Below are 56226 nucleotides of genomic sequence, written 5' to 3'. Positions count from 1 at the left end.
AGCCGGGCGGGTGAACACGCCCGCACCTTCCTGGGTGACTGGCAGGGCAAGCTGGTCTGTGACGACTACGCCGGCTACAAGGCCGGGTTCGGTAATGGCATCACTGAAATCGGCTGTATGGCCCACGCCCGGCGCAAGTTCTACGACCTGCACGAAGCCAACAAAAGCGAACTGGCAGCCAAAGCATTGGACTACATCGGCGGACTCTACGAGATCGAGCGGGATACCAAAGACCTGCCGCCGGATAAGCGCCGGAAAATCCGACAAACCAGAGCCAAACCACTTGCTGACGCCCTGCATCAATGGATGCTGGCGCATCGCCAGAAAGTACCGGATGGCTCCGGCACCGCCAAAGCGTTGGATTACAGCCTCAAACGTTGGGCAGCGCTGACGCGCTATCTGGACGATGGTTCTGTGCCCATCGACAATAACTGGGTGGAAAACCAGATCCGACCCTGGGCGCTGGGGCGCAGCAACTGGCTGTTCGCGGGATCACTGCGCAGTGGTCAGCGTGCGGCTGCGGTGATGACGCTGATCCAGTCGGCCAAGCTGAACGCGCATGATCCGTATGCCTATCTGAAGGATGTGCTGACCCGACTGCCGACGCAGAAGAACAACGCCATCAACGAGCTATTGCCCCACAACTGGACCCCGGCTATACCTGACAAGGTGTGATGGCCGGACGCTTACTGAGATCAACTCTTTTTCCAAGCTGGCTGAAGTGTTCAGTTTGAATTCAGACTTCTGTGATTACCTAGACTTATCACTTGGGTTTAGGAGCTGGTAAGTAAAAATTGCTTGTCACAGCTTCAGGAGAATTCGTTATGGAATTTAGCCGTCGATATTGGATTACGCTTTCTTTCTTCGGTGTGATTGCTCTGGTTCTCCTTTGGGGCGAGCACAAGGTTCATATTCTCGGCGCACTGCCGTGGTTGATTCTCCTGCTGTGCCCGCTAATGCATATATTTATGCACGGAGGCCATTCCGGACATCAACATGGTCCGAAAAAGGAAGATCACCATGAGCAATGAAGCAACTGACTACGGGCTCTGGAGTCTCGTCGTCCTGAACTCTGCTGTTTTTATCTTTTTTGCGTTCAGCTTTTTCAAGCCTAAAACTAAGCGCGACTGGCGCTCGTTTGGTGCCTTTAGTGCGTTTCTGGTCGCGTTGTTTACTGAAATGTACGGTTTCCCGTTAACTATTTACTTCCTTGCGGGCTGGTTACAAAGCAGCTACCCAGATGTTGACTGGTTTTCCCATGACAGCGGGCATTTACTGGAAATGTTGTTTGGGTGGCAGGGTTCTCCCCACTTCGGGCCATTCCATTTGCTGAGTACCGCTTTCATTGCGGGTGGATTTTATCTGATCGCGGCCGGTTGGCGCACACTGTACACCGCTCAGAAAGAGAGCAAACTCGCCACCAGTGGGCTTTATGCCTGGGTTCGTCATCCGCAATATGTCGGGTTTGCACTGATCATGTTTGGCTTTCTCCTGCAATGGCCGACGCTGCTTACCCTGGCAATGTTTCCGGTACTCCTATGGATGTACTCACGTTTGTCCATTCATGAGGAGAAAGATATCGAGAAAGAGTTTGGGGAGGCGTGGCGCGACTATGCGGCTAAAACACCACGGTTTATCCCAAGTTTCCGGGATTTTCGACAACGGATTTAGCTTCATGGCCAGGGCGCTGAATTGGCATCGCAACGACGTGCGTTCAACTTAAGGAGAGTAAGCCATCATGGATATCAAAAGCTTTGGTGAGTTGATCGAGTGGACCCGAGACCTGCACACGCATCTGGCCCAGTGTCTCGGGCACTGCGCCACGCGGCATGAGGAGGAAAGGGCAGGAGCGTTACTGGAGTATCTTGCATCTCACGAATCGGAACTTGCACGGATCGTCGAAGAGTTTGAGGGTCAGAGTGCCAGTAACACACTGGAAACACGGGTCTATGACTACCTCAGACACAATCCGATAGAAACACACCGCACCTGCGACGAGCCATACGCCAAACTGGATTTCCAGGGAATCTACCGCGAGGTTATGGATTTCCATGAGCAAGTCATGAATCTGTACAAGAATCTTTTGGGCAAAGCGGAAATCCCGGAAGCTCGAGAGTTGCTGGAAGGACTACTGGAGATGGAAACGAACGAGTCTATGCGCCTGGCCCGGCAAATAGGACGGATGGACGATCTGTGATTCATTACAGGCTTTCCTGCTTTCTTCTAATTGTTTTGTTTTCTGCCCCTCTTCTGGCGAGCACGACTTCGGCGGTTTCTTTAATTGAACGCATGGAGCAGTTGCTTTGGTCAGACAGTAGTCACGGCCGCTCCACCATGCGTATCGAGAGTGACTACTGGACTCGGGAGCTGCAGTTGGAAGCCTGGATGAATCGGCCCGATCACACCTTGATCCGGATTCACTCACCGAAAAAAGAGGCTGGCGTTGGCTCGCTGAGAATCGGCGATGCCATGTGGAATTACCTTCCCAAAGTTGATCGCACCATCAAGATCCCGCCGTCAATGATGCTGCAGCCATGGATGGGGTCCAACTTCAGCAATGATGATCTGGTCAAGGATAGCTCCTTTGTCGACGACTACACCCATGAGGTTGCCGGGGTCGATGATTCAGGCGAGGTGCCGGTGTACCGGGTCGTCTCAACACCACGGCCCGACGCGCCGGTGGTCTGGAGCCAGCTTGAATTCGAGATCCGCGCGGACGCTATTCCCGTGTCCCGAACGATCATCCACATTGAATCCATTGAATTCGATATTCCTGTAGACGAGGCGCTTTTCTCATTGCGTCGCCTGCGCAACCCGGAATGAGGCTCCGCTATTAGCATCGTCAATGTCCAGCATGTGTCGCGGATTTATCAGCAGGATTCCATCGCCGTCAAGGCGCTGAACGATGTATCCGTGGCGATCGAGCCCGGTGAGTTCACAACGCTGGTGGGGCCGTCGGGTTCGGGCAAGACTACCCTACTGAACCAGATCGGGGCCCTGGACGAACCGGATACGGGGCGCATTCAGGTGGCGGGTGAGGAAATCACCGGGCTCAGCCGCAAGAAGCGCACCATTCTGCGGTTGTGGAAAATCGGTTTTGTGTTTCAGGAATACAACCTTATCGGCGTCTTGTCGGCTCAGGAGAATGTGGAGTATGTGCTGATGCTTCGCGGCATTCCGTTTCGGGAACGACGGGCCGAGGCCCGGCGCATTCTCGCGGAGGTCGGGCTGCAGGGGATGGAACAGCGTCTGCCCCATGAACTCTCCGGCGGCCAGCAACAACGTGTCGCGGTGGCCAGGGCCATCGTCAGTAAGCCTGCGATTGTCCTGGCCGATGAGCCAACCGCCAATCTCGACTCCGCGACCGGTGCGGCCCTGCTGGACCTGATGCGGGGTCTGAACTCGGAGCACGGTATTACCTTTGTGTTTTCCACCCACGATCCGATGGTGATGGAGCGAGCGCGCCGGGTGATTCATCTGCGGGATGGCGGTGTCGAGCGTGAGGAGCTGCGACCGTGATCGCGTGGCTGCGACTGGCGTTCGGCAATCTTCGGGTCAATCGTCGGCGTACCGGCATCACGCTGCTGTCGGTGGCCGTGGGCGTCGGAGGTCTGGTGTTTCTCTGGGCTTTTATCGATGGCATCAATGCCCAGATGATCAACAACATGACCGGTTATGTAACCGGCGACCTGAAAGTGCACCAGCGCGGATTTCACGACGACCGGGAAATGAACATTGCCGTTGCCGAGCATTGGAACCTTGCTGAGGAAATGTCCTCCGTAACCGGTGTCGCAGCGACCACGCCCAGGGTGACGGGCAATGCGCTGGCCAGCCATGCCGACCAGTCACGGGCCTTGCAGGTGATGGGGGTCGACAGCACAACAGAGCCGCAGGTAACCCGGCTTGATCGGTCGATCATCCACGGGCGCTATCTGGAGGGGGACAATGAGATCGTTATGGGCGTGGACGCCGCCAGTGCCCTGAGTACCTCCCCGGGAGATGAGCTGGTGCTGGTGGTTCAGGCAGCGGACGGCTCCATTGGCGCAGACCGGTTCGAGGTGGTGGGTGTTTTCGAAACCGGCATCAAACGTATTGATGGATTTGTAGCCCAGATGCCCCTGGCATCCGCCCAGACACTGTATGCTTTTGAAGGGCGGTTTACCGAGATTGCTGCCCGCGTAGAGGACTCTGACCAGCTCGAAGCGGTGGTTGGAAGCCTGCGCAACCAGCTACAGGAACGCAATGTGGAAGTCCTGGGCTGGCCGGCGCTGATGCCTTCGCTGGTGCAAATGGTCGCGTTTCACGACGCCGTCGCCTACATCGTCATCTTCGTGGTGTTTGTGGTGGTGGCGGCCGGCATCGTCAATACCATTCTGATGTCGGTGCTGGAACGTGGTCGGGAATTCGGGGTAATGATGGCTCTGGGTACCCCCAGCAGCCGGATTATCTGGCTGGTGCTTCTGGAAACGACGATTCTGGCCGGCCTGGGCTACCTGTTGGGGCTGGTGCTGGGGCTGTCACTGACCGGTTACTTTGGTTCCCAGGGGCTGGACTTCAGTGCCTATATCAAGGCCATGGATACCATGCCGGGGCTGAGCAGCATCGTCTATCCCACCATCGAATTCTCCCGCCTGGTGGTGATTGGCATCGTGGTTGTGTCGGTGGCCCTGCTGGCGGCACTGCTCCCGGCCTGGAAAGCCAGCCGCAACAGCCCGCTGGAGGCGATGGGTGCGCGGCGCAATGTAGTCAATCGAATCCGCCGTATCCGCTGGGAAGTGACGTCTGACCACCGGCTGCTGATTTTTGCGCAAATGGCACTACGCTCGGTATTCCGAAATCCCAGACGGTCGGTGATTACCGCCTCTGCGACGGCATTTGGGCTGGCGGCCTATCTGTTCCTGTACGCCTTCGCGGATGGTTTCTTCGAGCAGATGATCCACAACTCAACACAGCAGCTCAGCGGACATGTGCAGGTAATGGAGGCGGGGCACGACATTGATCTGTCGCCGGCACTGCGCATTGCCGGCAGCCAGGCATTGCGTCAGCAGTTGCAGGAGCGGCCAGAAGTCGAGGCCGCCGCTCCCCGGGTGGTGCTACGTGCCATGGTGGCAAATCCCGGGCAAAGCCTGCCGGTGGAACTGGTGGGTATTGCACCGGAACAGGAGAGGGCCGTTACGGAGCTTTCCGGGTATATGGCGCAGGGCACTTACGTTCAGCCCGGGGAGAAGGGGATTGTGGTCGGGCAGAAACTGGCCGAGGAACTGAATGCCCGGTTGGGGGATAAGCTGGTCATCACGGTTCAGCAGGCTGGCGGCGATCTTGCCTCCAGCGCCCAGGCCATTCGCGGTATCTACCGCACCGGCAGTGACCTGTTCGACACAGAGTATGCATTCATCGATATCAATGCAGCCCGAACACTGGGCGGCCTGCAGGAGGACGAAGTTTCACGGATCGTGCTGAGGCTGTCAGATCGCTCAGACAGTGTGGCCCTGGCACAGACCCTGAACCAGTCGTCGCCTCTGACCAACCACGGGCTGGTGGCCCAGGACTGGGAAACCTTGCTGCCTGTGGTTGTGCAGATGGTTGAGATGAGCAAGGTGGATTTCTATCTCATTCTGTCGGTGGTCTTTGTGGTGGTCGCGATTGGCGTCATGAACACCATGGTGATGTCGGTGATGGAGCGTACCCCGGAACTGGGCGTCATGCTGGCATTGGGTACGAGAGGCGGACAATTACAGCTGACGATTCTGTTTGAGGCATTCTTTCTTGCGGTGTTGGGTATGGTGGCAGGAACGGTGGTTGGCGGCCTGCTTGTGTTCTGGCTTGGCCAGACCGGTATTGATCTGTCCTCGGTCAGTCGCTCTCTGGAAGCCATCCCCGGTATCACCGACCGCATCTATCCGGTGTTGATTTTCGATCATGTCTGGCTTCCCAGCCTGCTGTTGTTCCTGTGCTCCGTGCTGGTAGCGCTGTACCCGGCGTGGCGGGCCTCACGACTGGACCCGGTTGAGGCCATTCGGCATGGTTGATCGCACTCCACTGGTGGCGGTGGGCCTGGCCTGGCTGATGCTGGCTTCGAACGCTGCGGCTGATTTCAGCCATTCCGGATCGCTCAAGAATCTCAGTGCCGGGTCGCGCTCGCTGGTTGATGAGGATCGTTACTTCTCGAACCTTACCCGCCTGCGTCTGGAACCCCGCTATCGATATGAAGACTGGGTTCTGGATGCAGCCTACGACCTGGAGCTGGTGACCGGCAGTTTTCTGGACAGCCCGGAATTCGCCCTGCTCAGAGAGGTTCCCGATCCACGCTACTGGGATCTTCAGGGCGACGTGTATGAGTCAGGGGATGTGTTGGCGCGTCACCAACTCTACCGAGGCACCATACAGTGGCGCTCGCCAGCCGGGGATTTCCGATTTGGGCGCCAACAGGTGAACTGGTCCACCGCCCTGATCTGGAACCCCATGGACATTCTCAATCCTGTCAGCCCCCTCAATCTGGAACCTGATGAACGAATTGGCGTGGACGCCGTGTTATGGGACAGCCCCTGGGGGGCAACTGGCCGAATCAGCGCTGTTCATGCCCCGCAACACGGTGATAAAGAGGCCAGCACGGCGGCGAGGGCCAAGCGTTTTGTTGCCGGGGTCGATGCCAGTGTGATGATCGGCGATTTTGCAGGCACGACCAAAGCGGGTGTCAGCGGCAGTAGCTCAGTGGCCGGCACCGGTTGGCGTACTGAACTCGTCTGGAGCGAAGCAGATACTGGCGATGGTTACTGGCAGGGCGTGGCAGATCTGAACTGGGCGTATCGCAACGGCTTTAACCTGGCATTGGAGTATTTCTACAACGGTCAGCCCGCACGGCCCGGAAACCTGGACCTTTTGAGGCTGGTTTCCACCCGCCCACTGTATACCGGGCGCCATTATATCGGGCTGCTGGCATGGCAGGATATCAATCCGTTCTGGCAGTATCGCGTGGTGGTCATCCGCAATGCCGATGATGCCAGTTGGGTACTTTACCCCCGGTCCACATGGACGCTGCCATTCAAACGGGAAATTTATCTCACGGCAGGAGCCCAATGGTTCGGAGGCGACAACGACAGCGAATATGGGAGATTAGAGCCGGTCGGGCTAATGGAGTTACAATGGTTTTTCTGAACATATAGTTAGGAATTATATGATAAATAGCCGATGATCTTTTCGTAAGATGACCGGCTATGTTTTAACATGATGTTCGCTGCACCGATTTAGTGATGATTATGGTTAATAGGCGCTCTCTCTGATTGTTCTTTTCCGTAATTAACTTCGCGTGATTCATCCTGGTTTGCCTGAGATTTTTTTACCATCCCATGGTTTTGTTTCTCATGCATACGGTGCATGTGCATGCTTTTAGTATGCTCTGTTTTGTTAGGGTAACTGGTTTTGTTAGGGTAACTGCGTTCTTCATTGATGCGATCGGCCAAGCCGCCGGCCGTGGCCATGGTTGAAAATGCAGCCATGATTGCAGTAACGATAATTAGTTTTTTCATAATGTTGATCTCTCTTTCTATAAGCTGACTCGGTAATTCAAGTCAGGTTCAGGTTGGTATGGTTTACTTGCTGGCGTTAGAACGCCGGCTGCTCAGCATTCGAGTCAGGCGGTGCCTGCGTCTCCGCGAGCTGACTTTGCCGCATGGTTTACCCTGCGGTATTTTTTTGCTTTTTCTCCAATGCCTTATGATAGGCGCGACCCTCTTTCGTCATCATTTGCAGGCGAGCCTCCATACCTACCTCGGAAATGGCATGGCGCGTCATGTCCCTGTGCAAACGCCGCATATCGTCATTCTGAAGAATCTTTTCAACGGACTCGGTGTTCATCATTTGGCTGTGCATGGCCTTCATGTTCTTATTGTCTGACATGTTGCCTGCAAGTACGGATGTTGAAATCGTGACGGCTGCTGCAAATACAAATAACGTTTTCATTATTACACCTCCGGGTTGTTTGATGGCTCTATTGAAACATCGGTTTCTGAAATGACCCTGAATTTTAATAAAAAACAAAGAATCTCGATATTCCTAACCTATTGAACTATTCTTTGGTCATGAAAATACGTCGACGTTCCGGCCAAAGTCGGACTCAAGCAATAAACATGCGAATCATTGGAGAAAACCATGTCATACACAATCAATCGAATTATCAAAGATGCTGATTTTGAAGAGGTCGATAAAAGGACGCGGCAGGCACTTACTGACCACAGCTTCGGGGTGTTGACGGAAATCGACGTCAAAGCCACCATGAAGAAAAAACTGGACAAGGATATGCTTTCTGAGGTTGTTCAGGCGATCTGAAACGTTAAAAACCTCCCGGATGCTGTTGCCGGGAGGTTTTCCACTTTTTCAGGCTACTCCTCTACAGCTCAGGGCCTGCTCAAAGCATCTTTTTCAGCTCACCATAATCACCACCGGTGCGCAGCACCACGGTCACATCATTATTGTTGCGGTTGCGAAAAAACCAGCCATGGTTGCCAGTTAATGCCGGTGGTCACATGGACAGGCACCGATGTACTGCCTCTCGCCCAATGGGTTTTCTTGCCGTTGTTAACAGTATTGGTTGTCAAATGGATGTTTCTTGGATGGTTGATCTTGAGAGACAAATGAAAGAGTGATAATGGTGAGATGGGGAAGCAAATTTTTATATATTTAATGCGCAATAAATAGTCGGCCACCTTTTATAATAAGTGGTCGACTATTTGTTTGACTTGCTAATTCTGAAATTTCATTAAAGAATGGTTATGATCCATGTCTTTGTTGCCTGATTCACTTTCTTCGTATTTCAAAGCTGATTCACTAATATTCCGGTGATTGGTTTTGTTTTGTGTGCAGATCATTTCAGGTTTTTCTGCACTGATTGTTTTGTTCGGGTAACTGCGTGCTTCATTGATACGATCCGCCAAGCCCGAGTTGGCAGTAGCCATGGTTGAAAATAAGGCAGTGACTGCAGCAGCGATAATTGCTTTCTTAATGATATTTTCCTTTCTTGCCATAAACAGGCTCAGTAATTCAGCTCGGTTTCAGGTTTGTGTGTTTTACTTGTCCGCGATCAGGGCATCGACTGCTCAACATTTGAGTTAGCCGGTGCTTGTGTCTCCGCGAGTTGACTTTCCCGCAGGGGTTACCCTGCGGTGTTTTTCTCCCTTTGTTCTAGTGCCTTATGATAGGCTCGGCCCTCTTTCGTCATCATTTTCACGCGAGCCTCCATACCCAACTCAGAAATTGCATAAAGCGTCATGTCCCTGTGTAAACGCTGCATATCCTCATTCTGAAGAATGTTTTCAACGGGTTTTGTGTCCATCACTTGGTTGTGCGTGGCCTTCATATTCTTATTTTCTGATATGTTGCCTGCAAGTACGGATGTTGAAAAAGTAACTGCTGCTGCAAACACAAATAATTTTTTCATAATTACACCTCCTGTTTGGTTGGTGAATGCAGTTAATCATTAGTTTCTGAAATGAATCTGAAATATAAAAAATATATTTTTGATATTTGTCAACGGCCGAAAATTGATTGGGTTGTGCGAGGGGTGTGCGGATATAATTATTTTATTGTTAAATAGGCTGTGTCGCCGAACAATACGAAGTAAGGGGCTTGAACTGACCTATCGGAAGTACATAGGGACTTTGTGTTCGCTTATTTCTGTTCTCTGTCCTCGTGATCATAAAGGCGATGCGTTTACGATGACGCTGCACAGTCACATCGTTATGGATTCCTTTGAACAGGTTCCGTCCGGAGGCTGCACCGGGGCGTCCGCTGTCGTTGTCAGCAGCGAGCTTGGGTTAGCCCGCCATCAGCATCCAGACGGCCCCAAGGCTGGCCAATGTGCTCACCAGGGGGATAACCCCCATTTTGAACTGGAACGCACAGAGAAACGCCACGGCTGAGAGTGTCAGCATCGGCACATCTACGCTGGCAAGATGGGGCAGTTGCATGTTGACACCATACTCCGAGAAGAGGAATTGCTCGGCGAACAGTGCGCTGATCGCAAACCAAAGTGCCAGGTTGGCAATCACTCCAACGACGACGGCAGTGACGGCCCCAAGGGCGGAAGAAATGTCTTGGTTTGCGCGTAGTTTCTCCACGTAGGGCGCACCGGCAAAGATCCACAGAAAGCAGGGCAGAAACGTCACCCATGTGGTCAGCAGGGCGCCAATAGAGGCGAAGAGGAGCGCAGACTCGCCGGCAGCATCGCGGTAGGCTGCGAGAAATCCAACGAACTGTGTGACCAGAATAAGGGGCCCTGGCGTTGTCTCCGCCAGGCCGAGGCCCTCCAGCATTTCACCGGGCTGGAGCCACTGATAGTTCTCAACTCCTTGCTGGGCCACGTAGGAGAGCACCGCATAGGCGCCGCCAAAAGTGACCGTCGCCATCTTTGAGAAAAACACGGCAATCTGTGAATACACTTGGTCGTAGCCCAGGGCGGCCAGCAACCCGAACACGGTTAGTGCCCAAAGTATCAGACAGGTCAGGGCGGCACGCCGGGTGCCCGGGCGCACAATGGTTTCGGTGCTGACTAACGACTGATTAGCCTCCGTATTGTCCGGCCCAAGTCTACGTGCTATCAGGTAGCCCGTAATGCCCGCCGTCAGAACCACGATCGGAAACGGTACGCTGAAAACAAACAAGGCCAGAAAACCGGCAACGGCGAGGAACGGCCTCAAGGTGCCTTTGAGTGCTCGTTGCCCGATTCGTATCAAGGCCTGAACAACAATTGCGAGCACCGCCGCTTTCAGGCCGAAAAAAACACCTTCAACAAGAGTCAGGTCACCGACGGTGACATACGCCCAGGACAAAAGGAAAATCGCCAGGGCACCGGGAATGATGAACAGCAGGCCTGCAATAACCCCGCCCCTCACACCATGCATTAGCCAACCGATGTAGGTGGCAAGTTGCTGAGCCTCAGGCCCGGGTAACAGCATGCAATAGTTCAGGGCGTGTAGAAATCGAGACTCATCCAGCCACTTCCTCTCGTCTACAATAATCCGGTGCATTAGCGCGATCTGCCCTGCCGGGCCGCCGAAGCTGAGAAGACCGATCCTAATCCAGACTATCAGCGCTTCCCTGAAAGAAACTTCACTCATTAGCCCTTTTCCTTGATTACATTATTCAATATCGTTTATTTGTGCCTCGTCCCTGAGGCTGTCGCAGTGGTGCGTACTTTACCAGTTACAGCATTTTCTTCAGTTCACCGTAATCACCGCCGGTGCGCAGTACCATGGTCACATTGTTGTTGTTGCGGTTCCGAAAGAACCAGCCGTGGTTGCCGGTAAAGGCGGCCTCAAGCTCGCCTTCATCCTCCGGGACGCCCCGGCCCTTTTCGTAAGAGATGGACCGGCCGGCACCATCGCCATGGGTGTCAAAGTTAACGGGGCCACCTTCGGATTCCCAGGAAAACCGGGCGATGGCGCCCTCATTCATGGTGAGCTTGAACTCCGTACCCTGGCCCGGCGTCAGCACAAAACGAACCTCATCTTTCCATTCGGTTTCGTCGGCGGTTGCTGGAGCAGGCTCTTCCGGCGCAGGCTCGGCTTCCGGAGCTGCTTCGGCAGTGGCGGCGGGCTCAACCGATGCTGGCGCCGGCGCTTCTGTCTGGGGTTGCACCGCCACCATTTGCGCGGCGGCATCGGCGGCCGCTTCTTCGGCCAGCTGTTCCTTGATTTCACCCATCTCGGTCAGGCCCAGAACCCGGCCGGCACCGGTCGGGTCCAGCGCATACTCGGCGGGCATGACCACCGTCACCAGCAGCACCAGTGCAACTATAGCGGCGATGATGGTGGATCGAATCAGTTTGGCGGTGGAGGGTAGTTCCTCCCGGTTTGGTCTATTGGTGTTGTACATAACGAATCTCCAGAATTAAGCGACAAAATAACCGGTGAGCTGATAGCCGAAGAGCAGGAAGCCTGCGCTCATCATGGCCACATTGGCGGTGTAGGCATGGCGGAAAAAGCCGTCGGTTTTACGCCAGAAGCTGATGGCGATCAGGATCATGGCCAGGGCGATGAGCTGGCCAATTTCCACCCCGACGTTAAACGCCAGCAGGTTTGGCACCAGGCCGTCCGGTGAGATGTCGTATTCGATGATTTTTGAAGACAGGCCAAAGCCGTGGAAGAACCCGAAGATTAGCGTGGCGGCCTTGGTGTTCGGCTGAAAACCAAACCACCGTTGATAGGCACCGATGTTGTCCAGCGCCTTGTACACGATGGATAGCCCGATAATGGCATCAATGATGTAGCTGTTGATGCCAATGTTGAAATACACCCCCAGCAGCATGGTGGTGGAGTGCCCTACCGCAAACAGGCTCACGTAGATCGCGATGTGTTTCATCTGGTAGAGGAAGAAGATGACACCTAGCAGGAATAGCAGGTGGTCATAGCCGGTGACCATGTGCTTGGCCCCCAGATACATGAAGGCGATCAGGTTAACCCCGGTGATCTCCTGGATATAACCTTTATCGCCTTCGGCGACGGCATGGGCGAGTACATCGGCGCTCATGCTGAATAGCCCGAGGGTCAGAACAATCCATAACAGACGGTATCCGCCGGTGGCATGACGCCTACGCCGAAAGCCGCCAAGCAAAGTTGACAACATAAAGACTCCAATTGTGTTCGTTCAGTCAGCTGCAGAGCAGCGAGAATCAGGCAATCAGAGCGGGTTTTGGAGGACGTTCCAGGCGATAACGAAAATTCTGGGGCGAGGCTCCGGCGAAAGACAGGGGTTGCCGGTGTGAGATGACTTGTGCAGGTGTGAGCGTAATGGTCAGCCGATCTGCCGTTTCATGGGTGTGGTTGCCGGAGTCGTGGTGCTGGTGAGAACCGTGTGAACTCTCGCCGTGATCCTCCAGGCTATGACTGTGGGAATGATCACCATGATCAGTCACGTCCAACCCTGTGAACTCTGCAATGCCATGGGAAGATGCTTCACCAATGGTGGAGAGCGTCATGCCAGCCAGTGCGATGAGCATAACCATCAGTGGCAACAGTGTTCTGTGTCGAATGGTGGCGATCATGGGCGTCAGTGCACTGGCTCGGTCATGGGCATCGTCGGGATAACCCAGCTTCGGTAGTTGTATTGCTTGAGCGAATGAGGATACCTTTCTCGCCAAACGGATAACAATTAAATGTTAAAAATGTTCCGAAGGGTTCACGCCTGCCGGGGCTTTTGTGGAGAGCAATACAATGACCTGGCTCATAACCAAATACGCCATCACCGCCGCCCTGGTGGTACTGATTTCGGAAGTCGCCAAGCGCAGCGATAAACTCGGCGCACTGATTGCCGCGCTGCCCATGGTGACTGTGCTGGCTATGGTCTGGATGTATGTGGAACATCAGCCGGCAGACAAGATTGCCAACCATGCCTGGTACACTTTCTGGTATGTGCTGCCCACCTTGCCGATGTTCTTGTTGTTTCCGTTCCTGTTACCCCGTTTGGGATTCTGGTTGTCGCTGGCGGTCAGTGCCGTGCTGACCATGATCTGTTTTGTTTCCCTGGCACTCGTAATGAAACGATTCGGCGTTGGTTTGATGTAAATTCAATAGCCAGATCAGAGCACGTGTCTGATTGTTTTGAGCGAGATCAAAAAATCCATTATTTAGGATAAATCTTTCAGTCACAGTTCAGGTTGCCCCTCTAGCATTCTCCGCATAACAGCCTTTTGCGGAGAATTCACTTTGCGTTATCTCAGACACCTTCCAAAACTGGGCATGGCCACGATGCTGGCCATCTCAGCCTTGCCCGCAGCGGCCCAGCAGGAGCTGGGCCTGACGTCGGCCATTGAAATCGCCATACGGAATGACCCCTGGCTGCAAGGCAGTGTTTATCAGGAACAGGCCCTCAGGGAAGAAGCGGTGGCGCAGGGCTCGCTGCCTGATCCCCGCTTGACGCTCGGGCTGGCAAACCTGCCAACAGACACTTTCGATCTCGGGCAAGAGGCAATGACCCAGACCATCGTTGGCATTACCCAACGCTTTCCCCGGGGGGACAGCCGCCGGATTGCCAAAGCCAGGGTGCTGCAGATGGCGTCAATACAACCCCGCCAGCGAGACAATCGTGAACTCAAGGTGACCGAAACAGTCTCCCACCTGTGGCTGGAGGTCTGGCGCGCTCAGCAAAGTGTACAGCTGATCGAGAGCAGCCGTAGCCTGTTCGAGCAGTTGGAAGACGTTGCCCAGGCTGGCTACCGCTCGGCCACAATGAGCGCCCGGCAGCAGGACGTGATTCGCGCATCCGTCGAGCTGACCCGGCTGGATGACCGGCTAACGGCACTGTCAGCAGAGCTCAGTTCCAGCCGTGAGGCGCTGGCGGAGTGGGTGGGTGCATGGATTGACGAACATGCTGGAATCCGTGCCGACCTCCTGTCTGTTGACGACACCATACCGCCGTATTTGACAGCACTGTCTGCGAACGGCAGTCCGAAGGTCGATAGCGTGCTGGCGATCGACCACCCGATGATTCGTGCCACGGATGAACTGATTGAGGTGCGGACTCTGGAGGTTGACCTGGCGAAACAGGCCTACAAACCGGAGTGGTCGCTTTCTGCACAGTACGGATACCGCGATAGAGCCCCCAATGGTCAGGACCGGGCCGACCTTTTCTCCGTCGGTATCAGTGTTGATCTCCCACTATTCACCAGTAACCGCCAAGACCGGAACCTCAAAGCCTCCTTGGCCCGGGCAGAGACCGTTAAAACCGAACGTATGCTGCAGCTGCGCCAGTTGCAGGCGTCAGCCCGCAGTGCAGTGGCGCGCATCGAGCGCCTGGATGAGCGCATTACACGTTACCGGGAAACCCTGCTGCCTCAGATGGAGCAGCAGGCCGAAGCCGCCCTGAGTGCTTACAACTCTGACGATGGTGATTTTGCCGAAGCCGTGCGTGCGCGTATTGCCGAGCTGAATGCCCGCATCGAGCTGGTTCAGATGGTGGCCGAGCGCGCCAGGTCGCAAGCCAGTTTCGATTACGTCACCGCCGGCGCGGACAACGCCTCACCCTCTTCATCGACTCGATATCAGGACTGACAACTATGGCCAATTTCATTCGCCCTCTGGGCTTTCTCGTGCTGGGTGGTTTTGCCGGTGCCGGCATTAGCTGGTGGCTGGCGGCTGGCGCAAGCATGGATCACACCGCTGATCCTGCACATTCACAGGCCCAGGAGCCGCTTTACTGGGTGGCCCCCATGGACCCTGATTTCAGAAGGGACAAACCGGGCAAGTCGCCCATGGGGATGGACCTTGTGCCGGTTTATGCGGACGGCGGAGCCGCGGATGACCCAGCGGGCACCGTCCGGATATCGCCCGCCGTGACCAACAACCTGGGTGTGAGGACCGGCACGGTTATCCAGGGGCGCCTGCCACTAAACATCACCACCGTCGGGCACGTCCAGTATAACGAGGACGCCATGGCCCATGTGCATCCCCGTGTTGAGGGCTGGATTGAGGCGCTGTATGTGAAGGCGGAGGGGGAGCCGGTTGAACAGGGCAAGGCCTTGTACTCGTTGTATTCGCCCACCCTGGTTAACGCTCAGGAGGAACTGGTTCTGGCGTTGAACCGGGGCAACGAGAATCTGGTCCGTGCTGCAGAGCAGCGTCTATTGGCGCTGAATGTTCCAACCAGCCTGGTACGGAGCCTGAAGGATACCCGCGAAGTGCGCCGTACACTGACGGTCTACGCACCGGCGACCGGGGTTATCGAGAGTCTCAATGTGCGCGAAGGGATGTTCATCAAACCCGGCGACCAGGTGGTGACCATTGCCTCGCTGGACGAGGTCTGGGTTCTGGGCGAGATGTTCGAGAGCCAGATTGCCGCAGTTAAGCCCGGTGATCGGGCGGTGATGACATTGGATTATATGCCGGACCGGCAGTGGCGGGGGCAGGTGGATTACGTCTATCCGGAGATCAACACAACAACCCGCACGGCCCGGGTCAGACTGCGCTTTGATAACACCGACGGTGCCTTGCGCCCGGGTATGTTCGCCCGGCTGAACATACAGGGAGAGCGTGGTGACCGGCGAATGTTAGTGCCCCGGGAATCCGTGATCCGTACCGGCCAGAGTGACCGTTTGGTGCTGGCTCTGGAAAAAGGAGCGTTCAAATCGGTTAACGTCGATGTTGGGCGCGTAGGTGAGGAGTATGTGGAAATTCTGCAGGGGGTAAGCCCCGGCGACATGGTGGTCACCTCGGCGCAGTTTCTGATCGATTCAGAATCCAGCAAAACCTCTGACTTTCTGCGTATGTCGCCCCGACCGACGGAGATGGATCACAGCGCCCATGGCATGCAGCATGAAGGGGGCCACTGATGATCGCGTCGCTGATTTACTGGTCGGTTCGTAACCGTTTTCTGGTTGTCATGGCAGCACTGCTGCTGACCGGTCTGGGACTGTACTCCCTGAAGAACACGCCAGTGGATGCACTGCCGGACCTGTCGGATGTCCAGGTCATCATTAAAACCAGCTACCCGGGGCAGGCGCCTCAGGTGGTGGAGGATCAGGTTACCTATCCGCTGACCACCGCCATGCTGTCGGTGCCGGGGGCGCAAACCGTTCGAGGCTATTCGTTCTTCGGTGACTCCTACGTTTATGTGATCTTTGACGAAAACACCGATATGTACTGGGCCCGCTCACGGGTGCTCGAATACCTGTCGCAGGTGGCGCCGAACCTGCCGGAGCAGGCCCGGCCGCAACTGGGGCCTGACGCCACCGGCGTGGGCTGGGTGTATCTGTACGCCTTGGTAGACCGCACCGGGCAGCACGACCTGAGCCAGCTCCGAAGCCTTCAGGACTGGTTCCTGAAGTATGAGTTACAGACGGTACCCGGTGTTTCGGAAGTGGCCACGGTGGGTGGCATGGTCAAGCAGTACCAGGTGCAGGTGAGCCCGGAAAAGCTGCGTACCCTGGGGATTCCCTTGTCCCACATTGAAACCGCCATAAAACGCGGCAATCAGGAAGTGGGGGCTTCTGTCATTGAAATGGCCGAGGCCGAGTACATGGTGCGGGCCTCGGGCTATATCCAGTCCCGGGAAGACCTGCTCTCAATTCCGCTGGGTCTCGACGACAACGGCACCCCCGTTTTGTTAAAGGATGTGGCCAGCGTAGAAGTTGGGCCGCAGATGCGCAGGGGCATTGCCGAGTTGAATGGCGAGGGCGAAACGGTCGGCGGCGTTATTGTGATGCGTTTTGGTGAAAACGCCCAGGAGACCATACGGGGGGTGAAAGCCAAACTGGAGTCTTTGCAGAGCAGCCTGCCGGACGGCGTCGAGGTGGTCACGGTGTATGACCGCTCCGGGTTGATCGATCGCGCTGTGACCAACCTCTGGAACAAATTACTGGAAGAACTTCTCGTTGTGGGGCTGGTGTGCGTGATCTTCCTGTTCCACGTGCGTTCGTCACTGGTGGTGATGGTCAGCCTGCCAGTCGGCATCCTGACAGCCTTCATCGTAATGTACTGGCAGGGCATCAATGCCAACATCATGTCGTTGGGTGGTATCGCCATTGCCATAGGCACCATGATTGACGGTGCCATCGTGATGATCGAGAACATGCACAAACACATGGAGCGTACACCGCTGACCCGTGAAAACCGCTGGCAGGTGGTGGCAAAGGCATCGGCCGAAGTGGGGCCGGCGCTGTTTTTCTCATTACTGATCATTACCGTCAGCTTTGTCCCGGTGTTCGTGCTGGAAGCCCAGGAAGGCCGAATGTTCTCGCCGCTGGCCTACACCAAAACCTATGCCATGGCGGCCAGTGCCGCTCTGGCGGTCACGCTGGTGCCAGTGCTCATGGGTTACTTCATCCGTGGCAAGGTGCTGTCGGAGCATCGAAATCCTGTAAACCGATTGTTGGTGTCGGGCTATCTGCCAATGCTGAAGGGTGTCCTGAAGTATCCGGTGACAACCCTGGTAGTGGTGGTTCTGATTCTGGCGTTGGGGCTGTGGCCTGCCTCCAGGATAGGCAGCGAATTCATCCCGCCTCTGGATGAGGGTGACCTGATGTATATGCCAACCACCTACCCAGGGATTTCCATCGGCAAGGCCCGGGAATTGCTGCAACAGACCGACCGGTTGATTGCCTCGCTGCCGGAAGTGGAAACGGTTTTTGGCAAGGTTGGCCGGGCAGAGACCGCGACAGACCCCGCCCCGCTGACGATGATTGAAACGTTTATTCAACTCAAGCCACGCGACCAGTGGCGTGAGGGCATGACCACCGAAAAACTGAAGCAGGAATTGAATGCCCTTATCCAATTTCCCGGCGTTACCAATGCCTGGGTGATGCCGATCATTACCCGGATTGACATGCTGGCGACCGGGATAAAAACGCCGGTTGGCATCAAGGTTGCCGGGCCTGAGCTGGCAACCATCGAGGCAGTGGGCAAGCAACTGGAAGCCATTCTTTCGAAGGTTCCCGGTACGGCATCTGTGTATTCCGAGCGCGTTGCCGGTGGCCGATACGTTCAAGCTGATATCGACCGATTACGGGCGGCGAGGTATGGCCTCAACATTGCCGATGTTCAGCAGGTGATCGCTTCGGCGGTGGGCGGGATTAACGTGTCTCAAACCATCGAGGGGCTGGAAAGATACCCTATCAATGTTCGTTACCCTCAGGATTACCGCGATTCCCCCGAGAAGCTCCGGCAGCTGCCGATCGTGACACCATCCGGCCAACGCATTGCCTTGGCGGATGTGGCCGACATTCGGATTGAGGACGGCCCTCCAGCAATAAAAAGTGAGAATGCCCGGCTTAATGGCTGGACCTTTGTGGACATCGAGGGTGTTGATGTTGGCAGCTACGTAGGACAGGCCATGGCGGCTGTAAATGATGAACTGCAGCTGCCGGCAGGCTACTCCGTGGCCTGGTCCGGCCAATATGAATACATGCTCCGGGCCAAGGAAAGGCTGACCTATGTGGTCCCGCTGACCCTGGCGATCATTGTCATACTGTTGTTTATGAGCTTCCGCCGCATTGCTGAGGTGGCGATGATCCTGGGCACACTGCCGTTTGCTCTGGTGGGCGCAGTCTGGTTTATGTATCTATTGGGTTACAACTTTTCGGTTGCCGTTGGAGTGGGATTCATTGCCCTGGCGGGGGTTGCCGTAGAGATCGGGGTCATCATGCTGGTGTACCTTAACCAGTCTTACCAGGCGATGCTTGAGAGTTGCGAGCAAAAAGGTCTTGAGCCCAGGCGTGAAACTCTCCGGCATGCCGTTCTGCATGGTGCCGGGTTGCGGGTTCGGCCGATCATGATGACCGGAAGTTCCATCATCATTGGGCTGTTACCCATCATGTTCGGCACCGGGACGGGCTCGGAAGTAATGGGGCGCATCGCAGCCCCGATGGTGGGTGGTATGGTCAGTGCTATGCTGCTGGCATTGTTGGTCATTCCCGTATTGTTCTACCTCTGGAAACGAAGGGGCCTTGCGCACCGATGACCTGCGTCAATTCTTGCCAAGAGAGGTTGTAGGTTTGGCCGCTATTTCAGGTTCGATTCAGTTTTATGGTCTTAACTGTAGTAGACACTCATCAACTGTGATGAAACGGAGAATGTCATGAACAGGTTTACAAGGTTAATCGCATGTTCCGTTCTCGTTTCCGCACCCCTTCTGGTGTTTGCCCAGGGCAACTCCGGGCAAATGCCGCGGGGTGGCATGATGAACCAGGAACAGATGCAGCAGATGCAACAGAACATGTCGCAGATGCAGGAAATGATGCAGGAAATGCGCAACGCCAAGTCGGATGCGGAGCGCCAGCGTATTCGTGAGAAGCACATGGAGTCCATGCAGCAGCACATGCAGATGATGCGTGGTGGCATGATGGGGCAGGGCATGGGCCAGGGCCAAGGGCAGGGCATGATGGGGCAGCACCAGGGCCAGATGGGCGGTGGCCAGGGCATGGGTAACCAGCCGAAAGGTCAGTCCGGCGGCAAAGGGCCTCGTTCGGGTGGCGCGGGTATGGAGCCGGAACAGCGAATGGAAATGATGGAACAGCGCCTGGAGCATATGCAGATGATGATGGAGCAAATGCTGGAGCACCAGGCGCAGGGCCAGAGAGGACGTTAAATAGCTCACTGACATGGAGCGTTTATGACCCTTAGAAAACACCCTGGCGATCTGTTGTTGCTGGGGCTCTTTTTACTGCCTGTCGTTGTTGTTGCTCCGGCGTTGCCCTGGGGCAGTCAGGGCTGGCTGTATTCGCTGGCGGAGCTAGCCGGGGTGTTTGCCCTGTCAGCGTTTCTGCTGGCAGGTATGTTGTCGGCCCGTATTCCCGGTATGGATCCCTGGTTTGGTGGCCTGGTGCGGCTATGGACCATTCACCGCTGGCTGGGGTTCTCGGCCTTTATGCTGGTGATGGCTCATGTGTTGTTGTTGGCACTGGCCACCTTGCCGATGTCTCTTGGCACCAGTGTTGCCACGCTGTTCCCGCCCCTGAGTCATTGGGAGGTCTGGGTTGGCTGGGCCGCCTTCCTCAACATGTTGGTTTTCATCGCGCCCACGCTGGGGTTCATTGGCACTCTGCACTATCAAAACTGGAAACGCCTGCATCTGCTGTCTGCGCCGGCACTGGTGTTGGCGTTGGTGCATACCTTGATGCTTTCAGCTACAGCCTGGGTCTGGTGGTTGCTCTCGGCCCTGGCTTTGGCGGCCATCGCCTGGCGTAAGTTATTGTCACCCCGTCTGGCCAGGAAACCCTATGTGGTAGACGGCATCGACAAACTTGCCCGGGATGTGGTGGAGCTTCGCCTGCGCCCGAAGGGCAAGGGGATTCGCTGGCGGGCTGGTCAGTTTGTGTATCTGACACCGATGGACCGCTCGCTGTTGGCCGGTTATGGGGAAGAACACCCTTACACCATCGCCTCGGGCTCCGGGGATGATGAACTAAAAATCGGCATTAAAGCGGTCGGCGATGCCACTCGGGCGTTGCTGGACATCAAGCCGGGGGCAGAGGTGCGAATCGAAGGCCCTTACGGGACCTTTTTTGAGAATGCGGCTTTGGCGCAGAAGGGTACTGGCCTGCCAGGTGAGCCGCGCAAGCAACTGTGGTTGGCCGGCGGTATCGGCATTACGCCGTTTGTTGCTGGCGCCCGGGACAGGGTCGGGAACACTGTGGCTCAGGGGCCAGATGCCTGTTTGTTCTACCTGGCCAACCGGCCGGAACGAGCCTATTACCTGGACGAGCTGGTCCGCATTGCCGAGGCCTGTGATGGCTTTGAGGTTCACACGCACTACATGAACGAACACGGCGTGATCACCCGGGATTATCTGGCCGAGCGCTGCTCGGATTTCGCCGAACGGGACATCTACCTGTGCGGGCCGCCGGGCATGATCAATCACCTGCAAACCCTGCTCAGGCACGAAGGCGTGCCTGCCCATCGCATTCACACGGAGGCGTTTGATTTCCTATGACCAGCAACCGAATTGCCTATACAGGATTTGTTGCCTTTGTCAGCGTAGTTCTGACATTGGTGGTGGTTAACCTGGTTCAGGGCAACCCCGAACCCACAGCAGGTGGTACCGCTGAGAATGCCGATGGTGAGTCGGTTTTCCGGCTCGATGATGTGGCGGAACACAATCATGCCGGCAGCTGTTGGAAGGTGATTAACGGTGTGGTGTACGACCTCACCGAGTACCTGCCGAATCACCCCACCGAGGAAGAGGTCTTCACCCGCTGGTGCGGTAAAGAGGCAACGTCGGCCTGGCTCGATAAGGGCAACGGCCGGCCCCACAGCCCTCGGGCCGCAGCCCGGCTGGAGGATTATCGGATAGGTGTGCTTGAAGGCGGCGCCCCGGCACCAGCACCGGTTGAAACCGCAGATTCGGCTACACAGCCCGCCACTGGCGATGACCGCCTTGGGCGAATGCTGTTGGGTTTGGCACCGGGTAATTATCTTGATGGCACCTACCGTGGCAACTTTATCGACCGTGGGCTGATTCAGGTAAGCCTGCAGTTCCGGCTTGAAGGCGGGCGAATCAAGGGAATGTCCTACCGGCACCTGTTCTATCGGGATGAAGACTATTTGAAGATGGACAGTTCCGCCGAGCTTTACCCGGTTTTGCGTCAGTATCAGCAGATCACGGAGCGCCTGGAGGGCGAGCCGATGGAGGCAATTTTCCGGTTGTATGAGCCAGAGAACGTGGTGGATGATATTGACGGCTACACCGGCGCAACGCTTCGTGGAGCCAAGGTGATCAGTGCTTTTCGCGATGGTCTGAACCGGGGCGTCTACAGCTGGTAAGCCGGTAGTAGTGGGCAGGTGACTGGGCTGCCTGCGGGGCTTGTTTTCCGGCCGGCGGGCAGACTGTGTTAGGCTTTTGGGAACTTTAACAGGGAGTTAGCGAACCAAGACCCTGTTGAACCCCGGGACAGGAGACCCTATGCAGTCAGCGCCATCGTTACCCGCCCTCAGTTTGTTGCTTCGTGGCGCTGCGTTATTGGTGGTTTGGTGGGCGCTAACGCTCGGTGAAACGTCTGCCCTGGGTTTTGGCCTGGGGGTGACCGCCCTCGTGGCCTGGCTGTCGGTACGCCTGTTTCCCCCATCCGGCTATCGCCTCCAGCCCCTTGGGCTGCTGTCGTTTCTCGGTTACTTTCTCACCCGCTCGGTGGTGGCCGGGCTGGATGTCGCGCGGCGCTTGCTGTCACCCGCCTTGCCGGTTCACCCGGGTGAAATCACCCTGACCCTTTACTTGCCCGAGGGCAGCCCTCGCTGGCTGCTGGCCAACACCCTGTCCCTTATGCCCGGTACCCTGAGCGCTTTGCTTGAGGGCGATCAATTGACCCTGCACTGCCTGGATACCCGAGAGCCAGTAGAGCAGGACGTGCGGGAGACTGAGCGGCAGGTGGCGCGGGTTTTCGGACTCTCCCTGAACGACATCGGGAGGACGGTACGGTGACCCTGATACTCAATGCCGTTGCGGCCTTCCTGTTGCTGACCCTGTTGATTGCCCTGATCCGCATCTGGAGGGGGCCGGCCCCGGCGGACCGGATGTTGGCGTCGCAACTGTTCGGCACAACCGGTGTGGCCCTGTTACTGGTGCTGTCCTACGCCCAATCCATGCCCGCACTGATGGATGTGGCGCTGACACTGGCGGTGTTGTCGGTACTCGCGATCGTGGCGTTTGTGACCCGGGTGGTGCGCATCGAACAGCCCTTGGGTGATGACGGAGGCCGCCATGATTGATTCAGCCATGTTTGCGGTTCAGGTGGTGTTGTTGGTTCTCGGTTGTCTGTTTTTTGCTGTGGGCACCCTCGGCCTGTTCCGATTCTCCGACACCCTGACCCGTATCCATGCCCTGACCAAGGTGGACAACCTCGGGTTGGGCTTTATTATACTGGCGCTTTTGCCACTGGCGCCGTCGCTGGCGGGTGGCGTAAAAATGGTATTGATCTGGGCCGCAGCTCTGGCTGCCAGCGCAACGTCTGCGCACCTGATCGCCCGCGCCGTTCATGTGCGCCCGAAGCATTCCGCGGTTCAGGAGGCAGCTGATGATTGACTGGCTGGTGGACTCCATCTTGGTGCTGGCGCTGTTGTCGACCGCGATCGGGGTGTTGTGGTCTGCAAACCTGTTTCGGGCGGTGGTGATGTTTATCGCCTTTGGCCTGCTGATGGCGCTGGCCTGGGTTCGCCTTCAGGCGCCGGACATTGCCCTGGCAGAAGCCGCCATCGGTGCCGGCCTGACCGGCGTGTTGCTGCTGGATGCGGCCAGGCATTTGGGCTATAACCGGCGTTGCGGTGGTGAAGGCAATGACCAGGGTGGGGCGTCGGGATGATGCGTTTTTTTGGCGTTACCGTCCTCGCCGCCGTGTGTCTGGCCTTTGCCGGTGCCTTGATGATCACGGTCTGGCACATTTCTGGTACCCAGGCGCCGGTCGACCTGCCCGGACTGCTGGTGGAGAACCTGGAGGCCAGTGGGGTAGAGCATCCGATCACCGCTGTGCTGTTGAACTTTCGCAGTTACGACACGCTGCTTGAGATCGGCGTGTTGGTCATCGCCGGGATTGCGGGTATCTCCATGGCGAAAACGACGTCCCTGGAAGATCCTCTCCTGCGCACTTCAGATCCCTTGTTGTATGCCCTGCAGCGCTGGTTTGTGCCGCTGATGCTGGTACTTGCCGGCTACCTGTTGTGGGCGGGTTCCGACCGCCCCGGGGGAGCGTTCCAGGCCGGAGCCGTGTTGGCGGCATCGGGCGTGATGATGCGCCTTGGCGGGATCCCCATGGAGTTTCTGCGCCCCGGCGTGTTGTTGCGTTTGGGGCTGGCCCTGGGCTTTTCCGTATTCCTTCTGGTGGCGGTGGCCAGTGCCCTGGCCGGCGATGCGTTCCTGGCGTACCCGGAAGCCTTTAACAAACCTCTGATCCTGGTCATCGAAACCGTGCTTACGTTCTCCATTGCGATGGTATTGCTGGCTCTGTTTGTGTCGGCACCGGTTAACGGCGCTGAAGAGCCGGAAGAAGGTGAGCGCGGATGACCTCGGCCCTGTTGTATGCATTCGCTGGCGTTGCCTTATGTGGTATTGGCCTGTTCGGGTTTTTGCGCCTGCAGCACCTGCTGCGCAAGTTGATGGCGTTCAACCTGATCGGTTCCGGCGTATTCCTGATCATGGTGGGCCTGGCCCAGCGCAATGGTCAGCCAGATCCTGTGCCCCAGGCCCTGGTGCTCACGGGCATTGTGGTGGCTATTGCAGCGACGGCACTGGCTGTGGTGTTAATCCGCCGGTACTACCATTTGTCAGGCCAGACTACGCTGGCTGAGCCGGCCCGGGAAAATGCCAGGCCCAAGGCTCGGGCTGTGAACCGGGAGGGTGCTCCCGAATGACCTTGTGGTTAATGGCGGGATTGTTGTTCACACCCCTGGCCTGGGCGGTGCTGACCCTGTTGCTGGATTTCAGCAAAGGCCGGGTGGTGACCTGGCTTGGAATCCTGGTGCAGGTGTTGGTGTCTCTGGGCTTGTGGGCCGCCGTGGCCAGCGACGGCGGGTTTCTTTACCTGCTTGGCGGTTGGCAGGCGCCCCTGGGCATTGAGCTGCGGGTGGATGGCCTGGCGGTAACCTTTGTGTTGCTGACGGCCCTGGTCGCGGCCGCTTGCGGCTGGCACGCGAGCATCTACCTGGACCCTGGCAAGCCGTGGCACCGGTATTTCTGGCCGCTGTTCTGGTTTCTGTGGGCCGGGCTGAATGCGGTCTGGCTGGGCGGCGATCTGTTCAATCTGTATGTGGGGCTGGAGCTGATCAGCCTTGCCGCCGTGGGGCTGGTGGCGTTGGGCGGCCAGGCGGACGCACTCAGGGCTGCCATTCGCTACCTGATGGCGGCTTTGCTGGGTTCCCTGGCGTACCTGCTTGGTGTGGCCCTGATTTACGGCCAGTTTGGCACGCTGTCGCTGGCAGGCGTGACCGAGCTGATGAATAGCGGTGATGTTCAGTCGGGCCTGACCTTCCCGCTGATTCTGATGCTGCTGGGCCTGGCCCTGAAAACCGCGCTGTTCCCGATGCATGGCTGGTTGCCGCCGGCCCATGGCATCGCCAAGTCGCCGGTCAGTGCGCTGTTGTCTGCGTTAGTGGTCAAAGCCTCGTTCTACATTGCCGCCAGGCTTTGGCTGGAACTGGGAGGCGACCTGGGTGGCTATGCCCTGGCTCAGTTGATAGGCGTGTTGGGTAGTTTGGCGGTTATCTGGGGTAGCTGGCTGGCGTTCCGGCAGGCCAAACTGAAACAGGTGGTTGCCTATTCCTCCGTGGCGCAGATTGGCTATCTGTTTTTGCTGTTCCCACTCACCTGGGGCGTCACCGACGCCATATCCCAGCAGGCGCAACAGGGCATTACCCTGCAGGTGGTCAGCCATGCCCTGGCCAAGGCCGCGATGTTCCTGGCCGCCGGCAATCTGATCATGTCGGTAGGCAGCAACCGGGTGGATGCCTTGGCGGGTGTCAGCCGGTTCCTGCCGTTCTCGCTGTTTTCTTTCGGGCTGGCCGGGGTGTCGTTGATGGGGCTGCCGCCTACCGGGGGCTTTGCTGCGAAGTGGTTGCTCCTCCAGGCCAGCCTGGCCAGTGGCCAATGGTGGTGGCTGGGGGTTCTGCTGGCGGGTGGTTTGCTTTCTGCCGCCTATGTCTTCCGGGTTTACCGGGCGTCGTTCATTGAAGCGACAGACACGGACCAGTTCTATCACCCGTCCAGGAGCCTGGAGGTGATACCGATGATTCTTGCGTTGCTGTCGCTTGGCCTTGGCCTGGTGGCGGAGCCGGTGTTGTCGGTGATGTCCTTGCCGTTTGAGGGGGGCAGCCGATGACCCTGAGTGTATTAATGCCGGTTTTTGCGCTGATGACTTCGTTGCTGGCGTCGGTGGTTCTGTTCGCTCTGCCGGAGAAAGGGCATCGTCTGAGAACCATCATTAACCTGGCAGCCGCCATTCTGAAGATTGCCCTGGTGGGTGTGATGATCTGGGGTGTGGCCCAGGGGCGCGAGTACGAGGCCGCGTTCACCATGGTACCTGGTGTGGAATTCGTGCTGCGGGCTGATGCGCTGTCGATGTTGTTTGCCGGGTTGTCTGCCCTGCTGTGGTTACTGACCACCATCTATGCCGTTGGCTATCTCGAGGACTCCCCGAACCGGAGCCGGTTCTTCGGGTTTTTCAGTCTGTGTGTCGCCAGCACCATGGGGATTGCCCTGGCGGGCAACCTGTTCACCTTCTTTCTGTTCTACGAAATGCTCACCCTGTCCACCTATCCGCTGGTGGTCCATCGTGGCACGACCAAAGCGCTGCGAGCCGGGCGTAACTACATTATCTACACCCTGACCGGTGGCGCGGTATTGCTGTTTGCCATTGCCTGGCTGCACGGCCTGGTGGGGGATCTCAGGTTCCAGGAAGGGGGCTACTTCTCAGAGATTGACCCCTCCATGCAGGGGCCTCTGACGATCATTTTCGTGCTAATGATTGTCGGACTGGGGGTAAAAGCAGCCCTGGTGCCATTCCACGGCTGGCTGCCCCAGGCAATGGTAGCGCCGGCACCGGTCAGTGCCCTGTTGCATGCCGTGGCGGTGGTGAAAGCTGGTGCCTTTGGCATTATCCGCGTGGTCTTTGAGATCTACGGGTTGGAAGCGGCCAAAGACATTGGGCTGCTGGCCGGGCTTTCGGTCGTGGCAGCCTTCACCATTATCTATGGCTCCACCCGTGCCCTGTACCAGGTTGACTTGAAACGTCGACTGGCGTTTTCAACGGTCAGCCAGGTGTCCTACATCGTGCTGGGGCTGTGCCTGTTCGGGCCCGTGGGCGTTGCCGGTGGCCTGGTGCATCTGGTGCATCAGGGCATCATGAAGATCACCCTGTTTTTCTGTGCCGGTAATTACGCCGAAACCCTCGGAGTGCACCGCATCGATGAACTGGACGGCGCCGGCAAACGCATGCCGGGCACCTCGGTGGCGTTTACCCTGGGCGCCTTTGGCATGATTGGTGCCCCACCGTTGGCGGGGTTTATTACCAAGTGGACCATGGGCAGCGGTGCACTGGCGGTCGGTATGGATTGGGTAGTGGCGGTGCTGGTGATCAGCAGCCTGCTCAATGCGGCGTATTTTCTCCCGATACTGCACCGGCTCTGGTTTGCTGAACAGTGCGAGCCGTGGCCCCACGAGCGCCGTTGGGGGCGCCTTGAAACCAGCGCCTGGCTGCTATGGCCGCCGTTGATTACTGCCGCTCTTATGCTGGTAGCCGGGCTGATTGCCAACCTGCCATTCAGCCCCCTGAGTTGGGCTGAGTTGATTGTGGCAAGGGAGGTGGCGCTGTGATGTTTGCGTCAAACCCCTTGCTGTTGTTGGCGATTATCCTGCCGCTGGCCTCGTTGTTACTGGCGCTGCGGCCCGCTTGGCAGCAGGCTTATCGTTACTGTTTGCCCTTGTTGCCCTTGCCCGCCTTGTTGGCAGGCCTGACATTGGGGCCAGACGCGTCCCTTGAATTGCCGGGGCTGCTGTTAGGCGGCCGGTGGGGGCTGGATGAGCTGCGCCAAGTATTCCTGGTTCTGACGGCAACGCTTTGGCTGGTGGCCGGTGTCTTCGCCGTCGGCTATCTGAAGGTACATTACCTGCGGCGTTTCTGTGTGTTCTGGGCGCTCACCCTGGCCGGGAATCTGGGGCTGGTGATGGCCCAGGATATTGCCAGCTTCTATAGCTTCTTCGCCCTGATGACCTTTGCCGGTTATGGCCTGGTGGTGCACGAGGGAACGGGAGAGGCCAACCACGCGGGGCGCGTCTACCTGGCCATGGCGGTGGTGGGTGAAATGGCCATTCTGTCGGGCCTTCTGATGGCCGCACAACAGGCCGGTAGTGGCTTGTTGGCCGATCTGCCTGCCGCCGTGGCGGAGGCCGACCGGCGCTGGTTGATCATGTTCCTGTTGTTGGCGGGATTCGGGGTGAAGGCGGGCCTGCCACTGCTGCATTTCTGGTTGCCCCTGGCGCACCCGGTCGCGCCGACGCCAGCCAGTGCGGTGCTCAGTGGCGCCATGATCAAAGCCGGCCTGTTGGGTTGGCTGGTCACTTTGCCGTTTGGTGAGGTGTCTTTGCCGGATTGGGGCAATGCGCTGGTGATCCTGGGCGCTGTCGGTTCCCTGGGTGGTGCTGTGCTGGGTGTGCGCCAGCGGCGCCCGAAAACCGTGTTGGCCTATTCCAGCATTAGCCAGATGGGCCTGATGACACTGATGGTGGGCGCAGCGCTGGCCAATACCGAGTATGCGGGCCCGCTGTTTGCGGTGATGGCGCTGTACGTGCTGCATCATGGCCTGGCCAAAGGTAGCTTGTTCCTCTCTACTGCCATGGCGTTGCCGGCGGGACGAGGTGGTCAGTGGCTGTTGTGGCTGTTGATCGCATTGCCGGGGCTGTCGCTGGCGGGGCTGCCGTTTACCAGTGGCGCTGCCAGCAAGCTGGCCATGAAGGAACTGCTCAAGCCGGGCAACTTCGAGTTTGCGATGGCACCCTACCTGCCCATGCTGATGAGTGCGGGTGCCGTGGCCACCATGCTGCTGGTATGGCGTTTTTTGTGGGTGCAGCGGGCAGCTGCCAGTGTTGGCAGCATTCCTGCGTTTATGTGTCTGGGCTGGGGCCTGGCCACGGCTGGCAGTCTGGTACTGTTCTGGTGGTTGCCCTGGCCCGGGGCCGTGCCGGATAAAGCCTGGCTAGCCACCATGGTTCATGAGGCCTGGAGCCTGTTCTGGCCCATTCTGGCGGCCACGGTTATCGCGGCGCTGGCCTGGCGTTCAGTCAAACAGCGATAGCTGGTTGTCCGGCGGCGGCTGGCTTGCCGGTTTCGGCCGTGTTTGATGTGGCCCCTTGCGGCTGCCGTGGCGGTGCAGTACCCGGCCGGTCTCTTCCCGGCTGACGTGTTGTTTTCGGAAGTCTCCCACCGCTTTGCGCGCAGCCCGGGCCGCCTGTTCGTGATCGCACACCGGCGCAATGTAGGTGTTGCCGCCGAATTTCGCTTTCTGGGCGGGCGTCATTAACCAGGGGGTATGGATCATTTCTTCGGGAACCCCGGCCAGCTCCGGAATCCAGCGGCGGATAAACTCGCCGTGCGGGTCCAGCTTCTGGCTTTGCAGCACCGGATTGTAGATGCGCAGGGCGTTGATGCCGGTCAGGCCGGATTGCATCTGGGTCTGGGAATAGTGAATGCCCGGCTCGAAATCGGTAAACAGTCGCGCCAGGTGCAGGGCAGGTTCACGCCAGTGCAACCACAGTTGGTAGCTGGCTACCGCCATCAGCATTGCCCGCATTCGGAAATTGAGCCAGCCAGTGTGTTGCAGGCTGCGCATGCAGGCATCCACCAGAGGCCAACCGGTTTGCCCTTGCTGCCAGCGCTGCAGCCGTTCGGAATCGTTCGGCCCGGTTTTCATGCCCTCCAGTTCCCGGTGCATGGCGCGGAATTCCAGCTCCGGTTCGTCTTCGAGTTTCTGGATAAAATGACAATGCCAGTGCAACCGCGAGCGAAAGCTGGTCAGGCTTTTCTGTTTCCGGGGCAGGGTAGTACGGTGATTGCCGGCAGCCTTGGCCTGTTGGTAAATCTCCCGAAGGCTGACCGTGCCGTAGGCGATATGAGGGCTCAGCCGGGAGCAGGCGCGCACGGCGGTATTGGGGCTGGAAATGTTGTACTGGTAACCCACGCAGCGGCGCTCCAGAAACGACGCCAGTAACGTCTCGCCGCGAATGCTGCCGCCGGTTTGTCGATCCGGGCACCGGTCCGCTGCGGTGGCGCCGGGTTCGATACCGCGCCAAGTTATACCCTGAATGGCGCCGGCAAACGGCACGGAACCAGGTGCCTCAAGTACGGGCTGCTTCATCAGTTCTGTCCAGGCTTTGTCCCATATGTCCCGGTCTTTGAGCCGGCGTACCACCCCGAACTGGTTCCACTCCCTGAACTCTATCTGGTTGTCGGAGCACCACTTTATAACCGCTTTGTCGCGCTCGAAGGTCCATTGCCCGCCGGTTTCCTGATGGCAAAACACGCGCTCAATGGCATGGCTTGCCTTGAGCTCACTCAGGGCTCCGATGACGGTCCCTCGCAGCACCACCAGTTGGTTGCCCGCTTTGCGCAGCTGCTTATCGAGGTCATCCAGGGAATCCTGGATAAAACACCATTGCCGCCCGCTGGTATCCGGTTGCTGCCAGTAGTCGTCTTCAATCACGTACAGTGCAATAACCGGCTCCCCCAGATTGGCGGCAGCCACCAATGGGGCGTGATCGCGGGTGCGCAAATCCCGCTTGAACCAGACCACGGTGGTCATGGTTGCGGGCTCCGATTACGGCGGCACCGTTCGCTGCAATAGCGGACCTGGTCCCAGTCTTTTGCCCATTTCTTGCGCCAGTTGAACGGGCGCTGGCACACCGGGCAGGTTTTCTCGGGCAAGTGTGGTTTTTTGTGCATGTGGTCGCACTGGTATCCGGTTGAGGTGTCAGAAATCTGCAGGAGTTTACGTTGTACCTTCTCCTGCAGACTTCTCAAACGCTCTCGAGGGCGACCGGTGTGTTCATTCCATCACAATGGTTGGTACCGCTTGTGCCGCGCTCTCATCCCCGGCTTCCATCGCCGAGATCGCACTAACAATGCGGGTGGCAATGCTTTGGTATGCGGCAGCCAGTGAACTGTCGGGGCTTGTCACCAGGATTGGTTGGCCGGAATCGGAGCCCGTGCGGATTCGGATATCCAGGGGCAGCTCTCCCAACAGCTCGGTACCGGCTTCCTCTGCCATTTTTTTCGCGCCCCCTTCGCCAAAGATGTGTTCCTCGTGGCCACACTGGGTGCATACATGGGTGCTCATGTTTTCGATAATCCCGATAACCGGCACGTTCACTTTCTCAAACATGCGCAAGCCCTTGCGGGCGTCCAGCAGGGCGATGTCCTGGGGCGTGGTAACAATCACCGCACCGGAGACCGGAAGGCGCTGGGCCATGGTCAGATGGATGTCGCCGGTGCCGGGTGGCAGGTCCACGATCAGGTAGTCCAGGTTGTCCCAGCGGGTTTCATACACCAGTCGGGTCAGAGCCTGGGTGATCATGGGGCCGCGCCATATGATGGGCGATTCCTCATCCACCAGAAAACCGATAGACATGGTCTGGATGCCATGGCCGATCATTGGTTCCAGGATCTTGCCATCAGGACTGTCGGGCATGCCCTTCAGGCCGAGCATACGGGGCTGGCTAGGGCCATACAGATCGGCGTCCAGAACGCCGACCCGGGCCCCGCTGCTGGCCAGTGCCAGCGCGAGGTTGGTGGTGGTGGTGGATTTGCCGACGCCGCCTTTGCCGGAGGCCACCGCAATCAGGTGTTTTACACCGGGTACGGCTTTATGCTCGGGGCCAGAGCGGGCCTGTGGGTGAGCAGGTAAGTAGGACACGGGATTGGTCATGATGATTGCTCCGGTTACTGTTCCACGAAGGCGCGTTCGATCACATAGTCGCCCCGCTCGCCCTGATGGGGAGATGCTGTGAAGCCCAGGGTGTCGAGCATGGCGGTGAGGTCTTTGAGCATGGCCGGACTACCGCAGAGCATGGCGCGGTCCGTTTCCGGATTCAGTGGTGGAAGGCCAATGTCTTTGGTCAGTTGGCCGGTCTCAACCAGTGTGGTGATGCGGCCCTGGTTTCGGAAAGGTTCGCGGGTAACGGTGGGGTAGTAGATCAGCTTGTCGCCGATAATCTCCGCCAGGAATTCGTGGCCAGGCAGTTCACTGGTCAGGTAGTCGTGATAGGCCAGTTCGCTGACTTCACGCACGCAATGCACCAGCACCACTTTTTCGAACAGTTCATAGGTTTCCGGATCTCGGATGATGCTCATGAAGGGCGCCAGTCCGGTGCCGGTGCCAAAGAGATAAAGGTTCTTGCCCGGGTTCAGGTCGTGCATAACCAGTGTGCCGACCGGTTTTCGGCTGACGAACAGCGAGTCACCTTCTTTTAGGTGCTGCAGACGGGAGGTCAGCGGGCCGTCCTGAACCTTGATGCTGAGAAATTCCAGGTACTCCTCGTGGTTGGCGCTGACAATGCTGTAAGCCCGTAACAGCGGCTTGCCATCGACCGGCAAGCCGATCATCACGAAGTGGCCGTTCTCAAAGCGCAGGCTTTGATCGCGGGTGGTGCGGAAACTGAACAGGGTGTCGTTCCAATGATGAACGCTGATGACGCTTTCGGTTCCAAGTGCAGCCATGGGGTAGTCCTCCGTATTGGCCTGGTATTCAACAGATCACAGTGAGTAGATGGCCATGGATGCCATGGCCGTGATAACCAGCAGAATGGTGAGCAATGTGAGCAGGGCAAAAGGGCGCCAACCCTGGGCGAAAAGTGAAGGTAGGCTGGTGCGCATACCGAGAGCCGCCATGACCACCAGCAGGCAGGCCTGTGAGGTGCTGGCCAACGCCTGCCGCAACTCCTCGGGTAACCAGCCCATGCTGTTCATTCCGAAGAGGGTGACAAAGCCGAGCAAAAACCAGGGGTGTTCAGCCTTTCCGGTGGAATGGCGGTTCAGCAGCGCTCCCAGCAATATCACCAGCGGGGCCAGCAGGGCCACCCGCAACAGTTTGGTCAGGGTGGCGATGTCACCGGCGGTGTCGGAAACCAGATACCCGGCGCCGGCCGCTTGCGCCACATCGTGAATGCTGGCGCCCAGCAACAGACCGGTTTGCGGGTCGCTGTAGCCAAGCATCGCGAACAGGGGTGGCAGTGCCAGCATGCTCAGGGTACCGAGTGCGGTGACACCCACCACCACGCCCAGCAGGCGACGGTCTTCCAGTTTGCCCTGGGGAATCACGGCAGCCACTGCCACCGCCGCTGAAACGCCACAGATGGCCACAGCAACGCCGGCAACCAGGCTTTGCAGATGGGGTAATCCCAGCCAGCGCCCCAGTAACAACGCCGAGCCAATGGTGATGGGTACGCAGGTGAGCACCACCAGCAATGGCAGGCTGCCAACCGTCATCAGTTGTTCGACGCCGATTCGTGCTCCCAGCAAGGCGATGCCAATGCGCAGCACCTGGCGGCTGCAGAACTCCACGCCCGGTTTCAGGCGGCTATCCGTCGCCTGATGGGCAAAGCCGAAACCCAGTAGCAACACCAGCACCAGGGCTGGAGCGCCATAATGATTGGCCAGAAAGCTGCCGGCCAGCGCCAGCACTACGCACAGGGCGGTGCCGGGGTAGCGTAGCCGTGCCGGCGCCCACCAGTGGGTGTCCAGGGCGCGGAGGGTCTGGTTCATGACACTCGCTCACTCAGTTCGCGCAGGAAGGCCCAGGGGTAAAGCCCCCGGTAATGGCCATCGCTGAAAAAGAACTGCAGGCCGCTGACGCCAGACAACTCCACACGCTCCACTTTCACGTCAGCATCAATCAGGCTGAGCCGGCCGGTGCGTTTGGCCTGGGTGCAATGGGAGCAGGCGCAGGACTTGCGCAGCATCAGGCAGCTGAGCCGGGTGGTCAGGCCGTCCGGCCAGCTCAGTTCCAGCTCGTTGAGCTTTCGTTTCAGGCGTACTTCCCTTGGGGGTTCAATCAGGATTTGACTAGCCATGACGGACTCCATCGGTCAGGGATGAGATCACCAGTTCCGGCGCTTCAGGCATTGGGATGTGGCGATCGGGCAGCTCCATCGGGCGGGTGCTGCCGAGGGCGGCGGCAGACATCACCACCGATCCCAGCAACAACGCCCGAAAGCAACTCGTTATGACAAGTTGAGGCATGACTCAGCGCTCCAGGTACTGCATTTTGTCGGGCTGATCGACCCAGGTTTCTGCCTCCGGCAGGGGGGCGGAGGTGGCGTCGATCACCGGCCAGACCTGGGACAGCTCCGCGTTCAGCTGAAGGAAGTGTTGTTGATCCTCCGGTAGATCCTTCTCATCGTAGATGGCATCGGCGGGGCACTCGGCGACACACAGGCTACAGTCGATACAGGTTTCCGGGTTGATCACCAGAAAGTTGGGGCCTTCGTGGAAGCAATCCGTGGGGCAGACATCAACGCAATCGGTGTACTTGCAGCGGATGCAATTCTCGGTGACAACAAAGGTCATGGCAGTCTCCTTTCGATTCTGCGGCAACGGCGGGCCAGCCCGATGAACCCGGGCTGGCGGATGGCTCAGGCCGCGGTGTCCAGTTTCGAGATGGCCCATCGGGCCAGCTTGCGAACGTCCGGGTCTGGATCATCAAGGGCGGTCACCACATAGGGCCGGCCATCGTTATGGGCAATGGTGCCAAGCGCGCCAATGGCGGCTTTGCGCAGGTTGCTCATGGCATCCTTTGAGCACTCACCCAGCACTGGAATGGCCTCCACCACGCCCAGCGTGCCAAGGGCGTCTACGGCTTTTTCACGCACTTGCCAGAGTTCGTCTTTGGTGGCGTCCATCAGGGCGGCTGCGGCCGCCTGATGGTTCAGCTTGCCAATGCTGATGGCAGCCTCGCAGCGTACCTGCCAGTGGTCGTCTTTCAGCAGGCTGACCAGTGCCTGCCCAACCTGCTGAGGGCTGGCATAGACCAGGGCACCGGTGGCGGCCCGTCGTACGTCCGGGTCGGCATCGTGCTGGGCGGCTTCCACCAGGGCTGGCAGGTTTTCGGGTTGCTTCAACCAGCCCAGCACGCCCACGGCTTCGCGGCGCACCTGTGCGCTTGCGTCGCCAAGGCGTTTCAGAGCCGGGCGCTGTGCTCCGGCGTTGCGCAGAGGTTTGAGGGCCCGCAAAATGCCGGACACCACAAAACTGTCGCTGCTGCTCTCCAGTGCTTCCAGCAGGGGCTCGGCGGCGGCAGGGTCTTTGAGATCGGCCAGCGCATGGGCGGCGCTGTTTCGCACCACTTCATCGCTGTCGCTGAGGGCGGCAATCAGGGCGTCGGCCATGTCGGTGGCTTCAAATTCGTCCACCACTTTCGCAGCCTCCTGGCGGACGTTGGTGTCCGGGTCCTGCAGGGCCAGGATGACCAGTTCAACCGCTTCCGGTTCACCGGAATCCACCAGGTCCATGACCGCGACTCGGCGAATGCCCGGATCGTCAGAAGTGAGCTTTACCGCAATGGCCTGTAGTTCGGGATCGTCGTAGGTTTTCATGGCTTACCTCAGCGCAGCAGGTAGGGAATGTTGACGGTAACCGCATCGGTGGGGCAGTCCGCCTCACAGGGCATGCAGTACCAGCATTCGTCGTATTTCATGTGGGCTTTGCCGGTCTCCTCGTTAATCCAGAGCACGTCCAGCGGGCACACGTCGATGCACACGGTGCAGCCTTTGTCGGCGATGCATTTGTCCTCGTCGACAATGACGGGAACGCTAGAATGATGATTGGCGATGGGCATTTGGGTGTTCCTCTTTCGTCACGAAATCTGTTGCGTGCGCGCAGGCCATCCCGAGCGCACAGTGGTGTCACTCGTTGGCTGCTTTCTGGACCCGCATCTTGCGGTAGGCATCTTTCTCCTCACCCAGCGACACCAGGTAGTCGGCAATCGGGCGTTTGCCATGGGCCATCTGGCCGTTCTCATCCTTGAACAGGCGGCTGTGGTAGAACCATTCGTTATCGTCCTGATCCGGGTAGTCCACCCGATAGTGATAGAGGCCCCAACGGGATTCAGTCCGGTAGAGCGATGCCCGGGCCGCCATCTCGGCGCAGTCGATGATGGACTGCACTTCCATGGCCCTGAGCAGTTCGTGGGGGTCGCGGGCACACAGCAGGGGAACGTCTTCCCGCACCGCCAGAATGCGCTCCAGGCCGATCTCCATTTTTTTGGTGACTTTCGGCGGCTGCAGGTAGTCGTTCACCAGGCGGCGAACTTTGTATTCCATCTGCTCTGGAGGAATGCCGTCGGCGCGCTTCATCGGTGCCTGGATGCGCGCCAGTTCGTTGATGATGAACCCTTCGTCGAGCTTGGGTTCACTACGGGACTTGGCGAAGGCCACAGCACTTTCGCCGCAGATCTGGCCGTACACAAAGGCGCCCAGCATGTAGTTGTGGGCCACGCTGGCCATGTCGCCGGCGCAGTAAAGGCCCGGAACGGTGGTGGCACCGGTTTCGTCGGTCCATACGCCAGAGGCAGAGTGCCCGGAGCAGAAGCCGATTTCGGAAATGTGCATCTCTACCATGCGCTCCCGGTAGTTCACTTCCCGACCTTCGTGGAACCGGCCGCGGGTGGGGCGTTCGTTGGTGTGCAACACGGTTTCGATTTCCTGGATGGTTTCCTCGGCCAGGTGGTCCAGCTTGAGGAACACCGGGCCGGTGCCGGATTCCAGTTCCTTGAAGAACTCCAGCATCATCTGGCCAGACCAGTAATCACACTCGATAAAGCGCTCGCCATAGGCGTTGGCGGTAAAGCCCCCGAGTGGGCCGGTCACATAGGCGCAGGCCGGGCCGTTGTAGTCTTTGAGCAGCGGGTTCACCTGGAAGCATTCGAGGTTCGCAAGATCTGCCCCGGCGTGGTAGGCCATGGCGTGGCCGTCACCGTTATTGGCGGGGTTCTCATAGGTGCCGAACAGGTAGCCGGAGGTTGGCAGCCCGATGCGGCCAGCGGCGCCGGTGGCCATGATCACGGCCTTGGCGCGGATGATGATGGGCTCGGCAGTGCGGGTATTCACGCCGATCATGCCCGCAATGTTGCCGTCGGGGTCTTTCAGCAGGCGGGTGGCGGTGTAGCGGTTTTCGATCTCCACCCGGTTACGGCGCAGGCGGCGATAGAGAATTTTCTTGACGTTGTGCCCTTCCGGCATCGGCAGCACGTAGGTGCCCAGGTGGTGAACCTTTTTCATGTCGTAGTCGCCGGTTTCATCCTTCTGGAAATGCACGCCCCAGGAGTCCAGCTTTTCGATCATTGGAAATGATCGGGTGGCATAGGCCATCAGCGCCGGCTGATGCACGATGCCATCGTTGGCGATGGTGATTTCCTTGACGTACTGTTCAGGTGTGGCGTGGCCGGGCACAACCGCGTTGTTCAGCCCGTCCATGCCCATGGAAATGGCGCCGGAGCGCTTAACGTTCGCTTTCTCCAGCAACATGACTTTCAGGTTTGGGTCCTGCTCCTTTGCAGTCACCGCAGCCATGGGGCCGGCGGTACCGCCGCCAATCACAAGAACGTCGGTGTCGATCACAGGGATGTCGTTAATCTTCATGGTGCGCTCCTATTTCCGGTCGATCCGGAACTGGTATTTGAATGAATCGCCGCGGTAGCAGAGATATTCGAAATCGATGGGACGGCCGTCCCGGTTATGGGTCAGGCGTTCAACCCGCAGAATGGCTTCGCCGGATTTAAGGTTGAGGTATTGTTGGGCTTCGTCGTCGGCCAGGATTGCGTCCAGGCTGATGTCGGCGCCGCCCAGGGGAATGCCGAACAGGTTTTCCAGCATGGGGAAAATGTCGCCGGAAAGATCCAGGCCGAACATGCGCCGGCCGATGTCCATGGGGAAATAGCTGTTCTCGATGCACACCGGGGCGCGGTTGAGGTATCTCACCCGCTTCACCTCAATGGTGTCTTCGCCGGGCTGAAGATCCAGCGCTGACATCACGGCTTTAGGTGCCTTGAGTTGCTGGATGCTGAGCACCCTTGCAGAGGCCTCATAGCCCTGAGCTGCCATGGCTTCGCCAAAGCCCTCCAGACGTTGAACGTTCTGAACCGCTTTGGGCTTGCTCACGAAGGTGCCTTTGCCCTGGGCACTGAATACCAGGCCCTCGTTGTGCAGATCCCGGAGTGCCTGGCGGATGGTGATCCGGCTCACGCCGAAGACCCCCATCATTTCGTTCTCTGACGGCAGACGTTCGTGTACCTGATAGGTGCCATCAAGGATGTCGCGCCGCAGGCGGTCCCGAATCTGCACATACAGCGGAAGTGGTGAATGCTCGGCCATTGGAAGTATCCCCTGGTTCATCGCTCATCCTCCTGGTTGTTATGACAGGTCATGGCGAGTTCGGGTGAAGTAGGGCTTGCGTTGTTCATGACTTCACCCCGCCTTGTTCTGCTGCTGGAACGCGTTCAGGGTTTCCTGGCGAATCAGGTCCAGACACTGGCGCTTAAGCGCCATGAATTCTGGACTGGTCAGTAACGACTGTTCGCGGGGGCGGGGCAGCTTGACGTTGATGTCTGCAATGATTCGGCCGGGGCTGGCACTCATCACCACAATCCTGTCAGACAGGAACACCGCCTCGTCGATGTCGTGGGTGACAAACACCACGGTGTTGCGAAACTCGCTCCAGATCTCCAGCAGGTTTTCCTGCATCATCACGCGTGTCTGGGCGTCGAGGGCTCCGAAAGGCTCGTCCATCAGCAAGACGCTGGGGTAGTTGGCCAGTGCCCTGGCGATCCCCACCCGCTGCTGCATGCCGCCGGAGAGCGTGTTGGGATAGGCATTTTCAAAGGCGGCTAGCCCCACCAGGGAGAGGAACGTTCGCGCCACGCTGGTGGCCTCGTTCTGTCCCACTCCGGCCATCAAGGGGCCAAACGCAACGTTCTCTTTCACTGTTTTCCAGGGGAACAGGGAATGCTGCTGGAACACCATGCCACGGTCTGGCCCCGGTTCTGTCACGAGATCGCCATCAATCGTCACTTCTCCGCTGGTCGGAGGCACGAATCCGGCAATGCTGTTCATCAAGGTAGATTTGCCACAGCCGGATGGGCCCAGCAGGCAGATGAACTCGCCGGGGCGTACCGTCAGGTTGGCGTTCTTCACCGCAGCGTGTGGCCCGGTTGTTGTTTCGAACACAATATCCACGTCACGAACCGAGATGTGCCCACGTTCAGCACCAGGCTTGGCAGCTTTGGCGCGTAATCGGCTGTGGTCGAGTACGGTCAGGCGGTTATCGTTCACCGGTGTTTCGCTCATGACCGACCTCCTTTTGCTTGCCACTTGAGCAGCGGGCTACAGCCTTTTCGGACCAGCAGGGTGCAAAGGGTGCCGAGGCCGCCGATGGTGAGCATGCCAATAATGATTTGCGGGTATTGAATCAGGGTGTAGGAATTCCAGGTGTAGTAGCCGATGCCGTACTGGCCGCTGATGATTTCGCCAGCCAGCAGCGAGAACCAGGCGACGCCCATGCCGATGGCAAGGCCGGCGACGATGGATGGCATGGCACCTGGCAGAACAACATGCCACAGGATGGCGGTGCGGCTTGCGCCCAGGCTCCGTGCCGCCCGAACCAGCAGGCCATTGGTTTGCTCAACACCGTGGACGGTATTCAGGATGACCGGGAAAAGAGCGCCCAGAAAGGTAATGAACACGATGCTGGACTGCTCTGTTGGCAGCATCAGGATTGCAAGCGGAATCCAGGCTACTGCCGGGATTGGGCGCAGAAGCTCGATGTAGGGCAGGATGATGTCCTCAGCCCAGCGTGAACGCCCCATGGCGATGCCGATGACGACGCCCAGCACCACCGCCATAACATAAGCGATGGCAACCCGTTCCAGGCTGTGCAGTATGTGCAGGTAAAACTCCTCGCCGGCCAGTTCGGCACCGAGGGCCGCACCAACCACCGAGGGTGCGGGGATGTTCTCGAAATTGATGTAAAAATGGAAACCGTTGCCGGACGCCATTTCCCAGAGCAGTACTGCGACGACCAGGGCCATGATTCGCACGAGGTATCGCGGGCCTGATCGCTTCATCCAGATCATCATTGGTGTAGGGGCCGCTGACGGGCTTTCTTCCGGTAATTCTGGTGTTGACGTTGATGGTGTCGACACTGTCAGTGTTTCTTTCGGGGCTTTGTGGTCATAAGGTTCTGCGGGTGCATCCGCCAGGGCCTCATCTGTTCGTATCGCCGCGTTACTGTTGCTATCCATTGTCGTTACTCCTCGGATCGATGCTGAGCGGGCAGCGCCATTGCCGCCCGCTCAGAGGCGGATCAGTAGGCCATGGCCAAGGTGCTTTCCGGCGTTACCGGGGTGCCGCCGTAGTTAGCCATATGCTTTTCAGAGTCGGCTTTCTTGAGAAAGGCCACCACGTCACCGTCGTCACCGCGTACCAGATAGGCCGCTTTGCCGAACAGCTTCAGGCCGGTCAGGTTGTCGTAAACGTAAGTGGCGTAGATGGGACTGTCGGCGGTATCCGCAGCGGCGAGCATGTCGGCTACGCTGTCGTAGGTCACAATGCCTTTGTCCTGAAACCAGATCTCCGCGGGCTTGAGGGATGGGTTATTCGGCTGGGTATCGACCACGGAGCTGACCAAAGCCTCGTAATCCAGATCCATGGCCTGATAGGCAGCGCGCAGGTAGGTGTCATCCACCCAGCGGTCGAAATCCAGATCAGGCACACCGACTTCCCGTTTCAGCAGGTCCAGGTCGTACTTCATGGCATCGACCCACTCGGGTTTGATGCTGGCCTCAGCGGTGGTGATTCCGCCTTCACTGAAGTAGAGGTACAGAACTTCCTTCTCCACGCCGGTCCATTCGGATACCTTCACCGCCGCTTCCATGGGGTTTTCCTGAATCCATTTCTGAGCTTCGAGCGTTGCTTTCAGAACGCCTTCGACCACTTCCGGATACTGTTTGGCGTAGCTTTCACGTACAACAATGCCGTGGAAAGTGGGAATGCCTGCTTCGCTGCCGTCGTAGATCTTGCGGGCCGTGCCCCGGAATTCCATGATCTCAGACCAGGGGCAGAAATCGGCATGGGCGTCTATGCGTCCAGCCTGAATGTTAGCCACGCCAACCGCCGGGCTTTGATTCACGATCTGCACCTTGCCACTTAGCCCGGCCTCACTCAGGGCCTTGAGCGTCATACCCCAGGCGGCGCTGCCCACCGGCACTGACAGCGTTTTACCTTCAAGGTCCGCCAGGCTTTGGGCACTGGAGTTGATGGGTACCACAATGCCGTTGCCAGTGCCGCGAAGGTTGTAGCCGGTAACGCCGATAAAGCGGGTTTCCTGCCGGCCGGTTTCCTGAAACTTTGCGCCATTGACGATCAGGGGGTAATCCCCCATCACACCGAATTCCAGTTTGTTGGCCAGCATCTGGTTGGTAATAGGTGGGCCGGAGTCGTAGTCGCGGAATACGATGTCGTATTTAACGTTTTCGTATCTGCCTGTGGTGGGTAAGTGCTTTTTCAGCAGGTCGAGTTTTTCCAACACAATGCCGCCAGAAACAGTGTTGGTGACCATGCTTTGATGGCCGATACCGACCCGGATGGTTTCTGCGGAAACCGTGCCGGCAAACAACGCCAGCGAACCGCAGAGTGTGATTGTTGCCAGGGTGCTTGAGCTTTTCATCGTCTTCACCTTCCTGTGTGGTTCACTTGTACTAACAGGTCATGATCCCTGCAGTAGGTGTTGCAGCTGCTGTGCCAGAAGCCGAATGAGGTGAGCAAGCCGATTGTTTTTATTGGAGTTTAAAAATCCCGTTTCGAAGATGTAGCGAAAAATTGCCAGGCGACGGTGCGCCCGTGTTTGGTGCGAAGGGCGAAAGGCCGTGCCAGGACGGCGCACTGGTCATTCGTGTCGCTATAACAAGTAATGCAAGTGGGGTGGGGTGAGAGGAGGACCGAGGTTTTGTGAATCGTCCGTTAATGGTTTTAACTGGAGGTGAGGACTGATGAAGACTGCGTCACCCAGGGAGCGCCCATGACCACACTGAAAGAAGCCATTCAGCCCCCCTCGGTTCTGATCTTTGACTGGCACGGCACTTTGGTAGACACCCACGATGCCATGTTCAGCGCCATGGAAGACATGTTGCCGCAGCTGGAAGATCTGGGGCTGGTGGAAAAGTTGCTGCCTGAGGAGCAATGCCGCACGCAGGACGATGCCCGGCTGGTGCGTTACATCCGGATTTTTCGGCGCCTGCATCCGAGGATTCTTGCGGAGCGGCGGGTGTCCAGAACCGACATCTTCAACGCCATCTTCGGTGATAACAAAGCGGCCAAGCTGGTTGCCCACAAAGCCTACAACAACGCTTACCGGAAATATTTTGGCCAGGTGAAACCCTTTCAGCCCGGCGCCTATGAGTACCTGTGCGCGCTGAAAGCCATGGGCATCAAGCTGGCGGTATCGACCAACCGCAACCGGGAGTTTCTGGACAAGGAACTTCAAACGGTGGATGAGGGCCGATGGCATCATCTGTTCGATGCAACGGTATGCGCTGATGATGTGACCGAATACAAGCCCGACCCGCAGGTGATTCTCAGAACCCTGGAGAAGTTGGGGCTGCCGGCAGATGCCCGGGCCTGGTATGTGGGCGATAGCTACGTCGATATGCTCACCTCTCACAGTGCCGGGGTGTCCGGCGTGTTCTACAACGGCGCCTGCTGGGAGTCAGACCGGATTTCGAGCTGGTTCACCTCCCGGGATGCACCGGCGGCGGTGCTCGACAGTTTTGAAGACCTTATGGATTTGCTGGCGTTGCTGGAGCGGGAACAGCCTGAGGCGTTCGCCGCCAGCCCGGCGGAAGTGCGCCCGAAGCCCTTCCCGCCACCCGAACGGCCGGAGCCGCGTATTGAGCCGGATTGGCACCCGGCGGTGGTGAAGTTGATTCGCCCGGCGGTGGTGTTGTTTGACTGGCATGCCACCCTGGTGGACACCCTGGACGCCATGTACCACGCGGTGGACGATATGCTGCCGGATTTCCACACGCTGGGGCTGATGAACCGGATGGTGGCGCCGGAAGACAGCAAAACTCCGGAAGATGCCCGGCTGGTGGCCTATGTACGGGAGTACGCCAAGTTGCACCCCAAGGTAAAGGCAGACCGGAAAATCTCCCGCACTGATATTTTCGAGGTGCTGTTTGGGGACGATCAGCAAGCCAAGCAGGTTGCCCACAAGGCGTTTAACCACCACTACCGAAAGCACTACGGCACGGTGAAGGCCTTTGAGCCGAAAGTCCGGGAAGTATTGGAGGGGCTGCGACGACTGGGCATGCAGGTGGGCGTGATCACCAACCGGGATAGGGAGTTCTTTGAGCACGAGCTGGCGGCGGTGGAAGACACCGGTTGGACCCATCTGTTCGATGTGGATGTTTGCGGCGATGATACCCCGCTCAGAAAACCGCACCCGGACCAGCTGCTGCTGGCGGTGCAGAAACTGGATTACCCGCCGGACCCGAGTGTGTGGTACGTGGGAGATTCTACTACCGATGTGATTGCCGCGAAGCGGGCAGGTATGACGTCGGTGTTCTTCAACGGTGCCCAGTGGGACTTGCCCTGGCTGAACCGGATTTTTCCGGGCACTCACAAACACCCGGACAAACCGGACGTGGTGGTCAATGATTTTTCCGAGTTCTGGGCTTTGGTGCTGGCCTGTGAGCTGGGGCCGGCCTGAGGGTGTTACTCGGCTACCGGTAACTCCATGGGGACCTGCTCAGAACGAGCCCGCGCCAGCCGTTCGTAGTTGTGTAGCATTTTTTCGATGGCCAGCCCCATCGCCAGAATACCTTCCAGGCCGTTATTCGGCTCTTTCAGGGGGATGGGCACACTGACGATAATCTGGAACTGGCGGGTAGACGCATCGTAGCGAATGGGTGATATCCACAAATCGGATTTGCGCTCCATACCACGTTCGGTTTCAACGGCAATCTCCTGGAACTTTGGCTCGTCGCCCTGCCAGTAATCGGATGACAGCTGACTCATGGCAACCAATGCGCCCTTGTTGTCGGTCAGCAAAAGTTCCGTTACCAATCCGCCTTGCTCGTCTTGCCACTGCTTCAGGGCCTGAGATGCCGGTAGCCCGAGTATCTCAGAGGCCAAGGGTGTCGGTTGCTCAGGGGCGAGAGCCTGCCAGAGGGTGTCCTGGGTGAGAATCTCTGTGAAGCTGTCGTAGACTGGCCCCTGATGAATTGCCTGAGCCAGATTCAGACGTTGCTCCAGGTCTTGTATGAGCCCCCTGGCTTGCCCTGCTACATGCTGATACTCATCTGCAGACAGCAGCATGTGCTGCTCCATACACGCCGGCAATTGACGGTTGAATCGGGTCAGGACCCCCGGGTGTTCGCTGACAAATCGTCGGTTGAGATAGAGGTGCAGCGGGGCGTAACGAAGGAATTCCCGGTTCAGCGTTTGGCCAAGTGCCAGTGAGTCTTCGCGCAGTGTCTCCATCACCTGTTGATCCATCAGTGCAAGGTCAATTCGTTGGCGTTTCAGCAAAGCCGGTAATTGTTCGGTTGAACTGACGGTCACAAACGGCTCAAAGCCGTTCTGGATGAGCCAGACTTCTTCGTTGCTGCCACCGACAACACCGATTTTTGCAGTTGTCGGGTCAGGGCGTTGGCCAAGGTAAAACCAGTACCATTTTTCCAATGCCACCGGGTGGCTGATATCCGCTGCCTCATCCATATCGGGTGATGGATCTACGGCAAAGTAGCCATCCACGAGTTGACGCTGCAGTGCGAAGCGGGCGCGGTTCTGGGGCATCAGGCGAATGTTTACCTGCGCCCCCGCATGTTCCATGGCGCATCGAACGGTCTCGACCGTTTCCCCGGTCACCTCCGGGCCGCCTGGGATCGGGTTGGCCTGCTGGTAGGGGGGAGAGTCAAATGTATATAAACTGAATGTTTCATGGTCTGCAGCAACTGTCCACGGAATCAAGGTGAACAGTAATCCTGCTGCTATGGGCCTGATAGACATGCCGGACTCCAGCGTCCTTATTGCTGACAATTTGCCGATGGATACAGCATAGCAGTCAACCGGCTTATTTTCTCTTAGCTGTTTTTCCCAGGTAGGTTACAGTTGCTCAAGATTGGCAAGCAGCCACTCCCCGCGGCTGAGAATGGCACGGCGCCGCTCATCTGGCTGTTTATCCCAGTTCCGATACATCATGGCCATGCGCGGATTGTTGGCAAAGTCATCCCGATGGCGGTCGATAAAATGCCAGTAAAGTGCATTAAACGGGCAGGCTTTCTCTCCAGTGGCATCCTGCACCCGGTAGTGGCAGTTCTGGCAGTGGTCCGACATGCGCTGGATGTATTTGCCACTGGCGGCGTAGGGTTTGGAACCCAGATAGCCGCCATCGGCGTGCATCACCATGCCCAGTGTATTAGGCAGTTCTACCCAGTCGAAGGCATCGATGTAGACCGCCAGGTACCAGTCACAGATGTCCTCCGGATGTATGCCGGCCAGCAGGGCGAAGTTGCCGGTCACCATCAGGCGCTGGATGTGATGGGCGTAGGCGTTTCTGGCGGTGGCATCAATGGCTTTGTGCATACAGCGCATTTTGGTTTCACCGGTCCAGTAGAACCAGGGCAGGCTGCGCTGGTTGTTCAGCCGGTTCTCTTTGGCGTAACCCGGCATCAGAAGCCAGTAAATGCCGCGAACAAACTCGCGCCAGCCGATGATCTGGCGGATAAACCCCTCTGCCGCGTTCAGCGGCGCCCGCCCGGAATACCACGCTTGTGCCACCGCCTGGCAAACGTCCGTCGGGTCCAGTAATCCGGTGTTCAGATAGGGGGACAGGATGGAATGGAACAACCAGTCTTCGTGGTCGGACAGCGCATCCTGATAGTCACCGAAACAGGGCAGGGCGAAGTCGATAAAGTGTTCCAGCGCTGCCTGGGCCTGGTCCGCCGTGACGGCAAAATGGAAGTCCTCTGAGGTGCCGAAATGGTCGGGAAAGTGCTCCTCTACCAGCTGGATCACCTCTCGGGTAACCGAATCGGGCTCCACGCGAAACGGCGCCGGCGCGGGCGGTTTGCCGGACCATTTCTTTCGATTGTCGGAATCGAAATTCCACTGGCCACCCTCCGGTTTGCCTTCGGGTGTCATCAGCAGGCCGGTTTTTTTGCGCATTTCCCGGTAGAAAAATTCCATGCGCAGTTGTTTGCGACCCTTGGCCCAGTCGGCGAACTCCTGTTTGCGGCACACAAAGCGGGTGTCTGGCCGAATCTCCACTGGAATACCCAGGTGTTCGTGCCACTGGCTGATCTGCGAGTGCAGCCGCCATTCACCGCACTCGGTGGTGATCAGTCTCTCGGGCCTGTGCTCTGCGGCGAGCTTTGAAACGACCGCTTCCAGGGATTGTTCCGGGTTATCCGGATGGTAGTGCTGGTAATGCACGTGCCAACCTTGTTGTTCCAGTTCCCGGGCGAAGTGGCGCATGGCGCTGAAAATATATATTAGCTTTTTCTTGTGGTGATTGGTGTAGCTGGCCTCGTCATGGACTTCGGCCATCACCACCCGATCGTTGTCTTTATCTGCGTCTTCGAGTGCAGAAAGCTGGTGGCTCAGCTGGTCGCCGAGAATCAGAATCAGGTTGGCCATGGCATCGGCTCCGGTGTTGGCATTATCCCAAAGGGGTAGGCTGAATACGCCATGGGCGCAAGGGTGGTTCAGTGGCTATGCTGATAGACTCCAGATGATACGCATCAACTGATGCTCGGGGCCGATAGGGCATAATGGATGCTTTCCGGCTTGCCGATCTTTTCTGACGACAGAGTTTTAACTATGGCTTCCAACAACGCTGCAGAAAACAACCTGCCCGCCTTCATCTGGGATGAGGCACTGATTCGCCGCTACGACCTCAGTGGTCCCCGCTATACGTCTTACCCCACGGCGGTCGAGTTCACCCAGAAGTACGGCATCGAAGACATGGTGAAAGCGGCCGGCCGCAGCAAGGCTGCCGGTGGCCCCATTTCCTTGTACACGCACCTGCCGTTCTGTGCACATCTCTGTTACTACTGTGCCTGCAACAAGGTGATCACCAAAAAGCGCGATAAGGCTATGCCTTACGTGGAGCGTGTTCTGAAAGAAGCTGCTATCCAGTCAAAACTGTTCGGGGCGGACCGCCCGGTGCAACAGTTGCATTGGGGCGGCGGCACGCCAACGTTCTTGCCCCGGGATGTGATGCAGCACCTGATGGCCGGATACGCTGATCTGTTTAACCTGCAGTCTGGCGATGAGCGGGATTACAGCGTCGAGATTGACCCTCGGGAAGTGGACCAGGATACCCTGTCGACCCTGTGGGAGCTGGGTTTCAATCGCATCAGCCTTGGTGTGCAGGATGTAAACCCGCAAGTACAGAAAGCGGTGAATCGCATCCAGCCCCGGGACATGACCGAAGCGGTGCTGAACGAAGCTCGCCGTATCGGCTTCCGCTCCATTAACCTGGACCTGATCTACGGCCTGCCGTACCAGACCCCGGAAAGTTTTGCACAAACCCTGGAATCGGTGATCGAGATGTCCCCGGACAGGCTCTCCGTGTTCAGCTACGCGCACCTGCCGGACCGCTTCTACCCGCAAACCCGGATTCAGGCCGACACTCTGCCAAGCCCGCAGCAGAAGCTGACCATTCTGCATAACACCATCAACCGCCTGCTGGAAGCCGGTTACGAATACATCGGCATGGACCACTTCGCCAAGCCGGACGACAGCCTGGCCGTGGCTCAGCGCGAGGGCCGGCTGCACCGGAACTTCCAGGGCTATACCACCCATTCGGATTGCGATTTGGTGTCTCTGGGGGTGTCTGCCATCGGCCAGACTGACGACGCCTATTTCCAGAACAACCATGATTTGCCGTCCTGGGAAGCCTCAATTGATGCCGGGCAACTGGCGATCGTTCGCGGCGTTGGCCTGAGCCGGGATGACCGGATTCGCCGGTGGGTGATCGGCCAGCTGATCTGCCAGTTCCGCCTGGATCGCAAACAGTTTGCAGACAAATGGAGCGAAGACTTCGATCGGTACTTCGCGGATGAACTGAACCGCCTGAAGCCGATGATCCAGGACGAACTGATTGGCGATGATGGCGGTGCACTTCAGGTGCAGCCCGCCGGCCGGTTGCTGATTCGGGCCATCTGCCAGATCTTCGATATGTACCGCAAGGAAGGTGCCAGCCAGCGGTTCTCGCGGATTATCTGACCGGGTTTGCTGTAAACAGAACCAACAAGGGCTGCCAAATGGCAGCCCTTGTTGGTTTGACTCGATGAATTAGCTAGCCACTTTGAACTCGTTGGCCAGGTCCTGGAGTTTGCGGGCAAGCCTGGCCTGCTCCTGAGTCACCTGATTGATCTCCTGTGATCCGGTCAACGTCAGGATAGCGGCCTCACTTACTGTCTCCATGCTGCCTGCCAGTTCACGTGTCACCGCGACTTGCTGTTCCGATGCAGTGGCAATCTGGGTGGCCATGTCGGAGATGCTATTTACGTCGGTCAGGATGTCCGCGAAGGTTTTTTCCATCTCAGAGGCCTGTTCGCTGGTCTGGTTGGCGAGCTTGTGGCTGGCAACAATGGATCGGCTGGCGTTGTCTGTGATGGTCTTGAAGCCGTTGATGATGTCTTCAATCTGGGTGGTCGATTCATGAGTTTGTTGTGCCAGGGTCCGTACCTCATCGGCCACCACTGCAAAGCCCCGGCCATGCTCGCCAGCTCGTGCCGCCTCGATGGCAGCATTCAGAGCCAGCAGGTTGGTCTGGTCCGCCACTTTACGGATGACATCCACTACTTCACTGATGGTGCCGCTGCGTTCCTCCAGCTCTTCGATCACCTGATTTACTTCCTGAACCGATTGCGCCAGGGTGCGGATTTGCTTAACGCTTGAGTGCAGCACCTGCTCACCGGTCCGGCTCTTGTCCATGGCGCTGTTGGAAGCGTCTGCAACCTGTTGGGTGTTCTGGGAGATTTCCTCCGAGGTGGCGGACATTTCTTCGGTGGCGGCCGCTACCTGCTCAATCTGCTGTTGCTGGTTCTTGATCTGGCCGGAATTCTGGCCCGCGGTGGAGCTGGTTTCTTCGGTGGCGGTGGCCAGTTGCACGCTGGCCTTATCGATCTGCATCAGGGCTTCGCTGAACCGGCCGAAAAGTTCGTTGACCGCCTTGGCAATAGTGCCGGTTTCGTCCTGGCTGGACACCGGGATATGCCGTGTCAGGTCTTTGTTGTCCATGGCATAACGAACGCCAGACAACAATGCGGCTACCTGGTTATGGATGGCGTGGATGATCACCAGCATCAGCAAGATCACGATAATGATGGCACCGCCTGCAATCGTAGAGGCGCCAATAAGTGCCTTGCGGGCATCACCTACCGCTTCGGTAGCCGCGGCTTCCACTTGGGCTAGCATCTGGCTGCGGATACGGTTGATGGCTTCAATTCGTCTGGTTGCTGCGGTGAACCACTCGCCGGGGTCCAGGGCATACATGCCAGACGGACTGCTCAGCAGGGTTTCACGCTGGCTCCGAAATTCCCGGCTTACCGGTAGGTTTGCCAGCTGTGTGATGTCTCCCCGCAGTTCCGAATCGCCCGGCAACATACTGATGGCCGAATTCAGGTAGGCATCCTGCTGACCGCTCATGCCGGTTACCCGCCCGAGCGTTGGCAGGTCAAAGTCCCCGGATCGAATCAGTGCCGCGCCGTTAGCGCGCTCCCGCCCGGCCATTTCCACAGCTCCCGCCAATGCAAAATAGCCGTTGATCTGGCGGCTCAGGTCGGCGTCGGTTGAGCGGCGTACCAGCAGGGGAACCCGGTCAACCATTTCCATGATCATCGTGGTGTACTGGCTGGCAGAGTCGGCACTATTGATGTTGCGGTTGTCGATGCCCTGGCGAAGCCTGCCAAGGCCGGACAGTTGCTGTTCAAGGCGGTCAATACTGGCTTTGATCACGCCATCAAATTCGGTGTCAGACACCAGGACTCGGAGCCCGTCGCGATAGGTTCGAAGGCTTCGGTCTGTATCCTGGCGCTGGGCATCCAGGTCGCGCTTTGACTGTTGCTCGCCGCTGGAACCTGTCGCGCTCGACAGCAGAACGGCCGAGCGGCCGCGCTCCTTTTGCAGGGACTCAATCAAAGGATCTCCCAGCTCCGCCAGGTTCACCATGGCCTGTAACTGGCGCATGTTGCCCAGCTCATCCGCGTTACGGCTGATACTGAAAGCGGCAAAGAAAACGATGACCAGCAGGGCCGGAAGCACGAGGGTAATGAGCTTGCCCCGCATGGAGAGGTTATTCAGAAATGACATGGAAGATCCCCTTCACTGAATTAATTCGTCCATTGTGGGCAAGTGTAGCAGCCGAGGGTATTCACGAATCGGGGTAGCTGATGGGGTAGGTTGGGCTTTGTAAGTGCCTGTAAAGTAATGCTATCTGTATGGCCTGGTTAGAAAAAATGGTCCTGTACGGGCAACTGCGTAGAGTACTGCTTTTGGGGTAGAAGGCGGTTATCGCCCGCTCCGCTGACAAAGGTCAAGGTGCCTTAGTGGCTTGGCGGGTATGGTGCCGGCACGTCTTTCAGCGGAGAAAACCATGGAACTTGTCTGCCCCGCCGGTAGCCTGCCCGCCCTGAAAACCGCCGTCGATAACGGCGCCGATGCGGTGTACTTCGGCTTTCGCGACAGCACCAATGCCCGCCAGTTTGCTGGCCTGAACTTTAACGAAAAGCGCGCAGGGGAGGGCATTGAATACGCCCACTCAAAGGGCAGTCGCGTATTCTGTGCCATCAACACCTATCCGCAGCCTGATGGCTGGGAACAATGGAAGGGTGCGGTGGACCGCGCCGCGAACCTGGGTGTGGATGCCATCATCCTGGCCGATATGGGGCTGCTGGAATACGCCGCCAGCAAATATCCGGACACCCCGCGCCATTTGTCGGTACAGGGTTCTGCCACCAGCCACGAAGCCCTCTCGTTCTATAAAGACAACTTCGATATCCGCCGGGCGGTTCTGCCCCGTGTACTGTCCATTGATCAGGTGAGGGGCGTTGCCAAACACAGCCCGGTGGAGCTGGAAGTGTTCGCCTTCGGCAGTCTGTGCATCATGGCGGAGGGCCGTTGTTACCTGTCTTCCTATCTCACCGATGAGTCTCCCAACACACGAGGCGCCTGCTCGCCCGCCAAAGCCGTGCGCTGGCAGGAAACCCCGCAAGGTCTCGAATCCCGCCTGAACGATGTCTTAATCGACCGTTATGGCCAGGGCGAGTCGGCCGGTTACCCAACCCTGTGCAAGGGCCGCTTTGAAGTGGAGGGCAGTGTCTATCACGCCATTGAAGAGCCGGTTAGCCTCAATACCCTGGACCTGCTGCCAGAGCTAAAAGAGCTGGGCATCAGCGCGGTGAAGATCGAGGGCCGCCAACGCAGCCCCGCCTACATTGCCGACGTGGCCCGCACCTGGCGCCAGGCGCTGGATCGGCTGGAAGCAACACCGGGCGTGTTTTCCGTAGAGAGCCAGTGGAATCAGACGCTGGCCGGGCTGTCCGAGGGTGGCCTGACCACCATTGGCGCTTATCACCGCAAGTGGAAATAAGGTTTAGCTGATTATGATGAAACTATCCCTTGGCCCGATTCTGTGGTTCTGGTCCAAGCAGTCCGTGTTCGACTTCTACGCCAAGGCCGCTGAATGGCCGGTAGATACCATTTATCTTGGCGAGGTGGTCTGTTCCCGTCGCCGGGAACTGAAGCCGGATGACTGGCTTGACCTGGCCCGCGACCTGAAAGCCTGCGGCAAGAGCGTGGTGCTTTCTACCCTCACGCTGATTGAATCCGAAGCCGACCTGCGCCGCTTGCGCCGGTTCTGCGAACAGGATGATTTCCTTGTGGAAGCCAACGACCAGAGCGCCTTACAGGTGGCCATCCGCAGCAACATTCCATTTGTGACCGGCCCGTCCATGAACATCTACAACACCGCCACCCTGAAAATCCTGGCCAGACAGGGACTGCAAGGCTGGAACCTGCCGGTGGAACTTGGGAAGGAAACCCTGGACCAGCTGATCAGGGAATTGAAGGCCGAAGGCCTGGATCTGCCCGCCGAGGTATTCTCCTGGGGCTTCCTGCCGCTGGCCTGGTCGTCCCGTTGCTTCACCGCCCGCCATTACAACCTGCCCAAGGACAACTGTGAGTTCCGTTGCCTGGAGCACCCCGATGGTATGGAGCTGCGCTCACGGGAAAGCCAGGAGTTGTTCCGCCTGAACGGCATTTCTACCCTGTCTGGCTCCCGCTATGACCTGATGCGGGAGTTGCCGGATATGGAACGAATGGGCGTGAGCACCGTGCGCTTGAGTCCCGAGCATCAGGGCATGGATGAGGTAGTCAAACGCTTTGACCAGGTACGCCGGGGGGAAGTGCCAGCCACCGACCCGCTGCAGCTGGTGGAAGCGCCGCCGTGTAATGGGTACTGGTATGGCAGGCCGGGGATGGATTTGGTGCAGGACCCTGGATTACAATAAATTTTTGATTGCAACGAGCTTTGGACGGCTGTTGCATCACAGGGATGTTTAAACTCAGTCAACGGATGACGAACGATGGATATTGTCAAAACTTTCGATCTGGTTGCGGCACATCTGCCCAACCTGGAATCGCCCTTCTTTGCTGCTGAAAAAGCCAGAAACCTGCTGGAGAATGACCGTCACGGTCATCGCTTCAATCTAAACAAGATACTTGACCGAGTGGCTTCGTCCGGTTTACGACCGGACCAACGGATGCGATTGATAAATGAAGTCAGTAATCGACTCCGAGAAGGAAAGCTGTGGCTGGTATACGGCCATTGTGATGGAAAGCCCTTTGATCCGGTAGTGAGCTGGAGAGAGGATGCATCAGGGCAAGGGCGGTGGATGATCAATGACAGCGCCTGTCGGTTTGCCCTGAGGGATAGCGTCCAGAGTTTGAACGAAAACAACATCACGCCGCAACAACTGGCCCATCACGGTGGTAGAGGCATTGGTTCGTTGTCTGTTGGACTCTTCAGCACAGAGCTGAGGCTCCTGCGCAAGGAGGAGGCTTTGCAACGGCAATCAGTGGCATCCTCGGACAGTCCCTTCCCGGCCACCCCTGTTGCGCCCTTGCCGTCAACGACCCAAACCCCACAATCGTCTGCGTCTGAAACGCCTCCGGAGATTCATCTGGAAATTGGTTTGTTCACCGACGGTACCCTGAATAACGCGGACAATTCCAGGGCGATGGAAGACCGGGTTCAGGAAGAATGCCTCACCCCGCTTGAAGACGGTGAAATTACCGAAGCGGAGTGTCGGTATCGGCTGGCAATGATGCTTGGGGGGAGTTATGCCAATGCGCCGAGTAATGTGGCGAAGTTGAGGGATATGTATGTTGAGTCCAAAAAAGTCAGCGATGGCGAAATTAAGCAGCGATTTTGGGTGTATGCGCCTGGTATAGGTACAAGAACGGGAGCGAGTGATTCGCTGGTGGGTATGACAACTGGGATGGGGCAAACTGGGGTTGTTAACCAGGTAGAGCGGGGCTTTGCTGAGATCGCTGGGCGACTTGAAGAGCTAGAACTATCTCGGACAATTACTTCAATCACATTTGACCTATTTGGTTTTAGTCGGGGAGCTGCTTCGGCGCGCCATGCCGCTCATGAAATAAGTCAGGGGGAAGTGGGCGCGTTGGGACGGGTTATGGATGCTCGGGGTATTAAGTGGCCGGAACAGGTCAATATTCGGTTTGTCGGGCTTTTTGATACGGTCGCTGCAATCGTTAATCCGCTCGCACTAGACCTTTCCCCGGGCAATGGTCAGAACGATCCAGTGAATGTTTGTCTTCGTCCAGAGAACGTTAAACGGGCTATTCATCTCGTGGCCTCAGACGAGCACCGTGAGAACTTTTGTTTAAATAGTTTACGAAACCCAGACGGTAGCCTGCCGGCTAATTTTCGGGAAATTTCTCTTCCAGGCGTGCACTCTGATATCGGGGGCGGCTACGGTGAAAGCGTGCGAGAAGATGTGCTGATTACCCCAGCGGAACGGGTTTCCATCACCTGGTTTGACCAACCAGAGCAGACAACAAAATGGCAAGAGCTCGATATCGTGAGAAAGCAAATTGAGGCCGAGAAGTGGATTGGCGAATATAGTTTGCCGATGACAGTTATAGAGCAGTCTCACCCAACACCGAGTATTCAGGAGTTGGAAAGTGAAGCCAGTCTCGATATTCACACTAACTTCATAACGCAGCGGACACCGCATAGCGGTCGCATGGCTGAACTCGCCCTAAGAATGGCCCGCCAGGTACGCGGGGAGTATTCCCGGATAGCTTTAAGAGTAATGCATGAGTTAGCTGTCAATGAGGGTGTCCCATTAGCAAGCATTGACCCGAGGGATGGGGCTCTTCGGTTGCCGAAGGATCTGAATCTGATCGATGAAGAATTGCGTTCGCAAATAAATGCTGGTTCCAATAATCCATCTCTCACACCAGAAAGTCGGGACTTAGTTCGCCAGCGCTATATCCATTATTCGGCGCATTACAATTCAATCGACTTTACGGTATTTGGGCGGATCGCATCGTTGCGATTGCCTGGCCTTGTGGCGCCAAATGCGCCCACTCAATCCGGGGAGCGGGTTATTTATCCTAATCGATGAGGACAGGTTGTGGATTTAAAGAGAACTATGCTTCTGGTTAGCCTAAGTTTAATGGTTTTCGGATGCTCTTATACGGATGACGACGACATAAACTGGAGTCTCGTTGCTGTCGCACCCCAGCACTACGAAATGTGGATAATCAATGCTCATTTGGAGAAGCCTGGTGTTAGGAGCTGGCGCGCACCTATTGGAGGTGGGGTTCGATGTTGCTGGATGGGTCCTGACGGCCCCTTCGGTTCTGGAGGCCCGATAGATCCGTTCCCCAGCTTGATCGCATTGCATTGGTTCTCATTTTCTGAACAAAAATTCTACTCCACGTTGTTTGAGGTTCCCTCGGACTTGCAGGACCGTATGCGTGTGCCTGCTCCTACAGCCACTCAAAGCAAAGATGTTCTGATGAAGCCAAGAAGGACTTTGGTTTTGGGGCTTGCGCCTGGTGGTGAGGTGGTTGTGTGGATGATGAGCCAACGATCTAATGCCGTCGAAGTCATGCGAGTGCCCGCTGTCGAAGTTGAGGGCGACCTCGAGGCGTTTGAAATTCGCACAAGGGAGTACTTAGAACAACACGGTTCGTATATCGAAGAACACGGTGTGCCGTTGGAGGGTTGGTGATCCGATCGGTGTACGCCTTTGTGAAGCGGGCATTCAAAAAACGACCAACTGCTATGGTTTGCGGAGTGGGACTTGCCATATGGGGCGGTTTGTCGTTTTGGCCTAAGGATAATCTCCCTTGGTATGTCGGCGTCGCTGCCCCGAGCCACTACGACATGTGGGTCATTAACCTGCATCTGGAAAAATCCGGAGAGCGTAGTTGGCGGATTCCTGCAGGCCATAAAGGCTGCTGCTGGGAGGGCGGCAGAGGTCCTTTTGGAACGGGGGGCTCGATGGATCCGTTCCCCAACCTGATCGCGATCCATTGGTTTTCTTTTGCGGAGCAGAAATACTATTCCATCATGATTGATGTCCCGCCGGATTTGCAGGATCAAATGCGAGTGCCTGCTCCCAACAGGACTCAAGATGGCGAGATACGCCACCTGCCAAGAAGCGACTTGATTTTAGGGTTGGCGCCCGGAGGAGAAGTGGTTGTCTGGATGATGAGCCAGCGAACAAACGCGGTAGAGGTAATGCGTGTTCAGGCGATTGAAGTCGAGGGTAACCTCAATGCTTTTAAAGAGCGGACCAAGAACTACCTCGAGCGAAGCGGTGCCTATCTTGAGAAACACGGTGTGCCGTTGGAGGGTTGGTGATCGAGTAAGTTAGATACGTGCGGTTTCTACACGGCTTTCTGCTAATGCCCCGTCCACAGCACCAGTAGACCTCCCGCTTCGGCAACAATTTTCAAAATCCCAAGAACAGCATGTCCAACGCCGCGGAAATTTCATCTTGTTGCCCAGCAAGGCTGCCGGCGCCAAAACGCAATTCCCCTTCAGGCACAGCAGCCATATACTGAGTAGCCATGACTACCGAGTTATGGTGATTTCTGGTGTATGGAAGCAGGTTGAAGGGGTGGCGTATCCTGTTGGTTGATCACCGCCAAGATCACAACCAACAGAGGAATGATACG

The 56226-nt window shown here is 57.6% G+C and carries 59 protein-coding genes (1 of these 59 only partly in view); 32 read left to right on the top strand and 27 right to left on the bottom strand.

Annotation, left to right across the window (positions count from 1 at the left end; translation table 11 throughout):
• The 8 genes from tnpC to J122_RS16520 form a co-directional block, all read left to right on the top strand.
• Positions 1-675, top strand: the end of a protein-coding gene (tnpC, locus tag J122_RS16555; protein WP_061333257.1) for an IS66 family transposase. It extends 891 nt beyond the left edge of the window; 675 of the gene's 1566 nt are visible here — the last part of the coding sequence; its start codon lies off the left edge, out of view; it ends in the stop codon at positions 673-675.
• A 149-nt stretch (positions 676-824) separates the two neighbouring features.
• On the top strand, positions 825-1031 hold the full coding sequence (locus J122_RS16550; RefSeq protein ID WP_058091913.1) for a DUF2933 domain-containing protein: 207 nt from the start codon (positions 825-827) through the stop codon (positions 1029-1031).
• Positions 1021-1671: an isoprenylcysteine carboxylmethyltransferase family protein gene (locus J122_RS16545; protein WP_061333256.1), complete on the top strand. Its 651-nt coding sequence runs from the start codon at positions 1021-1023 to the stop codon at positions 1669-1671. The genes J122_RS16550 and J122_RS16545 overlap by 11 nt, the downstream gene beginning before the upstream one ends.
• Positions 1672-1738: 67 nt before the next feature.
• Positions 1739-2197 (top strand): hypothetical protein, encoded by a 459-nt coding sequence (locus J122_RS16540; protein ID WP_061333255.1) that lies wholly within the window; start codon positions 1739-1741, stop codon positions 2195-2197.
• 137 nt (positions 2198-2334) lie between these two features.
• Complete coding sequence (locus J122_RS16535) at positions 2335-2823, top strand: outer membrane lipoprotein-sorting protein (protein WP_227510252.1); 489 nt, start codon at positions 2335-2337, stop codon at positions 2821-2823.
• 33 nt (positions 2824-2856) lie between these two features.
• Positions 2857-3519: an ABC transporter ATP-binding protein gene (locus tag J122_RS16530; RefSeq protein ID WP_227510251.1), complete on the top strand. Its 663-nt coding sequence runs from the start codon at positions 2857-2859 to the stop codon at positions 3517-3519.
• Positions 3516-6029, top strand: coding sequence for an FtsX-like permease family protein (locus J122_RS16525; RefSeq protein WP_061333253.1), 2514 nt, complete (start codon positions 3516-3518; stop codon positions 6027-6029). Before J122_RS16530 ends, J122_RS16525 begins: the two co-directional genes overlap by 4 nt.
• On the top strand, positions 6022-7155 hold the full coding sequence (locus J122_RS16520) for a hypothetical protein (RefSeq protein ID WP_061333252.1): 1134 nt from the start codon (positions 6022-6024) through the stop codon (positions 7153-7155). Before J122_RS16525 ends, J122_RS16520 begins: the two co-directional genes overlap by 8 nt.
• 89 nt (positions 7156-7244) lie before the next feature.
• On the opposite strand, the gene J122_RS16515 is transcribed toward J122_RS16520, so the two are convergent.
• Together J122_RS16515 and J122_RS16510 are read right to left on the bottom strand one after the other, a co-directional pair.
• On the bottom strand, positions 7245-7526 hold the full coding sequence (locus J122_RS16515; protein ID WP_061333251.1) for a hypothetical protein: 282 nt from the start codon (positions 7524-7526) through the stop codon (positions 7245-7247).
• Between the two features lie 148 nt (positions 7527-7674).
• Positions 7675-7959 (bottom strand): hypothetical protein, encoded by a 285-nt coding sequence (locus J122_RS16510; protein WP_061333250.1) that lies wholly within the window; start codon positions 7957-7959, stop codon positions 7675-7677.
• 189 nt (positions 7960-8148) lie between these two features.
• Here J122_RS16510 and J122_RS22540 point away from each other — a divergent pair, with 189 nt between their 5' ends.
• Positions 8149-8325 carry a hypothetical protein gene (locus J122_RS22540; protein ID WP_156471771.1) on the top strand — a complete coding sequence of 59 codons (177 nt, stop codon included), beginning with the start codon at positions 8149-8151 and terminating at the stop codon, positions 8323-8325.
• Positions 8326-8738: 413 nt separating this feature from the next.
• On the opposite strand, the gene J122_RS16505 is transcribed toward J122_RS22540, so the two are convergent.
• From J122_RS16505 to J122_RS16480, 6 genes are all read right to left on the bottom strand, one after another.
• Positions 8739-9020: a hypothetical protein gene (locus J122_RS16505; RefSeq protein WP_156471770.1), complete on the bottom strand. Its 282-nt coding sequence runs from the start codon at positions 9018-9020 to the stop codon at positions 8739-8741.
• Positions 9021-9148: 128 nt separating this feature from the next.
• Positions 9149-9433, bottom strand: a complete 285-nt coding sequence (locus J122_RS16500) for a hypothetical protein (RefSeq protein ID WP_061333249.1) — start codon at positions 9431-9433, stop codon at positions 9149-9151.
• Positions 9434-9809: 376 nt separating this feature from the next.
• Positions 9810-11111: a chromate efflux transporter gene (gene chrA / locus J122_RS16495; protein ID WP_061333248.1), complete on the bottom strand. Its 1302-nt coding sequence runs from the start codon at positions 11109-11111 to the stop codon at positions 9810-9812.
• A gap of 85 nt (positions 11112-11196) precedes the next feature.
• Complete coding sequence (locus tag J122_RS16490; protein ID WP_061333247.1) at positions 11197-11868, bottom strand: hypothetical protein; 672 nt, start codon at positions 11866-11868, stop codon at positions 11197-11199.
• 15 nt (positions 11869-11883) lie between these two features.
• The gene (locus tag J122_RS16485) at positions 11884-12618 is read right to left on the bottom strand and encodes a HupE/UreJ family protein (RefSeq protein ID WP_061333246.1); all 735 of its coding nucleotides are present in this window, start codon (positions 12616-12618) and stop codon (positions 11884-11886) included.
• 46 nt (positions 12619-12664) lie between these two features.
• Positions 12665-13036, bottom strand: coding sequence for a hypothetical protein (locus J122_RS16480; protein ID WP_061333245.1), 372 nt, complete (start codon positions 13034-13036; stop codon positions 12665-12667).
• A gap of 169 nt (positions 13037-13205) precedes the next feature.
• Between J122_RS16480 and J122_RS16475 the strand changes: the two genes are divergently transcribed.
• The 16 genes from J122_RS16475 to J122_RS16400 all read left to right on the top strand — a co-directional run bounded on the left by J122_RS16475 (position 13206) and on the right by J122_RS16400 (position 29255).
• Positions 13206-13556: a DUF3147 family protein gene (locus J122_RS16475; protein ID WP_061333244.1), complete on the top strand. Its 351-nt coding sequence runs from the start codon at positions 13206-13208 to the stop codon at positions 13554-13556.
• A 141-nt stretch (positions 13557-13697) separates the two neighbouring features.
• Positions 13698-15041, top strand: coding sequence for a TolC family protein (locus J122_RS16470; protein ID WP_227510250.1), 1344 nt, complete (start codon positions 13698-13700; stop codon positions 15039-15041).
• A 5-nt stretch (positions 15042-15046) separates the two neighbouring features.
• Complete coding sequence (locus J122_RS16465; RefSeq protein WP_061333243.1) at positions 15047-16318, top strand: efflux RND transporter periplasmic adaptor subunit; 1272 nt, start codon at positions 15047-15049, stop codon at positions 16316-16318.
• The gene (locus J122_RS16460) at positions 16318-19443 is read left to right on the top strand and encodes an efflux RND transporter permease subunit (RefSeq protein ID WP_061333242.1); all 3126 of its coding nucleotides are present in this window, start codon (positions 16318-16320) and stop codon (positions 19441-19443) included. Before J122_RS16465 ends, J122_RS16460 begins: the two co-directional genes overlap by 1 nt.
• 117 nt (positions 19444-19560) lie before the next feature.
• Positions 19561-20070, top strand: coding sequence for a hypothetical protein (locus J122_RS16455; RefSeq protein ID WP_058092657.1), 510 nt, complete (start codon positions 19561-19563; stop codon positions 20068-20070).
• Between the two features lie 24 nt (positions 20071-20094).
• On the top strand, positions 20095-21414 hold the full coding sequence (locus tag J122_RS16450) for a ferric reductase-like transmembrane domain-containing protein (RefSeq protein ID WP_061333241.1): 1320 nt from the start codon (positions 20095-20097) through the stop codon (positions 21412-21414).
• Complete coding sequence (locus tag J122_RS16445; RefSeq protein ID WP_058092659.1) at positions 21411-22244, top strand: cytochrome b5 domain-containing protein; 834 nt, start codon at positions 21411-21413, stop codon at positions 22242-22244. Before J122_RS16450 ends, J122_RS16445 begins: the two co-directional genes overlap by 4 nt.
• 139 nt (positions 22245-22383) lie before the next feature.
• A complete protein-coding gene (locus J122_RS16440) occupies positions 22384-22899 on the top strand; it encodes a Na+/H+ antiporter subunit E (RefSeq protein ID WP_061333240.1) in 516 nt (171 codons plus the stop codon).
• Positions 22896-23186 (top strand): monovalent cation/H+ antiporter complex subunit F, encoded by a 291-nt coding sequence (locus J122_RS16435; RefSeq protein WP_061333239.1) that lies wholly within the window; start codon positions 22896-22898, stop codon positions 23184-23186. The genes J122_RS16440 and J122_RS16435 overlap by 4 nt, the downstream gene beginning before the upstream one ends.
• Complete coding sequence (locus tag J122_RS16430) at positions 23179-23499, top strand: cation:proton antiporter (protein WP_227510249.1); 321 nt, start codon at positions 23179-23181, stop codon at positions 23497-23499. Before J122_RS16435 ends, J122_RS16430 begins: the two co-directional genes overlap by 8 nt.
• A complete protein-coding gene (locus J122_RS16425; protein WP_072676423.1) occupies positions 23492-23776 on the top strand; it encodes a Na(+)/H(+) antiporter subunit B in 285 nt (94 codons plus the stop codon). Before J122_RS16430 ends, J122_RS16425 begins: the two co-directional genes overlap by 8 nt.
• Positions 23773-24474, top strand: coding sequence for an MnhB domain-containing protein (locus J122_RS16420; protein ID WP_061333238.1), 702 nt, complete (start codon positions 23773-23775; stop codon positions 24472-24474). The genes J122_RS16425 and J122_RS16420 overlap by 4 nt, the downstream gene beginning before the upstream one ends.
• The gene (locus tag J122_RS16415; RefSeq protein WP_082780619.1) at positions 24471-24821 is read left to right on the top strand and encodes a cation:proton antiporter subunit C; all 351 of its coding nucleotides are present in this window, start codon (positions 24471-24473) and stop codon (positions 24819-24821) included. Before J122_RS16420 ends, J122_RS16415 begins: the two co-directional genes overlap by 4 nt.
• A complete protein-coding gene (locus tag J122_RS16410; protein WP_197463868.1) occupies positions 24818-26284 on the top strand; it encodes a complex I subunit 5 family protein in 1467 nt (488 codons plus the stop codon). Before J122_RS16415 ends, J122_RS16410 begins: the two co-directional genes overlap by 4 nt.
• Entirely contained in the window at positions 26281-27777 is a 1497-nt protein-coding gene (locus J122_RS16405; RefSeq protein ID WP_061333237.1) for a complex I subunit 5 family protein, read from the top strand. Before J122_RS16410 ends, J122_RS16405 begins: the two co-directional genes overlap by 4 nt.
• Complete coding sequence (locus tag J122_RS16400) at positions 27777-29255, top strand: complex I subunit 5 family protein (protein ID WP_061333236.1); 1479 nt, start codon at positions 27777-27779, stop codon at positions 29253-29255. Before J122_RS16405 ends, J122_RS16400 begins: the two co-directional genes overlap by 1 nt.
• Here the strand turns inward: J122_RS16400 and J122_RS16395 are convergent.
• From J122_RS16395 to J122_RS16335, 15 genes are all read right to left on the bottom strand, one after another.
• On the bottom strand, positions 29238-30758 hold the full coding sequence (locus J122_RS16395) for an FAD-binding domain-containing protein (RefSeq protein WP_061333235.1): 1521 nt from the start codon (positions 30756-30758) through the stop codon (positions 29238-29240). The two genes, J122_RS16400 and J122_RS16395, sit on opposite strands and share 18 nt — an antisense overlap.
• Positions 30755-30898 (bottom strand): DUF2256 domain-containing protein, encoded by a 144-nt coding sequence (locus J122_RS21285; RefSeq protein WP_072676429.1) that lies wholly within the window; start codon positions 30896-30898, stop codon positions 30755-30757. The genes J122_RS16395 and J122_RS21285 overlap by 4 nt, the downstream gene beginning before the upstream one ends.
• Positions 30899-31001: 103 nt before the next feature.
• Positions 31002-31880, bottom strand: a complete 879-nt coding sequence (apbC, locus tag J122_RS16390) for an iron-sulfur cluster carrier protein ApbC (RefSeq protein WP_061333234.1) — start codon at positions 31878-31880, stop codon at positions 31002-31004.
• A gap of 14 nt (positions 31881-31894) precedes the next feature.
• A complete protein-coding gene (locus J122_RS16385) occupies positions 31895-32671 on the bottom strand; it encodes a ferredoxin--NADP reductase (protein ID WP_061333233.1) in 777 nt (258 codons plus the stop codon).
• Between the two features lie 36 nt (positions 32672-32707).
• Complete coding sequence (locus tag J122_RS16380; RefSeq protein WP_061333232.1) at positions 32708-33715, bottom strand: YeiH family protein; 1008 nt, start codon at positions 33713-33715, stop codon at positions 32708-32710.
• Positions 33712-34023 (bottom strand): DUF971 domain-containing protein, encoded by a 312-nt coding sequence (locus J122_RS16375; protein WP_061333231.1) that lies wholly within the window; start codon positions 34021-34023, stop codon positions 33712-33714. Before J122_RS16375 ends, J122_RS16380 begins: the two co-directional genes overlap by 4 nt.
• Entirely contained in the window at positions 34016-34192 is a 177-nt protein-coding gene (locus tag J122_RS23675; protein ID WP_197463867.1) for a hypothetical protein, read from the bottom strand. Before J122_RS23675 ends, J122_RS16375 begins: the two co-directional genes overlap by 8 nt.
• A 3-nt stretch (positions 34193-34195) precedes the next feature.
• Complete coding sequence (gene fdxA / locus J122_RS16370; protein WP_061333230.1) at positions 34196-34519, bottom strand: ferredoxin FdxA; 324 nt, start codon at positions 34517-34519, stop codon at positions 34196-34198.
• Between the two features lie 65 nt (positions 34520-34584).
• On the bottom strand, positions 34585-35544 hold the full coding sequence (locus J122_RS16365; RefSeq protein WP_061333229.1) for a HEAT repeat domain-containing protein: 960 nt from the start codon (positions 35542-35544) through the stop codon (positions 34585-34587).
• Positions 35545-35552: 8 nt separating this feature from the next.
• Positions 35553-35786: a ferredoxin family protein gene (locus J122_RS16360; protein WP_023012262.1), complete on the bottom strand. Its 234-nt coding sequence runs from the start codon at positions 35784-35786 to the stop codon at positions 35553-35555.
• 67 nt (positions 35787-35853) lie between these two features.
• A complete protein-coding gene (locus J122_RS16355; protein WP_061333228.1) occupies positions 35854-37587 on the bottom strand; it encodes a fumarate reductase/succinate dehydrogenase flavoprotein subunit in 1734 nt (577 codons plus the stop codon).
• A gap of 9 nt (positions 37588-37596) precedes the next feature.
• Positions 37597-38340, bottom strand: a complete 744-nt coding sequence (locus J122_RS16350; protein ID WP_061333227.1) for a GntR family transcriptional regulator — start codon at positions 38338-38340, stop codon at positions 37597-37599.
• A 72-nt stretch (positions 38341-38412) separates the two neighbouring features.
• A complete protein-coding gene (locus J122_RS16345) occupies positions 38413-39291 on the bottom strand; it encodes an ABC transporter ATP-binding protein (RefSeq protein WP_082780618.1) in 879 nt (292 codons plus the stop codon).
• A complete protein-coding gene (locus J122_RS16340; RefSeq protein WP_061333265.1) occupies positions 39288-40067 on the bottom strand; it encodes an ABC transporter permease in 780 nt (259 codons plus the stop codon). Before J122_RS16340 ends, J122_RS16345 begins: the two co-directional genes overlap by 4 nt.
• 239 nt (positions 40068-40306) lie before the next feature.
• On the bottom strand, positions 40307-41668 hold the full coding sequence (locus J122_RS16335; RefSeq protein WP_061333226.1) for an ABC transporter substrate-binding protein: 1362 nt from the start codon (positions 41666-41668) through the stop codon (positions 40307-40309).
• A gap of 351 nt (positions 41669-42019) precedes the next feature.
• On the opposite strand from J122_RS16335, the gene J122_RS16330 reads away from it, so the two are divergent.
• Entirely contained in the window at positions 42020-43708 is a 1689-nt protein-coding gene (locus J122_RS16330) for an HAD family hydrolase (protein WP_061333225.1), read from the top strand.
• 5 nt (positions 43709-43713) lie between these two features.
• Here J122_RS16330 and J122_RS16325 read toward each other — a convergent pair whose 3' ends face one another.
• Positions 43714-45009 carry a substrate-binding periplasmic protein gene (locus tag J122_RS16325; protein WP_197463866.1) on the bottom strand — a complete coding sequence of 432 codons (1296 nt, stop codon included), beginning with the start codon at positions 45007-45009 and terminating at the stop codon, positions 43714-43716.
• Between the two features lie 96 nt (positions 45010-45105).
• Positions 45106-46638 carry a cryptochrome/photolyase family protein gene (locus J122_RS16320; protein WP_061333224.1) on the bottom strand — a complete coding sequence of 511 codons (1533 nt, stop codon included), beginning with the start codon at positions 46636-46638 and terminating at the stop codon, positions 45106-45108.
• A 183-nt stretch (positions 46639-46821) separates the two neighbouring features.
• Here J122_RS16320 and hemN point away from each other — a divergent pair, with 183 nt between their 5' ends.
• Positions 46822-48231, top strand: coding sequence for an oxygen-independent coproporphyrinogen III oxidase (gene hemN, locus J122_RS16315; protein ID WP_061333223.1), 1410 nt, complete (start codon positions 46822-46824; stop codon positions 48229-48231).
• Between the two features lie 69 nt (positions 48232-48300).
• On the opposite strand, the gene J122_RS16310 is transcribed toward hemN, so the two are convergent.
• Positions 48301-50322, bottom strand: a complete 2022-nt coding sequence (locus J122_RS16310) for a methyl-accepting chemotaxis protein (RefSeq protein WP_061333222.1) — start codon at positions 50320-50322, stop codon at positions 48301-48303.
• A gap of 283 nt (positions 50323-50605) precedes the next feature.
• Between J122_RS16310 and ubiU the strand changes: the two genes are divergently transcribed.
• The 5 genes from ubiU (at position 50606) to J122_RS16285 (ending at position 55909) form a co-directional block, all read left to right on the top strand.
• Entirely contained in the window at positions 50606-51601 is a 996-nt protein-coding gene (gene ubiU, locus J122_RS16305) for a ubiquinone anaerobic biosynthesis protein UbiU (RefSeq protein ID WP_061333221.1), read from the top strand.
• A 13-nt stretch (positions 51602-51614) separates the two neighbouring features.
• Entirely contained in the window at positions 51615-52520 is a 906-nt protein-coding gene (locus J122_RS16300; protein WP_061333220.1) for a U32 family peptidase, read from the top strand.
• Between the two features lie 75 nt (positions 52521-52595).
• Positions 52596-54662, top strand: a complete 2067-nt coding sequence (locus J122_RS16295) for a T6SS phospholipase effector Tle1-like catalytic domain-containing protein (protein ID WP_061333219.1) — start codon at positions 52596-52598, stop codon at positions 54660-54662.
• A gap of 27 nt (positions 54663-54689) precedes the next feature.
• Complete coding sequence (locus tag J122_RS16290; protein ID WP_061333218.1) at positions 54690-55274, top strand: DUF2931 family protein; 585 nt, start codon at positions 54690-54692, stop codon at positions 55272-55274.
• On the top strand, positions 55271-55909 hold the full coding sequence (locus J122_RS16285; protein ID WP_227510248.1) for a DUF2931 family protein: 639 nt from the start codon (positions 55271-55273) through the stop codon (positions 55907-55909). Before J122_RS16290 ends, J122_RS16285 begins: the two co-directional genes overlap by 4 nt.
• Positions 55910-56000: 91 nt before the next feature.
• Here J122_RS16285 and J122_RS21280 read toward each other — a convergent pair whose 3' ends face one another.
• On the bottom strand, positions 56001-56159 hold the full coding sequence (locus J122_RS21280) for a CcdB family protein (RefSeq protein ID WP_082780616.1): 159 nt from the start codon (positions 56157-56159) through the stop codon (positions 56001-56003).
• Positions 56160-56226: the final 67 nt, after the last annotated feature.

This window comes from Marinobacter excellens LAMA 842 (assembly GCF_001574445.1).
Classification (GTDB): Bacteria; Pseudomonadota; Gammaproteobacteria; order Pseudomonadales; family Oleiphilaceae; genus Marinobacter; species Marinobacter shengliensis.
Note: the sequence above shows the minus strand (reverse complement) of the source record. Positions and strands in the feature narration are given on the sequence as shown.

What these genes read in the sequence shown, in the direction of transcription:
- J122_RS16290 (WP_061333218.1), top strand. Translation starts at nt 54,690, where the DNA reads ATGCTTCTGGTTAGCCTAAGTTTAATGGTTTTCGGATGCTCTTATACG.
- fdxA (WP_061333230.1), bottom strand. Translation starts at nt 34,519, where the DNA reads ATGACCTTTGTTGTCACCGAGAATTGCATCCGCTGCAAGTACACCGAT.
- J122_RS21285 (WP_072676429.1), bottom strand. Translation starts at nt 30,898, where the DNA reads ATGCACAAAAAACCACACTTGCCCGAGAAAACCTGCCCGGTGTGCCAG.
- chrA (WP_061333248.1), bottom strand. Translation starts at nt 11,111, where the DNA reads ATGAGTGAAGTTTCTTTCAGGGAAGCGCTGATAGTCTGGATTAGGATC.
- J122_RS16510 (WP_061333250.1), bottom strand. Translation starts at nt 7,959, where the DNA reads ATGAAAACGTTATTTGTATTTGCAGCAGCCGTCACGATTTCAACATCC.
- J122_RS16355 (WP_061333228.1), bottom strand. Translation starts at nt 37,587, where the DNA reads ATGAAGATTAACGACATCCCTGTGATCGACACCGACGTTCTTGTGATT.
- J122_RS16475 (WP_061333244.1), top strand. Translation starts at nt 13,206, where the DNA reads ATGACCTGGCTCATAACCAAATACGCCATCACCGCCGCCCTGGTGGTA.
- J122_RS16545 (WP_061333256.1), top strand. Translation starts at nt 1,021, where the DNA reads ATGAGCAATGAAGCAACTGACTACGGGCTCTGGAGTCTCGTCGTCCTG.
- J122_RS16400 (WP_061333236.1), top strand. Translation starts at nt 27,777, where the DNA reads ATGTTTGCGTCAAACCCCTTGCTGTTGTTGGCGATTATCCTGCCGCTG.
- J122_RS16540 (WP_061333255.1), top strand. Translation starts at nt 1,739, where the DNA reads ATGGATATCAAAAGCTTTGGTGAGTTGATCGAGTGGACCCGAGACCTG.
- J122_RS16505 (WP_156471770.1), bottom strand. Translation starts at nt 9,020, where the DNA reads ATGGCAAGAAAGGAAAATATCATTAAGAAAGCAATTATCGCTGCTGCA.
- J122_RS16320 (WP_061333224.1), bottom strand. Translation starts at nt 46,638, where the DNA reads ATGGCCAACCTGATTCTGATTCTCGGCGACCAGCTGAGCCACCAGCTT.
- J122_RS16485 (WP_061333246.1), bottom strand. Translation starts at nt 12,618, where the DNA reads ATGTTGTCAACTTTGCTTGGCGGCTTTCGGCGTAGGCGTCATGCCACC.
- J122_RS16365 (WP_061333229.1), bottom strand. Translation starts at nt 35,544, where the DNA reads ATGAAAACCTACGACGATCCCGAACTACAGGCCATTGCGGTAAAGCTC.
- J122_RS16395 (WP_061333235.1), bottom strand. Translation starts at nt 30,758, where the DNA reads ATGACCACCGTGGTCTGGTTCAAGCGGGATTTGCGCACCCGCGATCAC.
- apbC (WP_061333234.1), bottom strand. Translation starts at nt 31,880, where the DNA reads ATGACCAATCCCGTGTCCTACTTACCTGCTCACCCACAGGCCCGCTCT.
- J122_RS16440 (WP_061333240.1), top strand. Translation starts at nt 22,384, where the DNA reads ATGCAGTCAGCGCCATCGTTACCCGCCCTCAGTTTGTTGCTTCGTGGC.
- J122_RS16405 (WP_061333237.1), top strand. Translation starts at nt 26,281, where the DNA reads ATGACCCTGAGTGTATTAATGCCGGTTTTTGCGCTGATGACTTCGTTG.
- J122_RS16515 (WP_061333251.1), bottom strand. Translation starts at nt 7,526, where the DNA reads ATGAAAAAACTAATTATCGTTACTGCAATCATGGCTGCATTTTCAACC.
- J122_RS16310 (WP_061333222.1), bottom strand. Translation starts at nt 50,322, where the DNA reads ATGTCATTTCTGAATAACCTCTCCATGCGGGGCAAGCTCATTACCCTC.
- ubiU (WP_061333221.1), top strand. Translation starts at nt 50,606, where the DNA reads ATGGAACTTGTCTGCCCCGCCGGTAGCCTGCCCGCCCTGAAAACCGCC.
- J122_RS16415 (WP_082780619.1), top strand. Translation starts at nt 24,471, where the DNA reads ATGACCTCGGCCCTGTTGTATGCATTCGCTGGCGTTGCCTTATGTGGT.
- J122_RS16500 (WP_061333249.1), bottom strand. Translation starts at nt 9,433, where the DNA reads ATGAAAAAATTATTTGTGTTTGCAGCAGCAGTTACTTTTTCAACATCC.
- J122_RS16480 (WP_061333245.1), bottom strand. Translation starts at nt 13,036, where the DNA reads ATGATCGCCACCATTCGACACAGAACACTGTTGCCACTGATGGTTATG.
- J122_RS16520 (WP_061333252.1), top strand. Translation starts at nt 6,022, where the DNA reads ATGGTTGATCGCACTCCACTGGTGGCGGTGGGCCTGGCCTGGCTGATG.
- J122_RS16455 (WP_058092657.1), top strand. Translation starts at nt 19,561, where the DNA reads ATGAACAGGTTTACAAGGTTAATCGCATGTTCCGTTCTCGTTTCCGCA.
- J122_RS22540 (WP_156471771.1), top strand. Translation starts at nt 8,149, where the DNA reads ATGTCATACACAATCAATCGAATTATCAAAGATGCTGATTTTGAAGAG.
- J122_RS16410 (WP_197463868.1), top strand. Translation starts at nt 24,818, where the DNA reads ATGACCTTGTGGTTAATGGCGGGATTGTTGTTCACACCCCTGGCCTGG.
- J122_RS16425 (WP_072676423.1), top strand. Translation starts at nt 23,492, where the DNA reads ATGATTGACTGGCTGGTGGACTCCATCTTGGTGCTGGCGCTGTTGTCG.
- J122_RS16550 (WP_058091913.1), top strand. Translation starts at nt 825, where the DNA reads ATGGAATTTAGCCGTCGATATTGGATTACGCTTTCTTTCTTCGGTGTG.
- J122_RS16295 (WP_061333219.1), top strand. Translation starts at nt 52,596, where the DNA reads ATGGATATTGTCAAAACTTTCGATCTGGTTGCGGCACATCTGCCCAAC.
- J122_RS16535 (WP_227510252.1), top strand. Translation starts at nt 2,335, where the DNA reads ATGCGTATCGAGAGTGACTACTGGACTCGGGAGCTGCAGTTGGAAGCC.
- J122_RS16380 (WP_061333232.1), bottom strand. Translation starts at nt 33,715, where the DNA reads ATGAACCAGACCCTCCGCGCCCTGGACACCCACTGGTGGGCGCCGGCA.
- J122_RS16300 (WP_061333220.1), top strand. Translation starts at nt 51,615, where the DNA reads ATGATGAAACTATCCCTTGGCCCGATTCTGTGGTTCTGGTCCAAGCAG.
- J122_RS16360 (WP_023012262.1), bottom strand. Translation starts at nt 35,786, where the DNA reads ATGCCCATCGCCAATCATCATTCTAGCGTTCCCGTCATTGTCGACGAG.
- J122_RS16385 (WP_061333233.1), bottom strand. Translation starts at nt 32,671, where the DNA reads ATGGCTGCACTTGGAACCGAAAGCGTCATCAGCGTTCATCATTGGAAC.
- J122_RS16340 (WP_061333265.1), bottom strand. Translation starts at nt 40,067, where the DNA reads ATGAAGCGATCAGGCCCGCGATACCTCGTGCGAATCATGGCCCTGGTC.
- J122_RS16325 (WP_197463866.1), bottom strand. Translation starts at nt 45,009, where the DNA reads ATGTCTATCAGGCCCATAGCAGCAGGATTACTGTTCACCTTGATTCCG.
- J122_RS16345 (WP_082780618.1), bottom strand. Translation starts at nt 39,291, where the DNA reads ATGAGCGAAACACCGGTGAACGATAACCGCCTGACCGTACTCGACCAC.
- J122_RS16335 (WP_061333226.1), bottom strand. Translation starts at nt 41,668, where the DNA reads ATGAAAAGCTCAAGCACCCTGGCAACAATCACACTCTGCGGTTCGCTG.
- J122_RS16460 (WP_061333242.1), top strand. Translation starts at nt 16,318, where the DNA reads ATGATCGCGTCGCTGATTTACTGGTCGGTTCGTAACCGTTTTCTGGTT.
- J122_RS16465 (WP_061333243.1), top strand. Translation starts at nt 15,047, where the DNA reads ATGGCCAATTTCATTCGCCCTCTGGGCTTTCTCGTGCTGGGTGGTTTT.
- J122_RS16430 (WP_227510249.1), top strand. Translation starts at nt 23,179, where the DNA reads ATGATTGATTCAGCCATGTTTGCGGTTCAGGTGGTGTTGTTGGTTCTC.
- J122_RS16450 (WP_061333241.1), top strand. Translation starts at nt 20,095, where the DNA reads ATGACCCTTAGAAAACACCCTGGCGATCTGTTGTTGCTGGGGCTCTTT.
- J122_RS16330 (WP_061333225.1), top strand. Translation starts at nt 42,020, where the DNA reads ATGACCACACTGAAAGAAGCCATTCAGCCCCCCTCGGTTCTGATCTTT.
- J122_RS16490 (WP_061333247.1), bottom strand. Translation starts at nt 11,868, where the DNA reads ATGTACAACACCAATAGACCAAACCGGGAGGAACTACCCTCCACCGCC.
- J122_RS16445 (WP_058092659.1), top strand. Translation starts at nt 21,411, where the DNA reads ATGACCAGCAACCGAATTGCCTATACAGGATTTGTTGCCTTTGTCAGC.
- hemN (WP_061333223.1), top strand. Translation starts at nt 46,822, where the DNA reads ATGGCTTCCAACAACGCTGCAGAAAACAACCTGCCCGCCTTCATCTGG.
- J122_RS16375 (WP_061333231.1), bottom strand. Translation starts at nt 34,023, where the DNA reads ATGGCTAGTCAAATCCTGATTGAACCCCCAAGGGAAGTACGCCTGAAA.
- J122_RS16350 (WP_061333227.1), bottom strand. Translation starts at nt 38,340, where the DNA reads ATGAACCAGGGGATACTTCCAATGGCCGAGCATTCACCACTTCCGCTG.
- J122_RS16420 (WP_061333238.1), top strand. Translation starts at nt 23,773, where the DNA reads ATGATGCGTTTTTTTGGCGTTACCGTCCTCGCCGCCGTGTGTCTGGCC.
- J122_RS23675 (WP_197463867.1), bottom strand. Translation starts at nt 34,192, where the DNA reads ATGCCTCAACTTGTCATAACGAGTTGCTTTCGGGCGTTGTTGCTGGGA.